This is a genomic window from Paenibacillus sp. NPDC093718, assembly GCF_050279985.1.
In the GTDB taxonomy this organism is placed as follows: domain Bacteria; phylum Bacillota; class Bacilli; order Paenibacillales; family Paenibacillaceae; genus Paenibacillus_AQ.
On record NZ_JBNNUS010000002.1, the window covers coordinates 461,373 to 519,043 of the forward strand.

General features: G+C 47.7%; 57 protein-coding genes, 1 pseudogene and 1 other annotated feature (2 of these 59 cut by a window edge). Of the genes and pseudogenes, 17 read left to right on the forward strand and 41 right to left on the reverse strand.

Going from position 1 to position 57,671, the window contains the following annotated elements:
- Positions 1-215, reverse strand: partial view of a sigma factor gene (locus tag ACQKPA_RS07810; RefSeq protein WP_427490999.1) — the 5' portion only. It extends 337 nt beyond the left edge of the window; only the first 215 of its 552 coding nucleotides appear in the window; its start codon is at positions 213-215; its stop codon lies off the left edge, out of view.
- A 158-nt stretch (positions 216-373) separates the two neighbouring features.
- On the reverse strand, positions 374-1,243 hold the full coding sequence (locus ACQKPA_RS07815) for a LysR family transcriptional regulator (RefSeq protein ID WP_427491001.1): 870 nt from the start codon (positions 1,241-1,243) through the stop codon (positions 374-376).
- A 126-nt stretch (positions 1,244-1,369) separates the two neighbouring features.
- Here ACQKPA_RS07815 and ACQKPA_RS07820 point away from each other — a divergent pair, with 126 nt between their 5' ends.
- Both ACQKPA_RS07820 and ACQKPA_RS07825 read left to right on the forward strand, forming a co-directional pair.
- Positions 1,370-2,284: a DMT family transporter gene (locus ACQKPA_RS07820; protein WP_427491002.1), complete on the forward strand. Its 915-nt coding sequence runs from the start codon at positions 1,370-1,372 to the stop codon at positions 2,282-2,284.
- A gap of 274 nt (positions 2,285-2,558) precedes the next feature.
- Entirely contained in the window at positions 2,559-3,389 is an 831-nt protein-coding gene (locus ACQKPA_RS07825; RefSeq protein WP_426202926.1) for a TerC family protein, read from the forward strand.
- Positions 3,390-3,510: 121 nt separating this feature from the next.
- On the opposite strand, the gene ACQKPA_RS07830 is transcribed toward ACQKPA_RS07825, so the two are convergent.
- The 3 genes from ACQKPA_RS07830 to ACQKPA_RS07840 all read right to left on the reverse strand — a co-directional run bounded on the left by ACQKPA_RS07830 (position 3,511) and on the right by ACQKPA_RS07840 (position 7,576).
- Positions 3,511-5,247, reverse strand: a complete 1,737-nt coding sequence (locus ACQKPA_RS07830) for an ABC transporter ATP-binding protein (protein WP_427491005.1) — start codon at positions 5,245-5,247, stop codon at positions 3,511-3,513.
- A 237-nt stretch (positions 5,248-5,484) separates the two neighbouring features.
- Positions 5,485-6,396 carry an NAD(P)/FAD-dependent oxidoreductase gene (locus tag ACQKPA_RS07835; RefSeq protein ID WP_427491007.1) on the reverse strand — a complete coding sequence of 304 codons (912 nt, stop codon included), beginning with the start codon at positions 6,394-6,396 and terminating at the stop codon, positions 5,485-5,487.
- Between the two features lie 196 nt (positions 6,397-6,592).
- Positions 6,593-7,576, reverse strand: a complete 984-nt coding sequence (locus ACQKPA_RS07840; protein WP_427491009.1) for a phosphotransferase family protein — start codon at positions 7,574-7,576, stop codon at positions 6,593-6,595.
- A gap of 123 nt (positions 7,577-7,699) precedes the next feature.
- Here ACQKPA_RS07840 and ACQKPA_RS07845 point away from each other — a divergent pair, with 123 nt between their 5' ends.
- The 4 genes from ACQKPA_RS07845 to ACQKPA_RS07860 all read left to right on the forward strand — a co-directional run bounded on the left by ACQKPA_RS07845 (position 7,700) and on the right by ACQKPA_RS07860 (position 11,977).
- Positions 7,700-8,440: a glycosyltransferase gene (locus ACQKPA_RS07845; protein WP_427491011.1), complete on the forward strand. Its 741-nt coding sequence runs from the start codon at positions 7,700-7,702 to the stop codon at positions 8,438-8,440.
- Entirely contained in the window at positions 8,437-9,156 is a 720-nt protein-coding gene (locus tag ACQKPA_RS07850; protein ID WP_427491013.1) for a glycosyltransferase, read from the forward strand. Before ACQKPA_RS07845 ends, ACQKPA_RS07850 begins: the two co-directional genes overlap by 4 nt.
- A gap of 405 nt (positions 9,157-9,561) precedes the next feature.
- Positions 9,562-10,821 carry a cytochrome P450 gene (locus ACQKPA_RS07855; RefSeq protein WP_427491015.1) on the forward strand — a complete coding sequence of 420 codons (1,260 nt, stop codon included), beginning with the start codon at positions 9,562-9,564 and terminating at the stop codon, positions 10,819-10,821.
- A 238-nt stretch (positions 10,822-11,059) separates the two neighbouring features.
- Entirely contained in the window at positions 11,060-11,977 is a 918-nt protein-coding gene (locus ACQKPA_RS07860) for an aldo/keto reductase (protein WP_427491017.1), read from the forward strand.
- Positions 11,978-12,026: 49 nt separating this feature from the next.
- Here ACQKPA_RS07860 and ACQKPA_RS07865 read toward each other — a convergent pair whose 3' ends face one another.
- The 6 genes from ACQKPA_RS07865 to nirB form a co-directional block, all read right to left on the reverse strand.
- Complete coding sequence (locus ACQKPA_RS07865; RefSeq protein WP_427491018.1) at positions 12,027-13,358, reverse strand: MFS transporter; 1,332 nt, start codon at positions 13,356-13,358, stop codon at positions 12,027-12,029.
- A gap of 144 nt (positions 13,359-13,502) precedes the next feature.
- Positions 13,503-15,152 (reverse strand): FAD-binding dehydrogenase, encoded by a 1,650-nt coding sequence (locus tag ACQKPA_RS07870; protein WP_427491020.1) that lies wholly within the window; start codon positions 15,150-15,152, stop codon positions 13,503-13,505.
- 260 nt (positions 15,153-15,412) lie between these two features.
- Positions 15,413-16,168 (reverse strand): uroporphyrinogen-III C-methyltransferase, encoded by a 756-nt coding sequence (gene cobA / locus ACQKPA_RS07875; protein ID WP_427491022.1) that lies wholly within the window; start codon positions 16,166-16,168, stop codon positions 15,413-15,415.
- An 8-nt stretch (positions 16,169-16,176) separates the two neighbouring features.
- Positions 16,177-17,052, reverse strand: coding sequence for a formate/nitrite transporter family protein (locus tag ACQKPA_RS07880; protein ID WP_427491024.1), 876 nt, complete (start codon positions 17,050-17,052; stop codon positions 16,177-16,179).
- An 81-nt stretch (positions 17,053-17,133) separates the two neighbouring features.
- Positions 17,134-17,454, reverse strand: coding sequence for a nitrite reductase small subunit NirD (gene nirD, locus ACQKPA_RS07885; protein WP_427491698.1), 321 nt, complete (start codon positions 17,452-17,454; stop codon positions 17,134-17,136).
- Positions 17,455-17,467: 13 nt separating this feature from the next.
- Positions 17,468-19,900: a nitrite reductase large subunit NirB gene (gene nirB, locus ACQKPA_RS07890; protein WP_427491026.1), complete on the reverse strand. Its 2,433-nt coding sequence runs from the start codon at positions 19,898-19,900 to the stop codon at positions 17,468-17,470.
- Between the two features lie 354 nt (positions 19,901-20,254).
- Here nirB and ACQKPA_RS07895 point away from each other — a divergent pair, with 354 nt between their 5' ends.
- Positions 20,255-20,878, forward strand: a complete 624-nt coding sequence (locus tag ACQKPA_RS07895; protein ID WP_113058084.1) for an ANTAR domain-containing response regulator — start codon at positions 20,255-20,257, stop codon at positions 20,876-20,878.
- Complete coding sequence (locus ACQKPA_RS07900; protein WP_427491027.1) at positions 20,875-21,912, forward strand: anthranilate phosphoribosyltransferase; 1,038 nt, start codon at positions 20,875-20,877, stop codon at positions 21,910-21,912. Before ACQKPA_RS07895 ends, ACQKPA_RS07900 begins: the two co-directional genes overlap by 4 nt.
- 82 nt (positions 21,913-21,994) lie before the next feature.
- On the opposite strand, the gene ACQKPA_RS07905 is transcribed toward ACQKPA_RS07900, so the two are convergent.
- Together ACQKPA_RS07905 and ACQKPA_RS07910 are read right to left on the reverse strand one after the other, a co-directional pair.
- Positions 21,995-22,108 carry a sporulation protein YjcZ gene (locus ACQKPA_RS07905; protein ID WP_194542276.1) on the reverse strand — a complete coding sequence of 38 codons (114 nt, stop codon included), beginning with the start codon at positions 22,106-22,108 and terminating at the stop codon, positions 21,995-21,997.
- Between the two features lie 134 nt (positions 22,109-22,242).
- The gene (locus tag ACQKPA_RS07910) at positions 22,243-22,548 is read right to left on the reverse strand and encodes a hypothetical protein (RefSeq protein WP_427491029.1); all 306 of its coding nucleotides are present in this window, start codon (positions 22,546-22,548) and stop codon (positions 22,243-22,245) included.
- Positions 22,549-22,830: 282 nt separating this feature from the next.
- On the opposite strand from ACQKPA_RS07910, the gene ACQKPA_RS07915 reads away from it, so the two are divergent.
- Complete coding sequence (locus tag ACQKPA_RS07915; RefSeq protein ID WP_427491031.1) at positions 22,831-23,268, forward strand: SgcJ/EcaC family oxidoreductase; 438 nt, start codon at positions 22,831-22,833, stop codon at positions 23,266-23,268.
- Positions 23,269-23,288: 20 nt separating this feature from the next.
- On the opposite strand, the gene ACQKPA_RS07920 is transcribed toward ACQKPA_RS07915, so the two are convergent.
- The 3 genes from ACQKPA_RS07920 to ACQKPA_RS07930 form a co-directional block, all read right to left on the reverse strand.
- Entirely contained in the window at positions 23,289-23,501 is a 213-nt protein-coding gene (locus ACQKPA_RS07920; protein ID WP_427491033.1) for a hypothetical protein, read from the reverse strand.
- Between the two features lie 88 nt (positions 23,502-23,589).
- Positions 23,590-24,183 carry a DJ-1/PfpI family protein gene (locus ACQKPA_RS07925; protein ID WP_427491035.1) on the reverse strand — a complete coding sequence of 198 codons (594 nt, stop codon included), beginning with the start codon at positions 24,181-24,183 and terminating at the stop codon, positions 23,590-23,592.
- Between the two features lie 184 nt (positions 24,184-24,367).
- Positions 24,368-25,222, reverse strand: a complete 855-nt coding sequence (locus ACQKPA_RS07930; protein ID WP_260067581.1) for a manganese catalase family protein — start codon at positions 25,220-25,222, stop codon at positions 24,368-24,370.
- A 187-nt stretch (positions 25,223-25,409) separates the two neighbouring features.
- On the opposite strand from ACQKPA_RS07930, the gene ACQKPA_RS07935 reads away from it, so the two are divergent.
- On the forward strand, positions 25,410-25,922 hold the full coding sequence (locus ACQKPA_RS07935) for a DUF3231 family protein (RefSeq protein WP_427491037.1): 513 nt from the start codon (positions 25,410-25,412) through the stop codon (positions 25,920-25,922).
- An 87-nt stretch (positions 25,923-26,009) separates the two neighbouring features.
- Here ACQKPA_RS07935 and ACQKPA_RS07940 read toward each other — a convergent pair whose 3' ends face one another.
- Positions 26,010-26,360, reverse strand: coding sequence for a DUF2512 family protein (locus ACQKPA_RS07940; RefSeq protein ID WP_427491039.1), 351 nt, complete (start codon positions 26,358-26,360; stop codon positions 26,010-26,012).
- A gap of 63 nt (positions 26,361-26,423) precedes the next feature.
- On the reverse strand, positions 26,424-27,428 hold the full coding sequence (locus tag ACQKPA_RS07945; RefSeq protein WP_427491041.1) for a DMT family transporter: 1,005 nt from the start codon (positions 27,426-27,428) through the stop codon (positions 26,424-26,426).
- 132 nt (positions 27,429-27,560) lie between these two features.
- Here ACQKPA_RS07945 and ACQKPA_RS07950 point away from each other — a divergent pair, with 132 nt between their 5' ends.
- Positions 27,561-28,958 carry a PLP-dependent aminotransferase family protein gene (locus tag ACQKPA_RS07950; protein WP_427491043.1) on the forward strand — a complete coding sequence of 466 codons (1,398 nt, stop codon included), beginning with the start codon at positions 27,561-27,563 and terminating at the stop codon, positions 28,956-28,958.
- A gap of 67 nt (positions 28,959-29,025) precedes the next feature.
- Here ACQKPA_RS07950 and ACQKPA_RS07955 read toward each other — a convergent pair whose 3' ends face one another.
- Positions 29,026-29,685 carry an FMN-dependent NADH-azoreductase gene (locus tag ACQKPA_RS07955; protein WP_427491045.1) on the reverse strand — a complete coding sequence of 220 codons (660 nt, stop codon included), beginning with the start codon at positions 29,683-29,685 and terminating at the stop codon, positions 29,026-29,028.
- A gap of 151 nt (positions 29,686-29,836) precedes the next feature.
- On the opposite strand from ACQKPA_RS07955, the gene ACQKPA_RS07960 reads away from it, so the two are divergent.
- Genes ACQKPA_RS07960 through ACQKPA_RS07970 form a run of 3 tightly spaced genes read left to right on the forward strand, consistent with a single transcriptional unit; the run spans position 29,837 to position 33,343 of the window.
- A complete protein-coding gene (locus tag ACQKPA_RS07960) occupies positions 29,837-31,174 on the forward strand; it encodes a spore germination protein (RefSeq protein ID WP_427491047.1) in 1,338 nt (445 codons plus the stop codon).
- Positions 31,167-32,264, forward strand: a complete 1,098-nt coding sequence (locus ACQKPA_RS07965) for a GerAB/ArcD/ProY family transporter (RefSeq protein ID WP_427491049.1) — start codon at positions 31,167-31,169, stop codon at positions 32,262-32,264. The genes ACQKPA_RS07960 and ACQKPA_RS07965 overlap by 8 nt, the downstream gene beginning before the upstream one ends.
- Positions 32,261-33,343, forward strand: coding sequence for a Ger(x)C family spore germination protein (locus ACQKPA_RS07970; RefSeq protein WP_427491051.1), 1,083 nt, complete (start codon positions 32,261-32,263; stop codon positions 33,341-33,343). Before ACQKPA_RS07965 ends, ACQKPA_RS07970 begins: the two co-directional genes overlap by 4 nt.
- Positions 33,344-33,356: 13 nt before the next feature.
- Here the strand turns inward: ACQKPA_RS07970 and ACQKPA_RS07975 are convergent, their stop codons facing one another.
- The 15 genes from ACQKPA_RS07975 to ACQKPA_RS08045 form a co-directional block, all read right to left on the reverse strand.
- On the reverse strand, positions 33,357-33,629 hold the full coding sequence (locus ACQKPA_RS07975) for a hypothetical protein (protein ID WP_427491053.1): 273 nt from the start codon (positions 33,627-33,629) through the stop codon (positions 33,357-33,359).
- Between the two features lie 14 nt (positions 33,630-33,643).
- Entirely contained in the window at positions 33,644-33,949 is a 306-nt protein-coding gene (locus ACQKPA_RS07980) for a Dabb family protein (protein ID WP_427491055.1), read from the reverse strand.
- Positions 33,950-34,167: 218 nt separating this feature from the next.
- A complete protein-coding gene (locus ACQKPA_RS07985) occupies positions 34,168-35,772 on the reverse strand; it encodes an alkaline phosphatase family protein (protein WP_427491057.1) in 1,605 nt (534 codons plus the stop codon).
- Between the two features lie 127 nt (positions 35,773-35,899).
- Positions 35,900-37,111, reverse strand: coding sequence for a Bcr/CflA family efflux MFS transporter (locus tag ACQKPA_RS07990; protein WP_427491059.1), 1,212 nt, complete (start codon positions 37,109-37,111; stop codon positions 35,900-35,902).
- A 135-nt stretch (positions 37,112-37,246) separates the two neighbouring features.
- Positions 37,247-38,464 (reverse strand): MFS transporter, encoded by a 1,218-nt coding sequence (locus ACQKPA_RS07995; RefSeq protein ID WP_427491061.1) that lies wholly within the window; start codon positions 38,462-38,464, stop codon positions 37,247-37,249.
- A 25-nt stretch (positions 38,465-38,489) separates the two neighbouring features.
- A complete protein-coding gene (locus tag ACQKPA_RS08000; RefSeq protein ID WP_427491063.1) occupies positions 38,490-38,900 on the reverse strand; it encodes a hypothetical protein in 411 nt (136 codons plus the stop codon).
- Between the two features lie 110 nt (positions 38,901-39,010).
- Positions 39,011-41,518, reverse strand: a complete 2,508-nt coding sequence (locus ACQKPA_RS08005) for a WG repeat-containing protein (protein WP_427491065.1) — start codon at positions 41,516-41,518, stop codon at positions 39,011-39,013.
- Between the two features lie 173 nt (positions 41,519-41,691).
- Positions 41,692-42,153: a DUF2269 family protein gene (locus tag ACQKPA_RS08010; protein ID WP_427491067.1), complete on the reverse strand. Its 462-nt coding sequence runs from the start codon at positions 42,151-42,153 to the stop codon at positions 41,692-41,694.
- Complete coding sequence (locus ACQKPA_RS08015) at positions 42,150-42,776, reverse strand: TetR/AcrR family transcriptional regulator (protein ID WP_427491069.1); 627 nt, start codon at positions 42,774-42,776, stop codon at positions 42,150-42,152. Before ACQKPA_RS08015 ends, ACQKPA_RS08010 begins: the two co-directional genes overlap by 4 nt.
- A gap of 29 nt (positions 42,777-42,805) precedes the next feature.
- Positions 42,806-43,255, reverse strand: coding sequence for a DoxX family protein (locus tag ACQKPA_RS08020; protein WP_427491700.1), 450 nt, complete (start codon positions 43,253-43,255; stop codon positions 42,806-42,808).
- 189 nt (positions 43,256-43,444) lie between these two features.
- Positions 43,445-44,692, reverse strand: a complete 1,248-nt coding sequence (locus tag ACQKPA_RS08025) for an MDR family MFS transporter (protein WP_427491071.1) — start codon at positions 44,690-44,692, stop codon at positions 43,445-43,447.
- A gap of 337 nt (positions 44,693-45,029) precedes the next feature.
- Entirely contained in the window at positions 45,030-45,434 is a 405-nt protein-coding gene (locus ACQKPA_RS08030; RefSeq protein ID WP_427491073.1) for an NUDIX hydrolase, read from the reverse strand.
- Positions 45,435-45,467: 33 nt separating this feature from the next.
- Positions 45,468-45,926, reverse strand: a complete 459-nt coding sequence (locus tag ACQKPA_RS08035) for a DMT family transporter (protein WP_427491075.1) — start codon at positions 45,924-45,926, stop codon at positions 45,468-45,470.
- Between the two features lie 39 nt (positions 45,927-45,965).
- Positions 45,966-46,667 (reverse strand): Crp/Fnr family transcriptional regulator, encoded by a 702-nt coding sequence (locus ACQKPA_RS08040; RefSeq protein WP_427491077.1) that lies wholly within the window; start codon positions 46,665-46,667, stop codon positions 45,966-45,968.
- A 52-nt stretch (positions 46,668-46,719) separates the two neighbouring features.
- Positions 46,720-47,145 (reverse strand): DMT family transporter, encoded by a 426-nt coding sequence (locus ACQKPA_RS08045; protein WP_427491079.1) that lies wholly within the window; start codon positions 47,143-47,145, stop codon positions 46,720-46,722.
- Positions 47,146-47,560: 415 nt separating this feature from the next.
- Here ACQKPA_RS08045 and ACQKPA_RS08050 point away from each other — a divergent pair, with 415 nt between their 5' ends.
- Entirely contained in the window at positions 47,561-48,424 is an 864-nt protein-coding gene (locus tag ACQKPA_RS08050; RefSeq protein WP_427491081.1) for a pentapeptide repeat-containing protein, read from the forward strand.
- A gap of 147 nt (positions 48,425-48,571) precedes the next feature.
- Here the strand turns inward: ACQKPA_RS08050 and ACQKPA_RS08055 are convergent.
- The 4 genes and pseudogenes from ACQKPA_RS08055 to ACQKPA_RS08070 form a co-directional block, all read right to left on the reverse strand.
- Positions 48,572-50,259: pseudogene (locus ACQKPA_RS08055) on the reverse strand (glutamine--tRNA ligase/YqeY domain fusion protein).
- A 78-nt stretch (positions 50,260-50,337) separates the two neighbouring features.
- Positions 50,338-50,596: a binding site (T-box leader), on the reverse strand.
- Positions 50,597-50,678: 82 nt separating this feature from the next.
- Complete coding sequence (gene infC, locus ACQKPA_RS08060; RefSeq protein WP_427491083.1) at positions 50,679-51,167, reverse strand: translation initiation factor IF-3; 489 nt, start codon at positions 51,165-51,167, stop codon at positions 50,679-50,681.
- A 43-nt stretch (positions 51,168-51,210) separates the two neighbouring features.
- Positions 51,211-51,903 (reverse strand): metallophosphoesterase family protein, encoded by a 693-nt coding sequence (locus ACQKPA_RS08065; protein ID WP_427491085.1) that lies wholly within the window; start codon positions 51,901-51,903, stop codon positions 51,211-51,213.
- Between the two features lie 44 nt (positions 51,904-51,947).
- Positions 51,948-52,370, reverse strand: a complete 423-nt coding sequence (locus ACQKPA_RS08070) for an Lrp/AsnC family transcriptional regulator (RefSeq protein WP_427491087.1) — start codon at positions 52,368-52,370, stop codon at positions 51,948-51,950.
- 118 nt (positions 52,371-52,488) lie between these two features.
- Between ACQKPA_RS08070 and ACQKPA_RS08075 the strand changes: the two genes are divergently transcribed.
- Positions 52,489-52,944 carry a VOC family protein gene (locus tag ACQKPA_RS08075; protein WP_427491089.1) on the forward strand — a complete coding sequence of 152 codons (456 nt, stop codon included), beginning with the start codon at positions 52,489-52,491 and terminating at the stop codon, positions 52,942-52,944.
- A gap of 67 nt (positions 52,945-53,011) precedes the next feature.
- Here ACQKPA_RS08075 and ACQKPA_RS08080 read toward each other — a convergent pair whose 3' ends face one another.
- From ACQKPA_RS08080 to ACQKPA_RS08090, 3 genes are all read right to left on the reverse strand, one after another.
- Positions 53,012-55,033, reverse strand: coding sequence for a M56 family metallopeptidase (locus ACQKPA_RS08080; protein WP_427491091.1), 2,022 nt, complete (start codon positions 55,031-55,033; stop codon positions 53,012-53,014).
- On the reverse strand, positions 55,030-55,413 hold the full coding sequence (locus ACQKPA_RS08085) for a BlaI/MecI/CopY family transcriptional regulator (RefSeq protein ID WP_427491093.1): 384 nt from the start codon (positions 55,411-55,413) through the stop codon (positions 55,030-55,032). The genes ACQKPA_RS08080 and ACQKPA_RS08085 overlap by 4 nt, the downstream gene beginning before the upstream one ends.
- 172 nt (positions 55,414-55,585) lie before the next feature.
- Positions 55,586-56,026: a GNAT family N-acetyltransferase gene (locus ACQKPA_RS08090; RefSeq protein WP_427491095.1), complete on the reverse strand. Its 441-nt coding sequence runs from the start codon at positions 56,024-56,026 to the stop codon at positions 55,586-55,588.
- A 282-nt stretch (positions 56,027-56,308) separates the two neighbouring features.
- Here ACQKPA_RS08090 and ACQKPA_RS08095 point away from each other — a divergent pair, with 282 nt between their 5' ends.
- Positions 56,309-57,671: the 5' portion of a GTP-binding protein gene (locus ACQKPA_RS08095; protein WP_427491097.1), read on the forward strand. 584 nt of this gene lie beyond the right edge of the window; the window shows 1,363 of its 1,947 coding nt (coding positions 1-1,363); the start codon lies at positions 56,309-56,311; its stop codon lies beyond the right edge, outside the window.

The window sequence follows — 57,671 nt, forward strand, 5'->3', positions numbered from 1 at the left end:
TGAATATGTTCATAGGCACGAATAAAAATTTCTTGTACCGCATCTTCAGTCTCCGCATGATTTTTCAGAATATAGTAGCAGTACGTGTACATCTGCCGCTCAAACTGGAGAATGATCGCTCGGTATGCGTGTTTATCTCCTGATTTACCTTGTTCTACAACCGCTTCAATGGCTTCTCTTTTTCCTTCCGCTTCCCCGGGGATGGTTGGCTGCAAGCGAGCTCACCTCCTTCTTTGTTTACCTATAGAACAATCCCAACAAGCGATTTTGTGACACCCATTATTTTATGTAGTGAATGATCATGAACGAAACTCCTGCCGTGTGATAGAGTCTGGATGCCGGGTATAAGCCTCATTTAGCGTCCTTATCGCAGCTACAGCTTGGGATAACTCTTAACATAATTCAAGAATCGCTTCGTAGCCGGAGATATCTCCCGCATGGAGTTTACGGCAATGCCGAGCGATCTGAAGCTCTTCTCCTTCAATTCGATCAGCCGTATATTCCGCTGCTGCCCTCGCAGCACAAGTTCAGGAAGAATGCTGATGCCGAGGCCCTTCTCCACCATGGCCATAATGGCATAATCATCACCAAGTGTATATTTGATATCCGGCTTGATCCGGGCCTTCTCCAGCATCCGGTTCACATCATAATCGGAACCTTGGCTGGGCATAATAAACGGTTCATTCTCAATCTGGGTCAATGTAATAGATTCCTCAGAACTAAGCGGATGTTCCATTGGCAGCAATACAAGCATCGGGTCTTGATGCAGGGGAATCGCATCGAATGTATCCGACGTTGGAAGTGACAGGAACCCGCAATCAATCTTGCCCTCCGCGATCCAATCCTCGATTTCCCTGTAATCTCCTTCGACCAAACGAATCTCGATATGGGGATAATCCCGCTGGAAATCCTGAATAATTCCCGGCAGCCAGTGAACACCGACACTGGTGAAGGTACCGATGTGAATGGTTCCCAGCTCGATTCCATGAATGGAAGCCACCTGTTGTTCCAAATGTTCGTTCCATTTCAATATTTCCCGTATCGTCTTCAGAATCTCTTCGCCATTGGTTGTCAGCTTCGCTCCTGAACGGTTCCGGATCAGCAACGAGAAACCAAACTCATCTTCCAGGCTGCTGATCATATGGCTGACACCGGACTGCGTAAATCCCATCACTTCGGCGGCTTGGGTCAAGCTTCCGAGCTCGACGACCTTTAATAGAACTTTGAATTTATTAATACTCAAGGGAATTCCTCCTGATCATTTATACATGAATTTTACTCATATTTATCATTAGAAACATTCGTTTTACTTGTCTATTGTACGTGAGTATACTGATTCTGTTCAATCACTTGAAGGAGGAAATAGAACTTGAAACCGCTGAAGGCCGATCTTATGATTTTGTTCATTACCATTTGTTGGGGCTCGTCCTATCTTTTTATGAAAATGGGACTGGATTCGCTAGGAGAGTTTAATTTGATAGCCCTACGCTTTGGATTGGCCTTTATACTTGCAGGTGTTATCTTTTTCCCCCGCTTGCGCCAGGTTAACGTAAAGACGATTCGGTATGCCATGCTCCTTGGCTTTATATTATTTATCATGTTCACTGCACTTACCTTCGGTCTGAAGACCACGACAACATCCAATGCCGGATTTCTGGTCAGTCTAACGGTAGTGTTTGTCCCCTTATTACATACGTTTCTATTTAAGAAAAAAATAGAGAACAAAGTGGTTGTCAGTATTGTGCTAGCCTTAACCGGCATCGCGCTGTTAACCATCCAGCTTCCTTTCACATTTAAGATGGGTGATCTGTTCTGCATAGCTGCGGCATTATGTTATGCGCTTCATATCAATTTGGTAAGCACTGCCGCGCAGAAGGTCGATACGCTAAGCCTTGGCATCCTGCAGCTTGGATTCACCGGATTGTATGCGTTCATCTCGTCTCTGCTCTTTGAAGCTCCAGTATGGCCAAGCACGACCAACTCGTGGATTGCCGTCCTTGTTCTTAGCGTTGTATGCACCGCGGTCGGGTTCATCTTTCAGACGATTGCCCAAAAATATACGACGGCTGCCCGGACGGGACTTGTATTTTCCCTGGAGCCTGTATTCGCGGCGCTGGTCGGATTCTGGTTTGCTCACGAGATCCTGAATTCCAATCAATATTTGGGTGCTGCTCTAGTGTTTCTTAGCGTTGTTATATCGAGCGTTAATGTAAACGTGAGGAGACGCTCTACCATCAAGAATAGCCCCGTTCCAATGGAGTCGTATTCTGCTGAATTCAAGTAAAAAAAGCTTGACTAATCCCCAAAAAATATATATCTTTATATCACGGCTTAACTGATAACGAAATCAGTTATGCAGGAACGTGATTAAAGGGGAGTAGCTGACACAACAAAGTCGTCATTCCGGGAAATTTCCCCGGCTTTGTTGGCAACGATACGTTGTTTGCGAGACCTTTACCACACACTCTGTGGTGAAGGTCTCTTTTTGATTATGAGGGGCCTTCACCTGCCGGTGGAGGTCCTTTTCTTTTGTACCTTCAATTAAACAACTGGGAGGAATGGGTATGGAGCTTTTATTGGAGTATGGGTGGGTACTGTTGGTGCTCATCGCACTGGAAGGGTTGCTCGCAGCAGATAATGCGCTGGTCCTTGCCATTATGGTAAAGCATTTACCTGAGGAGCAGCGTAAAAAGGCTTTATTTTACGGATTGCTCGGAGCGTTTGTATTCCGCATCGGATCGCTGTTCTTAATCTCGTTCTTGGTTGACGTATGGCAGGTGCAAGCCATTGGCGCACTCTATCTTCTCTACATTTCGATCAATCACACATTGAAACACGTGATCAAAGGCAAGAAACCGACGGAAGACGCCAAGCCTCTACCAGACAAACCCAAGAAGCAATCCGGCTTCTGGATGACCGTCTTCAAAGTCGAAGTTGCAGACATCGCGTTTGCGGTAGACTCGATACTTGCAGCCGTAGCACTGGCTGTAGCACTGCCTCCAAGCGGTCTGGCGAACATCGGCGGCCTGGACGGAGGTCAATTCATCGTCATCTTCCTGGGAGGATTCATCGGTCTGATCATCATGCGGTTTGCGGCATCCTACTTCGTGAAGCTGCTGCAGCAGCGCCCCGGACTTGAAGTGGCGGCATTCCTCATTGTCGGTTGGGTAGGGGTCAAACTTGCAGTCATCACCCTTGCGCATCCCGATGTTGCCCTTATCGACCATCACTTCCCTGAGAGCTCGATCTGGAAGGCATCCTTCTATATTGTTCTCGTGCTGATTGCCGTTATCGGATGGTTTAGTTCTTCGAAGGAGAAAGTACAAGACGAGGACAACGCAATCAAGGAAGTGGAAGACCAGCAGCCTGGAAAAACGCTTCAAGGTTAAATTCCGTTTTTCGATTGGAATAGGACAACGTAACAAACGCAATCAATAAATCGATCCAACAATAGGAAAAGGCGATTTGCTGACGGTGCATAAACCGTTCACAAATCGCCTTTCTTCCTGCTTATATGGTTAATTGCATATTGTATAAATTCGCATACGCGCCTTGACGGGCAATTAATTCATCATGCGTGCCCTGTTCCTCAATTCCGTCCTCGGATAACACGACGATTCGCTGCGCATTCCGTACCGTTGTCAGGCGATGCGCGATGACAAGCGTTGTGCGATTATTGCTCAACCGTTCCAGCGAATCCTGGACGGCTCTCTCGCTTTCATTATCCAGGGAGCTGGTCGCTTCATCAAATATAAGGATCGGCGGATTCTTCAGGAACACACGTGCAATGCTGAGCCGCTGCTTCTGTCCTCCGGACAACTTGACGCCGCGCTGCCCGATATCCGTATCATAACCTTCCGGCAGTCCCATGATGAAATCATGGGCATTTGCTCTTTTCGCAGCTTCGATGATTTCTTCCTCGCTGGCCTCCATTTTGCCATACCGGATGTTATCGAAGACGGTTCCTGCAAACAAATATACATCTTGCTGAACAATCCCAATATGCCTTCTTAACGAGTGCTGGGTGATATCCCTGATATCGCGTCCATCCAGCATAATGCGTCCTTCACTTACTTCATAGAAACGTGGAATCAACGAACACAAAGTCGTCTTGCCTACGCCGGAGGGACCTACCAATGCCACATACTCGCCTGGCTTGATATCCAGCGATACCTGTTTCAGCACGTATCCGTAGTTATCTTTATATCTGAAGCTGACGTTCTGAAATGTGATATTCCCCTGAACCTGCGTGATCACCGCAGCATTAACGGAATCCTCGATATCCGGCTCTACCTCCAGAATCTCCATGAACCGGTCGAATCCCGTAATGCCCTCCTGATACAGCCTGGCGAAATTAACCAGTCTCTGGATCGGTTCGATCAGAATGCCGATGCACAAGAAAAAGGTCAACAAATCCGCCAGTTCCAGCGAGGCATCCACGATTGCCGCTCCGCCAAACACAATGACCGCTATGGTAATGAGTTGGGTAAACCCGACCAACCCTTCGTGAAAGTAGGTTTCATTCTTATACCCTTCCCTTCTGCTGTCAACGAACCGCCCATTAGCATAAGCGAACTTTTTCCTCTCCACATATTCATTCGTAAACGACTTCACCACGCGGATACCCGATAGAGAGTCCTCCACCTGGGCGTTGATATCCCCGATCCGATCCTTGCTAACCCGCAGCGCCACATTCATCTTCTTATTAAAATAAAAAGCAAACACGGCCATGACCGGCAGAAAGAGAAACACGATCAAGGTAAGCTTCACGTCAATGTACATTAAGATGATGAATGCCCCCAGGAACTTCAGAACGGAAATGACGATATCTTCGGGTCCATGGTGATACAATTCGGTTAGCGACAGAATGTCATTGGTGGTGCGGGTCATGAGCTGCCCTGTCTTGTTCTCATCATAGAAACCAAAAGACAGCTTCTGAAAATGGTCAAACAGCTCCCGTCTCATGTCACTCTCCATATAAGCTCCCATCATATGCCCTTTATAGGAGATGAACATATCGCAGAAAGTATGAATGAGGACCATGGCCAGCATGACAGCACCCACTGCATAGATTTGATTCAGCGGATTCGGGGAATTCCCTTCCAACACATTGATGGTGATATACCTTATACACAGCGGAAGCATCAGTGTAATTGCCGAAACAACAAAAGCACATGCCAAGTCTGCAAATAATAACCCCAGATACGGTTTATAATAGGACAAAAATTTCTTGGTTCGTGAATTCAAATATATCTCCTCCATAATGTCGGAGGGTTACATGTTCATATCCCTCCAAACTTGATTCATGATGTAATCCATCGTTTTTCTCATCCCAAACACCCTTCCTTTTACTTGATGATTCCATCATACCCAAAAACGGTACCACCCCGGAGTGTAACAATCATTTATAATCAAAAAATCCCCGAAGGGCATAAAAAAAGCAAGCATGGATCATAACCAAGCTTGCCTTTCGCATATTCATGTTTAACGATTCCAGCGTTCGTTAAGCAGCTCACCATTGATGGCCGCCGCTGCCATTGCTCCCATCGAAGCGGCGGCAATGGCCTGATACATTTCCGTGGCTGCATCACCGGCACTATAGACGCCTGACACACTCGTTTTACCGAAGGCATCAATGACCACGCTTCCGGCTTCATTGATTTGACAGCCGATCGCGGCCGGCAATTCTGAGCCGGAGACCAGCTTCGGCGCGAAGAAGATGCCCGTGCAAGGAATGACCTCTCCATCCTCCAGCACGACTTGCTGTACCATCCCTTCGTTCGACTCAATGCGATGAATCGGGGAGCTGAATACGGGGATGTTACGCTCCTCCAATTCTTGGCGCTGTTCATCCGTCAGTTCATCCGGTCCATGGGTACAGATCGTATAATGATCAGTCCATCCTGCAATGACTTTGGCAAAGTGCGCTGCACCCGCACCCTTGGCAATCACGACAAGCGGCTGATCCCGCAGTTCCCATCCATCGCAATATGGGCAGACAAAGGCACTTTTTCCATATACGTCTGCCAATCCGTTAATATCCAATGGGCTATCTTTCTTCCCGACGGCAAAGAGGAGCTTTTTACCGCGATATACCGTCCCTTGTCCTGTTGTAATTTGAAAATCACCATCAACACCTGAGACCGAAGCGGCAGTATCCTCTACGAAACGGACAGAAGGATACGCGCTAATCTGCTCCCTTGCGATGCGGCGAAATTCCGATGGGCTGACACCGTCTCGGGTAAGAAAACCATGAGTCTCGCGGGTAACTCTATTACGCGGCTTCCCTTCATCGATCAACACCACATCTTTTCTCGCTCTCCCCAATACCAACGCAGCATTCAAGCCTGCCGGCCCCCCGCCAATAATAAGGACATCATGCATTTGTTCACTCATTTATACCAACACCTTTCCGGATCTTTAATATCCATAATAAGAACACAAGAAGACATGACTTCTTGTTTATTTCTCCATGCCCAAGGAAGATTGCCATGGACAAATATTATTATAGATTTATGATATCCATTATAGACAAGTAATATCTATAATGCAATCCAATTTCTTTATTTTGATTTATGCATGGAAAAAAAAATCAGCCATTCGTAACCTGTACGGTTTCCGCAATTAAACGCTGTAAATCATGCATTCGATTGGGCGTGGCCAAGCTGGAATGGGTTGACATATCGCACAAGGCAACGAGATCCTCAAGCTTGGATAGGATTTTCCAGTGATCATGCAGAACCGATCCTTCCTCACGATATGCATGAATAAAGTTCTTTTCAAATACAGATCCATTGCGTTCGTATCGAAGCATATTGGCTATATCTACGTATCGGTTCCATGAAAAAGCGTCCTCCCAGTCAAGCACTGCCGAAACCGCACATCCACCAGCATCATTCCGCATTAATATATTTAAGCCGTTATAGTCCGAGTGAACAAGCACGGGCGTATCTTCTAGCTCCGAAAATAAATGACTGCACGTTCGACTGAAGGACCATACCGATTGAGCCAGCTCTTCCCCGAGCCATTGGCCGCATGGATCCTGAAAGAGGCTTTGTTCAATAAATGCGAGAAACCGTTCCCCGTCCATCCTCATCGGATCCTGGACTTTCATGTCCCCATTGAAGAATCCGGAATCCGTAAATGTGTGCTTGTGTATGTTGGCGAGAATGCGTCCAGCGGAGGCTGCAGCGGCAATGAGATCCTGCTCGCTTCCGTTGCGCATCACATCACGAAGAAGATCGCCTTCCTTCCACTCCATTACCGCCCATGGCTTATCAAATACGCTGCAGCTCATATCGGCATAGATATAATCAGCAACAGGAACGGTTTGGTTTACCTTTCGAATGATTGCCAGTTCTTTGTCGGCAACTTCCCGACCCTTCCTGAATAAGCGCAGCACGTAAGGCTCTGTACTGTCTTCCAGACGAATTTTGTAGTTGGTATTGCTAAGTCCGGTACCAATCCGTTCAGCGGCTGTTACTTTTTTACCGGGGAATACGGGCGCTATCATATCATGAATTTGTGTGATGTCTAATTGCATCGGGGGAACTGAGCGTTCCCATCCCTCTTTCATCTTGAAGCCCTCCTATAATGAAAAATTTAAAGTGATTGAGTAGTAATGCCGTTACCTCTATTTATAGTTTACATATTCTAATGTGATATATGAATCATCTTTACAGAAAAGGAGAGTGATGTAATGGCAGCTAGCTTTAACAACAGTTCAAAACCGCAAGGCGTATCCGTTATTACCTGTACCAATCGCCCCAATTATATTAAAAACTTGTTTCATAATTTCACTAGACAATCCCACCCCAAAAAAGAGCTCATTATCGTTATCAACGATAGTTCAATCGCCCTCTCTCCTTACCAACAAATGGCCAAAAAGCATCGAAACATACAAATTTACCGCATGCCAGAACATGTCACTCTCGGCGCGTGTCTAAATTACGCCGTAAGCAAAACGAAATACGGCATCATTGCCAAATTCGATGACGACGACTATTACGCCCCCCATTATTTGTCGGACAGCCTGAAGTCATTAAGAAGATCGAACGCCGATATTATAGGGAAACGCGCACATTATATGTATTTACAAGGCTCCAAAACTCTTATTCTACGTTTTCCTAACGATGAAAACCGCCCCGTAACCAGATTGCCTGGTGCTACGATCATGTTTAAAAAGAACCTCCATAACAAAGTGCGATTTCCAAATCAAAACGTCGGTGAGGACGATCTTTTTTGCATGAGAAGCAAGAGTAAGGGCTACAGGATCTATTCCGGTGATAAGTATAATTTTGCAGCAATACGAAGGAAAAATTCATCAAGCCATACGTGGGTGATCAGCGATAAAGAACTTACCGACAAGCACCCTAAAGTTCCGAATGTAAAAGACTACAAAACATTCGTTCAGAGGAAATTCGGAGGCGATCGAACTTGACGAGAACGTCATTATCTCCCTCACAGCCTGCCGTTTCGATCATCACCTGTACCAAAAGACCGGAATGCCTGCACAATCTGTTAGAAAATTACGCCAGACAGCATTACAGGCTCAAAGAGTTAATCATCATATTAAATCATGACAGCCTGGGACTATCGGAAGTTCAACTGGCAGCCAAGCTATATCGTAACGTGAGAATATATAAGAAGCCTACTGAACTATCACTCGGCAGCTGCCTCAATTTTGGTGTAAAGGTCGCTAGGCACAGCATCATTGCTAAATTTGATGACGATGATTATTACGCTCCCGATTATCTGAAGGATAGCGTCCGCCTCATGATCAAGACTCGTGCTGATATTGTAGGAAAAAGAGCACATTTCATGCAGCTTGCCGGTCAAAAGGATCTTCTGTACCGTTACCCCAACATGGCCAATCGATGGGTTCCCCTTGTTCAGGGGGCGACCCTTCTGGTTAAACGGCACGTATTCAATCAGGTAGCATTTCCGAACCAAAATCGCAGCGAATGCGTCAAATTTTGTGCTGATTGTATAACTCGTAACTTTAGAATATACTCTGGTAGTCCCTACCATTTCATAGCGAACCGAAGACGGAACTCCAAGAATCACACCTGGATCATAAGTGACAAGGACCTATTAACTCGACACGTCAAAAAGCTGAAAGTAGACAACGCTAAGAAATTCGTGAGCAGAGGCTAAGCGCAGCATCCATATTTAACATACGAGCTGAAGAATGGTGACTCGAGCCTTCCCAAAGAAACGGAGAGCTCGAGTCATTCATATAAACCGAGAGCCATCTCGGAAATAAGCAGCACGCTCCCCGGCGGTACATATCAAATATTAGGAATCACCGCTGCACCTGCTTGGTCATCCCCGATCACAAAATCGTTGCTGTTCGGATGTATAACCAGGCGGAGCCTAACCCGCCGGGCTATGACTATCTGGAGGATATCCGGTCGTTTGGCGATCAGGTTCTGGCGTGTAGTCTTTTGACATAATGGTTAAACTTGGTTTGTTCAAATCGGATGAGAACGGGTATTTAAGATGTATTGTGTTGGACGCACGTTTTCATTTCTAATCATGAATAACCAGGAGGCAATCACTATGGAAAATATTAAACCGATGCCCAAGGAAGAGGGGCTGGATCACAGCTTGAATGTGCTGCGCGAAGGTTATTTGTTCATTACCAACAGAACCATCGGCTTTCAATCTGATCTGTTCGAGACGCGTCTATTGGGGGAACGTGCCATCTGCATGCGTGGAGAAGAAGCGGCCAGACTATTTTATGATCAGGAGAAGTTTGTTCGTAGCGGTGCAGCGCCGAAACGCGTGCTGAAAACCCTGTTTGGTGAAGACGGAGTCCAGACGCTGGATGGCGAAGAGCATCATCATCGCAAAGCGATGTTTATGTCGATGATGTCCAGGGAAGCTCTTGGCAGCATGAGAGAAATCACCCGTAAACATTGGGAACTGGCTGTAAATCGATGGGAATCCGGGGATAAAGTCGAGATCTATAAAGAAGCTCAGGAAATTCTGTGCCGAGTGGCCTGTGAATGGGCGGCTGTGCCGCTTCCCGAAGCGAAAGTGAAAGAGAAAACGGGCTGGCTTGCTGACATGATTGAGGCTACGGCAGCCTTTGGAATCAAGCACAGGAAAGGAAAAAATGCCCGGGCTAAAGCGGAAAAATGGATACAAGAGCTCGTAGTTGACGTGCGCAGTGGAGTATTCGACCCCAAGCAGGGCAGCGCCCTGCATACAATATCCTGGCACCGCAATCTTAGGGGCGAGCTCCTGGATAAGAAAACCGCAGCGGTAGAGATCCTGAACATTCTCCGCCCCATCGTAGCGGTTGCCATTTACGTGTGCTTTACTGCTTTAGCTGTCATTCAGCAGCCCGAAGAGCGTGAAAAATTGATGATGTCCGACGAGAAGCAGCTCAAGAATTTTGTCCAGGAAGTCCGGCGGTTCTACCCCTTCTTCCCCTTTGCGCCTGCGCGTGCACGGAAGGATTTCACCTGGAACGGATATGCATTTGATAAAGGCGTGCTCACGATCCTCGACTTATACGGAACGAATCATCATCCCCGTCTGTGGGATCAGCCGGCGCTGTTCAAGCCGGATCGTTTCGACGATTGGAACGGGAGCCCCTTTAGCTTCATCCCTCAAGGAGGCGGAGATCATCATACGGGACATCGCTGTGCCGGGGAGTGGATTACGCTCGAGATCATGAAGGTGAGTCTGGATTTTCTCGCGAACAAGATGAGTTATGAAGTGCCTGTACAGGACGTAAGCTTCAGCTTTCACGATATGCCGTCCCTTCCTCACAGTCGTATCATTATCCGGAAAGTCAAAGCGCTGTATTAAAACAGCAAGGTTATGCGGTAGTCAGGCGGCAAGTGATTCACCACGCCTGACCCGGCTGCCGCAGCTTTTATAACGCAGTGGTATATATCCTCTCTATCAAATTTTCACAAACCTCTTCCCTCGCTCAATGATTCCCAAGCTCTCTTGTCAAATTTAAGCTTGTACACCTTGCCCCCTGCATGTCACAATAAACTAGAGACTGTCAGCATGACGTATTTTGAATGGGAGGACCGCAATCATGAAAACGATGAAACTAGGAAGCAGTTCACTGGAAGTACCTGTTGTAGCCGTTGGTTGCATGCGCATAAATTCGCTGGAAAAAGCGGAAGCCGAGCGTTTCGTGCAATCCGCACTGGAGGAAGGAGCCAACTTCTTCGATCATGCCGACATATATGGCGGCGGAGCTTGCGAGGAGATTTTTGCAGATGCGATACATATGAATGCAGAAGTCCGCGAGAAGATCATTCTTCAATCCAAATGCGGTATCCGTCAGGGCATGTTCGATTTTTCCAAAGAGCATATCTTGAATTCCGTTGATGGCATCCTAAAAAGACTCAAAACCGAGTATCTCGATGTACTCCTTCTGCACCGTCCGGATGCGTTAGTTGAGCCTGAAGAGGTGGCTGAAGCATTCGATAAACTCGAAAGCTCCGGTAAAGTGCGTCATTTCGGCGTATCCAACCAGAATCCGATGCAGATCCAGCTGCTGAAAAAAGCAGTGAAGCAGCCGCTCGTGGCCAATCAGCTGCAGCTCAGCATTACAAACACCACCATGATACAAAGCGGGATCAACGTCAATATGGAGAATGACGCCGCAGTTAACCGCGATGGCAGCGTACTCGATTTCTGCCGACTTCACGACATTACGATTCAGCCTTGGTCTCCTTTCCAATACGGGTTCTTTGAAGGCGTATTCCTTGGGAGCGACAAGTTCCCTGAGCTTAATCAGAAGATCGATGAAATTGCGGAAAAATACAACGTAACCAATACTACGATTGCCATCGCATGGCTTCTTCGTCACCCTGCACATATGCAGCCGATCATCGGGACGATGAATATCAGTCGTTTGCAGGACTGTATTAAAGCCGGCGAAGTAACGCTCACCCGCGAAGAATGGTATGCCATTTACCGTGCGGCAGGCAACATCCTGCCTTAAAGGCCATTACAAAACAGCCTCCTGTCGACTACGACAGGAGGCTGTTTCATTATAATGCCGCGTTGTTTGAGGATGAAGCAGGTTTGCGCTTGTTCACCACGCTTAGACAAACGGGGATCATCACCAGTGACAGTAAACCTCCTGCGATGGAAAGCGTACCGTAACTGGTATTGGCAACCACCATACCGGATAAAGCGCCGCCCGATGCTCCCGCCAAAGCAATCAAGACATCCACTGTTCCCTGCGTTCTGGCGCGGGCGGATGGATGGGTTGCATCGATGATGAGGGCCGTTCCACTGATAAACCCAAGGTTCCAACCCAGCCCCAGCAGAGCCAGCGCCGTTATGATCAGCGGCATGGATTCGGCGGGAGCTACAGCGGCAAGAATCCCGGAGCTCAAGAGCACGACGCCCGAAGCGATTGACATGCTGATGCGGCCGATTCTATCCACGAGAAAACCTGTGATTAACGAAGGCAGGTACATCGCTCCGATATGAATGCCAATCACCAAACCTACCGCTCCTAGATCATGTCCGTGATGTTTCATATGGACAGGCGTCATGGTCATGATTGAGACCATGACCACCTGAGTCAATATCATCACGCAGGCTCCAACCATAACCCCCCGTTTGTTTCGTTTTGATCCGTTCACCGTGCCGGCAGAAGAATCACCGGAAATTTTCATTTTTGCTTCCTCAATGGCTTGGGCTATCGCATAAGGATCCGGACGCAGGAATAATAGCAGGATCAGGCCTGCAAGAATAAAAGCCACGGCCGCCAAAATAAACGGTCCGGCCAATGCAGGAATCCCGAAGGATTCGGCAACGTTCCCCATAACCCCCACCAGATTCGGGCCCGCAACGGCACCGAAGGTGGTAGAAACCATCGCCATGCTGACCGCTCCTGCACGCTGTGAAGGTTTAGCCAAATCCGTACCTGCATAACGAGCTTGCATATTCGTAGCGGTACCTGCACCGTAAATCAACAACGAAGCGAACAACAGATAAATATTGTGATAAACGGCAGCCAATATGACTCCGATCGCGGCAATTCCACCCGCCAGGAATCCGGCAGCCAAACCCGGCCCTCTTCCATAGCGCTGGGTAAGCCGGCCAATATACCAGGCACCCAGTGCGGAACCGACCGTGATAAGAGCAACAGGGATTCCTGCATAGCTGTCCGTTTTGAGCATATCCTGTGCCAGTAGCGCACCGACCGTCAATCCTGCGGCCAGACCAGCCCCACCGAATATTTGCGAGAGGATCACAACGATGAGGGTCTTCTTATACAGCTGGTTCTGCAAATCGGGCGAATCGATGTAAGATTGAATATGGGATTGCCGCTTCGTGTTGGTTTCAGCAATATCCTGATCATGGGACATGGACATTCTCCTTTCATGTGCTACTAAACAGAATACCATAAACCTTCCTACGGTAAGAGGAAAATTTCATTTGTCTGGCCATATAGAATCTGCCAACCAACTTGCAATCTGCCGTGCGTTAACCGAAACATGAACGTCTCATCCTCAGAACTTCGCAATACTCTGGCCCGTCTTTCTCCCCGTGAACAGGCAGCCTCCCAGAAACGTTCCCTCCAATGCGCGGTATCCGTGAACGCCTCCCCCTCCGAATCCCGCGGCTTCTCCAACCGCGTAGAGTCCGGGAACCGGCTCGCCGTTTGCATTCAGTACCCGCCCTGATAGATCCGTCTGCAATCCGCCCAGCGTTTTCCGGCTAAGAATATGTAAGCGTACCGCGATCAACGGACCCTGGGCCGGATCAAGAAATTTATGCGGTTTGGCTACGCGTACCAGACGATCGCCGATGTAATTCCTAGCACCCCGAAGCGCCGTAATCTGCAGATCCTTGGTGAATGCATGGTCCATCTCGCGGTCTCTCGCGGCCAGCTGACGCTCCATGTCCTCCCGCTTGATCAGATCGCTGCCTGTCAGTTTATTCATGCCGTCCACTAGCTCAGACAGTGAATCGGCAACTACAAAATCCTCCCCATGATCCAGGAATGCCTGCACCGGCCCCGGGATGCCCGATCCTGCTCTACCCAACACTTTGCGGATGCTCTTTCCGGTCAAATCCGGGTTTTGCTCTGATCCGGACAAAGCGAATTCCTTCTCTATCACTTTTCTGGTGAGAATGAACCAGGAATAATCAAAGCCTGTATCCTGAATGACTTTCAAGGTTCCCAGCGTATCGAAGCCCGGAAAATTCGGGGCAGAGAGCCTTTGCCCCTTGGCATCAAGCCAAACAGAAGAAGGACCCGGCAGTATCCGGATTCCGTGCTTTGACCAGACCGGACTCCAATTCTTAATCCCTTCCGTGTAGTGCCACATCCGATCCCTGTTGACGACTCGCCCGCCTGCTTGCTCCGTAATTGCCAGCATCCGCCCATCCACATGCTCGGGAACGCCAGAGAGCATCGCTTGTGGAGGCTTACCGAGACGAGATGGCCAATGCTGCCGGATCAGCTCGTGGTTGGCGCCGATGCCTCCGCTGGAGATAACAACGGCCTCTGCCATAAATTCATAGTCGCCAACCACCTCTCGGGAGCTTGCTTCACCGCGACAAGCCAAACTCGGAACAAGGACTGAACCCCTTACGCCTGTCACGGCACCATCCCGTGTGATAAGTTCATCCACTTGGTGACGAGGGCGATAATCAACCATGCCTGAACGTATGGCGTCTCTGACCCTGGACTCGAATGGTTGTACGACTGCAGGTCCTGTACCCCACACAATATGAAAGCGCGGCACGGAATTGCCATGCCCCTCCGCGAGATATCCGCAGCGTTCCGCCCAGCCTACAATGGGGAAGAAACGAACCCCTAACGAATGAAGCCATGCCCGCTTCTCGCCAGCCGCAAAGTCAACGTAAGCCTCAGCCCATAGTCGTCCCCATCGATCCTCGTCAGCTTCCCGATCGAAACCAGCGGCTCCAAGCCAGTCCTGCCACGCCAATTCACGGGAATCCTTGATGCCCAGTCTTCGCTGCTCCGGCGAATCAACAAGGAATAACCCGCCAAAAGACCACCATGCCTGCCCGCCCAGCGAGCTTTCCGGTTCTTGATCAAGCAGCAGCACTCGCTTGCCAGCCTCGGCCATTTCTGCGGTTGCCACTAGACCGGATAACCCTGCTCCCACCACGATTACGTCATATTTCATACATGCCACCCCCGCGCAGATATATAAACAAGCAGAACCTGCAACACGCTGGTAATATCACGTCTGATTGTTTAAACATGATTCTCCAAAATGAAAGCGTTTCCCACCTTCTGCAAATTGGAATCGTGTAAAACACATGCCGCTTTCATATAGTGTATGCCTTCCCTGTGCTGCAAACCTGTTTCACACCAAAAAAAAGTGAACCCCACGTGAATAAGGGTTCACTCCTATTGTCAGCGTATATATACGTTTCGTTCCTTTTATCCTGTCCGTTCCTCCGCCTCCGCAGCCAGTTTCAGGAGCTGATCCCTCACTCGCACAACTTCACCGATGATCAGAAGCGCCGGATTCTTCACATTCATAAGAAGAGCAATCTTGTGGATGGTTCCGAGCGTTCCCGTTATGGTTCGCTCCTCTGCCCGAGTCCCTTGTTCAACGATAGCTACGGGAGTCGACGACGGCTTGCCATGAGCGAGCATCTCCTTGCAGATATCGTTCATTCTGCTAACGCCCATGTATACCACAAGCGTATCCACACTGTGAGTCAGCAAGTCCCACCTGACGCCCCGCTCATTTCCATGGCAGCTCGTTCCGCTGACAAAAGCTACCGAAGTACTGGCTCCACGGTGGGTCAGAGGTATCCTTGTGGAGGAGGCTGCGCCCAAAGCCGAGGTAATGCCGGGCACGATCTCGAAGGGAATGCCTCGTGCAGCCAATTCGCATGCCTCTTCGCCGCCTCGTCCGAAGATCAGCGGATCACCTCCCTTGAGCCGGACGACATCATGACCTGCAAGGGCAAAGTCTATCATGTTCTCGTTAATCCTCTCCTGCGGAACGGAATGGCTGCCGGGTGCCTTACCGCAGTATACGAGCAAAGCATCCTTCTTCGCGTAACTCAACAGCTCATCGTTCACCAGTCGATCATACATAATGACGTCCGCTTCCTGAATACGCCGGAGGGCTTTCAGTGTGATCAGCTCCGGATCTCCCGGACCTGCGCCAACAATATACACCATGCCCGCCCTCATCGTCTTTTATCGACCGGAACCGCTGTCGCCTCCATAACTCTGAGTCCATGATGGACCTTCCCAATCGGTTTAACCTCGCTGCGCTTTCCGAACCCGAAATGGGATAAGTACAACATCGCCCCGGTAAATACCGCTCCGCCAATAAAATTACCTATTAATACGGGGATTTGGTTCCAGAGCCACCAATCGGCCATGCTGACATCCGCCCCGAGCATCATGCCCGCCGGTATCACAAACATATTTACCACGGCATGCTCGAAGCCTTGACCGAAAAAGACCAGGATGGGCAGCCACATCGCAACGATTTTCCCTATCGTTGAGCTTGACGTAAACGCCATGACAACGCCTAGCGTCACCATCCAGTTGCAGAGCATAGCCTTGATCACAGCGAGCAGCATGCCGCTCACGCCCAGGGCCTTATAGCCGAGTGTCTTTGTTTCACTGGTGTCGATGATCATCTGAACAAGCGGATGACTCATATCCGTCCCCATCCTGGTCGCGGTAAGTGTATAGAGCCCCCCATAAATTAGACAGCCTATCACATGCCCGAGAATTACCCATCCGTAATTCGCAAGCATAGAGGCACCTGAAGCCTTTTTTTGCAGGACGGCTAATGGCAAGAGTGCGAAGCTTCCAGTTACCAGCTCTAAGCCCAGCAGTACAATCATCACAAAGCCAACCGGAAACAGGAGCGCGCCTACCATCGGGATATTCGTTTGGTCCGAAGCGGTAAAAGCTAGCGTGGTGGCGCACGCCAGGATGGCGCCCGATAACATGCCGCGGATGAGCATCTGCGAAGTCTTCAGCCGGGCTTTCGCGGCTCCGGCCTCGATCATGTCATCCATTACCTGATTCGGTTTCACATAATCCATATCGTGCACCCCCTCTAATGAATCAATCACTCACCTTTTGAAATGCCTCTGAAATTACAGCAATACGGTAACTGGTTCGCGTCAAGCCGTACGATCCTGCAGGTAAATCGCGCCGCTTACCGGATCAACTTCAACCTGGTAGGTGTTAACATTACCCGTATCCGGCTCTTGAACCTGCCCGCTGCATAGATCGATCTTCCAATCATGCAGAGGACAGTGCACCTGCTTCCCGCACACCATTCCCTCCGAAAGCTTTCCTCCTTTATGCGGGCACTTGTTCTCCACAGCCAGAATATCCCCATCCGATAAACGGAACAGCGCGATTTCCGTTCCGCCGACTTCAATGGTCCTTGAGCCCTTATGATCAATTTCGTTTACATATCCTACATGCAGTTTCGTCATCATTGGATTCCCCCTATTTCGTCACTGGTTCAGCATCAGGCAAAGGCACGAAGTTTTTACGAAGCCCGCTGTCCGACGTAATTTCCTTCCACGGATCCTTCTGCTTGCTTAAAGCCAGCTTTATTCTCGAGAAGAGCGCGACGCGGTCCTCCTTCTTCTCTAATGCTTTTTTCACATGGTTCAAGCCGACTCGCTCGATCCAAACCGATGTTCGCTCATTCCACTGCGCGTTTTCCCGATAGTATTGGATAAATGCCCCGGCCCATTCGAGCACCTCATCTTCCGTCTTCACGATGCACAATAACTCCGTAGCCCGAACATGAACGCCTCCATTGCCGCCGACGTGCAGTTCCCATCCGCCATCAATCGCTACGACTCCAAAATCCTTGATGGTCGCTTCCGCGCAATTTCTTGGACATCCGGAAACCGCAAGTTTCACTTTGGCTGGGGTGCTCAGCCGCTCAAACTCTTTTTCCAAGCGTACACCCATGCCTATGGAATCCTGGGTGCCGAATCGGCAAAACGTGGACCCCACGCAAGTTTTAACCGTACGGAGAGCTTTACCGTAAGCATACCCGGAAGGCATATCGAGCTCCTCCCACATCTTCGGCAGATCCTCCTTCTTGACGCCAAGCAGGTCGATCCGCTGTCCGCCTGTAATCTTAACCATCGGCACATCGAATTTTTCCGCAATCTCTGCGATTTTCTTTAGCTCCGACGGCGACGTCACCCCGCCATATATTCTGGGAACGACGGAATACGTGCCATCCTTCTGAATGTTGGCATGATATCGCTCGTTCGTGAAGCGGGATTCCTTCTCATCCACGTAGGATTCCGGAAACAGCATACCCAGATAGTAGTTCAACGATGGCCGGCATTTAGAACATCCCTCCGGATTGTCCCATCCCAGCACATTCATCACTTCTTTGACGGTTCCAAGTCCAAGACGGGTAATTTCTGCGATAATTTCATCCCGTCCTAGCGAAGTACACCCGCATATCCCTTCTTTTACAGGTTCCCCTGCTGCATCTCCGGCGTATAACTGAACCAGTCCCTCAACAAGAGGTTTGCAGCCGCCGCAGGATCCCGATGCTTTTGTACAAGCTTTAACGGAAGCAACGGTGTTGCAATTTTTCGTGAGAATGGCATCTTTTATCGTTTCTTTCGACACACCGTTACAACCGCAAATGATCTCATCATCCGCTAGCTGAGCCAGCCGCTGTTCCGCCGATACTGCACCGGCGTTGCCCGTGAAGCCCAACAAAAGCTCCTTCTCCCGGCCCTTGATGGATTCGCCGCTTTTCATGAGCGAGAACAGCTTTGGCCCATCTCCCGTATCGCCGAACATAACAGCTCCGATGAGCTGGTCATCGCGGATGACAAGTTTTTTATATACACCTTCAACTTCGTCCTGGTACCGCATCGACCGGGATCCTTCCGGGTCTGCAAAATGACCTGCCGAGAATACGTCTACACCGGAGATCTTCAATTTGGTAGATAGTACGGACCCGCCATAACCACTTGTCTCCACACCTGCCAGATGCTTGGCGAGCACGGCTCCCTGCTCGTAGAGCGGAGCGACAAGCCCATACGCGATCCCACGATGCTCGGCGCATTCACCGACCGCGTAGATCCCAGGAATGCTCGTCTCCATATAGTCGTTTACGATAATTCCCCGGTTGACTTCAATTCCTGCGGATTGTGCCAGCATGACGTTGGGCTTGATCCCGACAGCCATGACGACCAGATCTGTTTCAACACGCGTCCCATCCGTGAAGCGGAGCTCCTTGACCCGCTTTCGGCCCACAATGGCCTCTGAATTTTTACTAAGCAGGAACTTCATGCCTTGGGCTTCCAATTCCAGCTGCAGCATTTTCGCTGCGGTCTCATCTAATTGCCGTTCCATGATAAAGGGACTAAGATGAACCACCGAAACATCCATCCCGAGATGGAGCAGCCCTCTTGCTGCTTCAAGACCAAGCAATCCGCCGCCGATGACAACGGCTTTCTTATATTTTTTGGAAGTCTCCACCATAATCTCGCAATCCTTAATATCCCGAAAGGCGATAACTCCCTCCTTGTCTGCGCCAGGCAGAGGAAGCATAAACGGATTCGAACCGGTTGCGATAATCAATGAATCATACTCGGCCGCAGCTCCCTGATCGGAGTACACTTTACGGTTCTTGGTATCGATCCGGGTTACGGTGTGGCCGGTATATAGATGGATGTTATTCTCCTTGTACCAATCCCAATCGTTGATTATAATTTCCTGCATGTCGGCTCCGCCTGCAAGAACGGAAGACAGCATAATCCGGTTGTAATTCGGATACGGCTCAGATCCGAATATCGTGATTTCATAAGCCTCCGGGGTAAGCTTAATCAAATGCTCGATTGCCCGTACCCCTGCCATACCATTCCCGATCATTACTAACTTCTTTTTTGTCATGGTTTGCGCTCCCCTCCGTCTAACACCTTAGAATATACTTGTTGATTCATCAGAAGCCTTACAGAAACCAAAATAGCCTGCATTCGCTCCAGTAGAGTAGGCACACTCTTACCGGGAACGAAAGCAGGCTTCTTTGCCGCTAATGGGATACACCTTTGTATCCGGGAAATTTAAAGTTCTTGAGGGAAATATACAATACCCCGTGCTAACTGTCAACATATTTGACATGAAATGAAGAAAATTAATTAAATATCGACATCTACCTGTGATATATGTTATATAATTTAACATAATATCTGTTTTTACTAACAGCTTATAACTGACGGATATCATTTATGAAAGGAGCGTCAATCCATGCGTTCATTGCTGGTTATCCACCATCCGGTCCCTGCTTCAGAGCGAAGTGACACAGATGCCAGGGCGCTTCTTCCGGAGTTTATCCTTCGTTCTTATGGATACAAGGTCCTCCTTGCCCGAAGTGAGAAGCAAGCGCTGGCTGGAATCATGGAAGCAGACGGAACGGTTCTCCACCTACCGGTTGCCGCAATCAAATCGTGGTCCAGCACCCTTGAACAACAAAAGCGAGTTCCGGTTCTGTGGTGGTGCAGTGATCATGCCGCTTCGCAATCTCTCGAAGCATGTGAGGATGATGTTATCATTGATGGACTTTTATTTCCCGCCATGAAGGAGCATGAGCTGCATTGGACGCTGCATTTTAGCTCCAAGCATTTTTACGAACGAGAGCAGTGGCATAATGAAAGAACGCAGCTCCTTGCTCGCATTGAAGAGCGTAAATGGATTGATATGGCCAAAGGCATTCTATGCAAGATGAAAAATATTTCGGAATCCGAAGCGTACGATGTCCTGCGCAAACAGGCGATGAATGAAAGAAAAAGAATGGTGGATGTCGCAACCTCGATCGTCAAGTTGTATCAATTGCTGCAGGAGACCGGTTCAGGAGGTGCAAAAAAATCATGATCCACTTATTAAAAGAAGTCGGTCGCGGCAAGCGGGGCACACGTGACTTAACTTACGAAGAAGCGCTGCAGGCTGCAGAATCGATTCTCGGATTGCAGGCAACCCCTGCTCAGATCGGTGCCTTTTTCATTGCGGAACGCATCAAAATGGAAAGCGTGGAAGAATTGGAGGCATTCGTGCAGGTTTGCCGTGAATATGCGGACCGTTCGTTTGTACATGAGGGCGTAGACTGCGCAGGACCTTATGATGGCAGGAAGTCCTCCTTTTTCTCTACGTTAGCCACCGCGTTTGTGCTGGCTGCTGCTGATCTGCCTGTCACTCTGCATGGAACCGCATCACTGCCCCCGAAGTGGGGGATCACATTATCGGATATACTTGCAGCGAAGGGGATATCCGGATCGTTACTGTCAAAAGAATCATGCATCCGCGCAGCCCATCAATCTGGCGTATTATATGTACATGCTGAGGAATGGTGTCCCCCGCTTAAGAATCTTCGCCCGATCCGCGAGGAGCTCGGTATGCGGACCGTGCTCAACACGGCCGAAAAGTTTGTGGATTACTCCCATTCTCCTTTCCTAACTTTCGGCGTATACCATAACACGGTCTTTGACCGTTTAAGCCGACTGATCCTAAAACTCGGCTATCGGAAAGCGATCATCATTCAGGGAAGTGAAGGCTCCGATGAACTGTTCATTCACCGGCCCACGCGGACTTACCGGATTGAGAACGGTGAAGCCAGCCTCCATATCATTGATCCGGAAGCGTACGGACTCGATACGCCCGTTCCGGACATAAGCTGGACCCCGTCCGAACAAGCTAACGTTACCGCAGAGGTTCTGCAGGGTAAGGGGGATATCGCTTTTATGTACCAGATTCTGCTGAATGGAGCTGTTCGTTTACAATTGGCGGACAGGGTAAAGTCCATCGAAGAAGGAATTTATACATGTAAAGCATTGCTGGAGTCGGGTAAACCGGAGGCGTTATATGGCGAGTGGCTGTCCATGCTTCGTAATCCATCACAAATGATGGCCTGATCTCACCATTCGTTCGTCATGTTTCAGTAAGAACAGAAGAAACCCGCACCGGGCAAGCGGTGCGGGTTTCTTTTAATACCTATTAAACTCCAAATCCAAATCCGAATGCAGAAACGATGATGACCAAGAGAATGAAGAGAACCAGTACTGCTCCAACGGAACCATATCCTCCGCCGTATCCACCAACTTCACCCATTGTTCTAACCTCCTTTACTTTTCCGAACACAACATCCTATGCTCGATAATTCAAAGAGCTTAGACTATAGAGAAATAAAATAATACCAGACTGGTGTTGAGTCAATATGAATTCGGATTCTTAAGGGCAATATCTTATTTCGCAATCATTTTCTTGGCATAGTTTAGCACATCCGATTTGGCACTCTCCGCCCAAATGCTGTACCGGATCTGCTGCTCCTCATCCACCCAATCCAGGTGATCCCTTCCCTTGGAGTCGGTTGTGTAGATGCATTCCACTCCGTTAATGACGATCGTTTCCTTCTTCTCGTTCGGTTTCTTCTGCCGCACAGGCGTTCCGCCCATTGGCTGTTCAGGAACAATATAACTCGCAACGACTTGAAGTTTTACTTTTCCTTTATTAAAATTCAGAATCGCCGCGGACGCTTCATTCGACTTCATGATGTCGGAGTATACGAATTTCTCGCCGTTTGCTGCCTTCGCTTTTAATTCCTGCTCAATTTCTTTTGATGTAATGTCGATCTATTCTTTTATCGTTAACGAGATCTTCGAGCATCTTGATTATCCCACAACTCGCTTATATACCTGAAGGCATATACTCCTGCCATGAAATATATTTTTAATTATATATCTTATCATCTAAGATGAAATCACAGAAATCAATTATATGGATGAAGAGGTATCGACCCATAGTGCAGTACAAATAAAAGGAGGTTATTCGCAATGTCCAACATCCAGGAAAATCACAAGGTATTTGAGGAGCAGGAAGATCGCTTCATCAGACAAACGATTGCCGATATGGAATCGGCATTTAATCAACATGATGCCGATGCCTTGGATCGTCACTTTACCCAAGACTCTACTTGGGTCAATGTTATAGGGGAGATGCTCTCAGGCTGGGAGCAAATAAATAACGCACATAAAGTTGTTTTAAAAGGAACGCTTCTTCATTCATACGCAAAGTATTTCGTTGAGAAACTTGTATTCTTACGCCAGGATGTGGCCATCGCGCATATACGACAGTATCCGGCTACATCGAAGGGGGAACTCATCGAGGACGGACAAGGAAGCCTGGCAATCTATGTGATGGTCAAGAACCAAGACACTTGGCAACTTGCTGCAGGTCAGAATACTTTAATTCAGTCGCACCGTAAAGGATAACCACAATAAGAGTGAGTCTATCATCCATGCAGCTTCTCATTGTCATCCCTCGTGGCAACAAATTCCTGCACGCATGAGTCCGAAACATAATTGTTCATCGTCTTTCTCCAGAATGCCTGCGCCCGCTTATTGCGATCCGTAGCATTCGTCTGGACTTCCCAGCTGCCGGGATGCTTGTCGAACACTTGTGATGCAGCATTCTCCGCAACATGTCTGCCTCGGAAGGGTTTCATAACCGCGGTACGTCGTAATCACAAAAAAAAGCAATAAGCTCTGTCTTCTTCCGACAGGCTTACTGCTTAAAATCCATTTAGTCTCTAATCATGATTTCCTTGTAAATCCCATAAGCTCTTTCACATGCAGGGTATTTTCCAAGGATGTCAGCTTTTCCAGTAAAGTGAATGCCACATCAAAAGCCGTTGCCGGGTTACATGAAGTGATCAGGTTTCCATCCACAACGATCTGCTCATCCACGACATGGGCACCGAATTCCCGCAGCTGCGATTTTCTGATGCTGGTCGGGTGATCATACGTCGTGGCTTTTCGTCCCTCCAGCACGCCGGCTTTGCCAAGCGTAAGAGCTGCAACGCAGATCGTGGCAATCCACTTGCCCTGCTCATGAAATTCCCGAATGATCTTGGAGAACCTGGGGTCATATCCATCGTTATAAAACCCCGCTTCCTCGAACCCGCCAGGAATCGCCAGGGCATCGTAATCCTCCACCTTCACCGAGTCCAGCGTGACCTCGGGAATGACGGTAAAATTCCACGTGCATTTCAATCTGTCATGCAGTCCCGCGGTCACTACCTGGGTTGTCCCGTCTCCCTCCAGGTTGTTCCACCCCAGTACATCCGTAAATACACTCGCTTCCACAGCTTCAAATCCATCCGCCAACAACAAAAGCACTTTCTTCAAAAGCCATCCTCCCCCGTCCTTGTCTCTCTATATGATCTTAAAGATATCCCGATCTTTCGGATTGTGTTCTATCATAACTATACTTATCTCTAACTTCAACAGATAAACAAATAAAAACAACCAAAAAAAGCAGTCCGATGACTGCCTATCTTGGTTCAATAGCCTGCATATCCAAACAGATGAATTACTGATTTAAATCGTATAACCCAGGTGCATGCTCGTTGGCCAGCTCAGGCATCACAGGCAACGGGAACCCCTCCGGAGGTTGAACCACTTGCAGCTCTCCGCCATTTCTGCTTGGAGTTTGACCGCTAAAGATTTCGCCGATTCGCGTATCATCCAGCCTGAAGTTGAATTGTGCGTTATGGAAGCCCATATCTACGTATTTTTGACACTCCGGATATTTATGGATGTCATAATTCGGAACAGGGAATATTTTACCCCATTCAACGCCCAGCGTCTCCAGCGCTTTGGCAAATGCATTTTGATGCGCATTATCCCGTACAATCAGGAAAGCCAACGTCTCACGGAAGGTTTTGTTTGTGCTCATCTCATAGATCCGCGTTTTTTGAAGTACTCCCGTGGATTCGAGCACGACATTATCGAGTAAATTACTAACCAAATTTCCGTGATCGTACACGTAATTTCCCTGCCATGGGTTTCCTGCGGCATCAACTGGCAATGAACTTTGCGCTCCCATGATAAAATGATGCGGATTCGCATGCTTAATCGCTTCATTCAGCGGCGCGCCGTCCGTTCCGGAATTACCTGCTCCTTCTGCACCCGCGCCGGTCAGCAGCTGGTTGATTGTATGTTGAACCAACTCGACATGGCTTATCTCCTCCAAAAAAACGCCACGGATCAAGTCGCGGTATTGAGTTGCGTTCCCTCTGAAATTGTTGCTTTGGAAAAAGAACTGCATCAACGTCCGCATTTCGCCGAATCGGCCGCCTAATGTTTCCTGCAACACTTTTGCAGCTGCCGGATCGGGTTTATCCGGAACGATCAGATTGATCAGATCCTCTTTGTAAAAATACATGTAATTTCCTCCCGTCTCCTCAATATTGTCACGAATCCAGTTTGTGTTTATGACGGATTTTCCATGCATCCGTAGCTTCAGACAATGATTTCCTGCAATTTCCTGTTGCCCTACCTCGAAAGAATTAAAAGGTACTCTCCTGCGCATAATGACTCTGTTTGTATTAAACAAAAAAGGAGAGAACAACTTGGGAATTCTAAGCGGTAATCCAAAGGATGAACCTATGCATTATGGAGAGATCTTCAGTGTATGGGAAACGTCCATGATGGCAAAAGGCATGGTTTCATGCTACGAGGCTTATATGAATCACGCAGGCGATAAAGATCTAAAAAAAATGCTAAAAGATCTGTTGGATCAAGCAAAACTGGAGATTAAGGAATGTGATGAACTGCTTACAGATAACGGAATTGCCCCTGCACCGGGACTTCCGGAAAGACCCCCGGCCAAACTTGAGGATATTCCAGTAGGCGCAAGATTCACGGATCCTGAAATTGCTGCCAAAATCGCTGCAGATACATCACTCGGACTTGTATCATGCAGTAAAACCATGGGGATGTCCATACGGGAGGATATTGGAGCTTTATTCGCTAAATATCATCTCACCAAGACGGCACTGGGTGTGCGGATCCTTCAGATGAACAAGGAAAAAGGCTGGCTTATTCCTCCTCCTCTTCAAATCAAGAGACCTGAGGAAAAATAGCTAAAGCAAAAAACACTCTGATCTTCGATGAGATCAGAGTGTTTTTTCTAAAAGAAATTTGATAATCACAAATTGACCTTGCCCTAATTAAGCCCGTTGTTTTTGAACAGGCTCATGGTCCCGAAGAAGCCACATGTGGTAGAAATATTCAAAGATACCGGCTAACACCGTAATCAGCAGGATCCCCGGTAAGCTCAACGTCCAGTTCGCCGATTCGCTGATAATCCACAGCATGACGAATACCAGTCCCGCATCTCCAATGGTAGCCATCATGTTATTCGTCCTCGGCAAAATCAAAAGATCACCCACCAGATAAGCAACAATGCCGATACCCAAAGCAGCAATAACCGCTGATGCAAACGTAGCATTCGATAGACCGACTAGGATTGCCGTTATCATGACGCCATGCACCAGAAGCTTAACTAGTAATTTCTCCATCCGGATCACTCTCCTTATCCTTAATGTTATCCCGCTTATCATTTATTACCCAATTTTATCCGTTCAACATTTCCCACTGTCTATATCCATTCGTTCATTCCGAACTCCAGAAATCATTCCATGGTCAGAGACAGGCTGCATGGACAATTTACCGGTTTGCACTTGATTTCTCCCAATCAGAATCATACCTATAATGACCAGGAGTCCCCCGCACCACTGCTCCCAGCCGGCCGATTCCTTTAATAGGATGACCGAGAGCATTAAAGCGGTAAACGGCATCATCCCCGAAAAAGCTGCGGCCGTTGATGCTTGGCACCGCTTGATGCCGGCATACCAACAAATAAAAGCCAGCGCCGTTACAATAGGTCCATACCAAACCAGAGCCAGCCACTCTTTTAGTCCGATCGCTGATAGTGAAGCTGCGGGGTTCTCAAACCATGCAGGAACCATGCAGAGCAAGAGGGCCAGTGCAGAGACCAATGTCGTTTGGACTATAGGATGAATAGTCTGATGGTATGTCGTGTTTTGCTTGACTGAACTGATCCGTGACAGGATGTTAAAGTAAGATTCACTCGCTGCTGCGCAGAGGACTAGCGCGTTACCCCATACATGATGAATGGAAAATGAAAGATCCGATGAAAATAACCCCTGGATAACGATAACTCCTCCCACCGTGCTTAGAACACCCACTAGCTTGGTGCGGTCCATCGATTCTTTCAGCAGCAAGCCGGCCAGAATTACGGTAAAGGCAGGCGTGGCACCCGTTAATATTCCAGCTTCAGCAGAACTTGTATGTAGTAGGCCGTATAGTAAAAACATCCGAAACAGAAACATTCCAAATAACGCCTGGAAGAATAGAATCCTCCACTCTCTTTTCGATAAACGACGGACCGTCTTCATTAGATTCCTCAGACACAGAGGCAGCAAACACAGAAGCGCAAAGAACAAGCTGACTGCAGTAATGGTGAAAACCCCTAATCTTTCGTTCAAAAACCAACCGGTAATAACCGAGGTGCCCGCAAGTGAAAATGCACCCAACAGATACAACATCCCTTTCCAACGCTCCAAACGATCACATCCCCCAAATCATCTTAGGATTAATAGACATTGATATATGCTACAATCATAGAGTGTGAACTGGTATGGATAAAGAGCCAGTAAAACTAGAATTTATACAGACCAGTTGGAGGTCATGCCCTAATGTGGGGAATTGAACTGCAGCGGAGCAGCGAAATTCCGCTAAAACGCCAGATTTATCTTGCCGTCCGGGACCAGATTATTAACGGGAAACTCAAGGCAGGTGAAGCACTGCCATCTACTCGTGTTTTGGCAAATGTGCTGCATGTATCACGAAACACCGTAAATGAAGCTATTGAGATGCTGCTCGTCGAAGGCTTTGTCGTGAGCCGCCAGGGAGCCCCGACCCGGATTGCCGAAGGTTTGTCTCTGGATGACCCTCCAGTCGAAGAACCGCCAAAGCGCGTAGAGACACCCCTTTCTTTTTTAGTTGATTTCCGGACGGGCCAGCCCGAATTAAGGCAATTTCCACGGTATCTGTGGCAGCAGATCTCGCAGAAAACATTAAGCGAAATGCCTCCTGAGCTGCTAGGTTATACTGGTCCCCAAGGATTGCCGCGACTGCGCATGGAAATCGTTTCATGGCTTTACAGGAGCAAAGGGCTCTCCGTAGATCCTCAGGACGTCTTTATAACGGCAGGAGCTACCCATGCACTGCACGTCATTGCTGACTTGTTGCATGAGGATGGAATGGAAATTATGGTTGAAGACCCCTGCAACATCGAGATGCTGCAGACATTTATTAATAAAGGCTACATCGTCCAGCCTATTTCAGTGGATGAACATGGAATACAGCCAGACAAGCTGAAAGGAAAACCATCTTCACCCGTCTATATCACGCCTTCACATCAATTTCCTCTAGGCGGAATCCTGCCCGCTGACCGACGTGCCGCGTTAATCCGTTTCGCAAGGGAGAACCAAAGCTATATTATCGAGGATGATTATGACAGCGAATTCCGGTATTATGGCGATCCGGTATCGCCGTTATATGCCATGGATTCGGAGCGGGTAATCTACATCGGTACATTTAGTAAAGTACTCTTTCCTGCTCTTCGAATTGGTTATGCGATACTTCCACCTAAGCTTCAGCAGCGCTGGCGTTTTCTCCGCACTTATACGGATGTTCAGAATCCGCCGTTTGAGCAAGCAGCACTGGCTGAGTTTTTACATACTCGAAAATTTGATAGACATATTAGGAAAATGCGGAGATTATATGGTGAGCGTAGAGAGGTGCTTCTATCATCACTCGAAGAGTGTTTCGGGGAGGCCTGGCACCCCTGGGGAGATGCGGCAGGACTGCATCTTGCCGTTGAGTTTCCCGGAATTCATTTTGATGAGTCATTCAGAGAAAAGAGCCGGTTAAACAGAATACGCATTATGCCTGTGGAGTATCACAGTATTCAGAAGGGCATGCATGTAAACAAGCTGCTTTTGGGTTACGGTCATCTGAATCCTGATGAGATCCGCGAAAACATGGCGTTACTGCTCATCTATTTGAAGGAGCAGGGCCACTTTGAATGAACGAAGGAAAGGCTGCCATGTTGGCAGCCTTGTTTAATTGATATACAGAGCAGGACACTATCTACCCTTACTTACTTGATGTCTCAACCTTCTTACCTGCAAGACGTTTCGCAGCTTCTTCGGCTTCCTGAAATGCCTGTCCCAGAACTTGATCCCTATCGAAAAATGCATTTCCTTGTGCCCGGATGATCTGATAATCCTTTACCCCCATAAAGTTAAACATGGATTTAAGGTATTTATGCGAATATTCCACCTCGGTATACCAATCGTTATTTGTATAAATAGCGTCGCTTGCCTGTATGACCAGCAGACTGCGGGCATCGGTTAGCAAACCTTCCGAACCCTTCTCCGTATATTGGAATGTCTCTCGTGCAATGAGGATGTTATCGATATAATCTTTAAGCTTGGAAGGAACGTTGAAATTGTGCATCGGCATTACGATAACATATTTCCGGGCCGCCTTAAATTGCTCTAGAATGGCGGACATGCGGTCCGTTAGCTGTTGCTCCTCTTCGTTAAGACTCTCTCCACTCGCTTGCTTCCTCCGTGCCTCCAGAACCGTTTGGTCGATTGCAGGTACAGGGTCACGGTACAAATCGATCTGTCCCACAATTCCGGAAGGGTTTAGTCTTGTATACTCCCCTAGAAAATGATGTAAAACCTGCAAGCTGACAGAAGTTACTCCATCTACCATAGGGTGGGCATTAATAATGAGTATTTTCTCCATATTTTCTCTCTCCTTATTTTCTTTTTCATGAACTAAGACAAATAAGGAACATCATTTGTGACATCGCTCCATATCCCTAAACTTCTTGATGCATAAACCAACGAATGAAATGGAAATGATAACTAAATCAAGTATTGCGGGGAGTGATTGTATGAATCTCAAACAAAGTCTGGCTTCGGTTTTCAAAGAAAACTCCGATTTTTTTAATGTTGAAATTGAAATACTGCAATATCATGTGCAAATGATCGGCTTGGGTTCCTTAATTGATCTGCCCCAAACCATCGCTTTGCTTCATACCCAAACCGTCAATATGATGGATTCCTCCCAGGCTCCGGCTTCGATGCTGAAGACACTCGGAGAACTGGTTGAAGCCAAACTGGAGTCCATCGTTCCTGACATCCTGAAAGGAAACCTGATCATTTTCGAACCCTTATCGGGAACTTGCTGTATCGTTCTTCCCGTCTCCAAGAACATTATTCGTTCAGTCGGTGCACCGGAAACCGAGACTACATTGTTTGGCTCTGGCATCTCTTTCATCGAGGATATTAATACCAATATCGGCATCCTTCGTAAACACTGTAATGGACCCGGCTTAAAAGTACAATCCTATACCGTTGGAACGAGCCAGCCTAATATGTTATTGTTGATCTATTTGGATAAATGGGTTAATCCTTCTCTGTTACAAAAGCTTCAAAAAAAGATCGAAGCTGGTTTACACAATGACGTTCACAATCTACAGCAAATGGAAAGTCTTCTTATGGGTTCAAATCGTTGGACATTTATAGCGAAATTCAATGTGACCGAACTTCCTCAAAACGCGTTGCTTGCCTTAAATCAAGGCAAGGTGGTTCTGATGCTCGACCGATTACCCTTTGCCATCATTCTCCCAAGCCTTATCTTCGATATGTTTTGCATGAAGGACGACCACAATTACCCGTTTCCCTTTATGGTGCTTATCCGGTTGCTGCGTATCCTGGCCGTATTAATCGCAACCATTATTCCCGGACTCTACGTCGCTCTCGTATCCATAAATCCGGAAGTTTTACGGCTCGAACTTGCATTATCCATTGCAAAAAGCCGGCAGGATGTCCCCTATCCTGCCATTATCGAAACCTTGCTTCTTCTCATTGTCCTGGAGCTCATACTTGAAGCCAGCGTACGCCTTCCTAAAAGCGTCGGACCAACCATTACGATGGTAGGCGGGATCATTCTTGGTCAAGCTGCGGTATCCGCCAAGTTAGTTAGTAATTTGCTCATTATTGTTCTGGCCGGGACAACGATTGCTTCCTCCGCCGTGGTCGGATTTCAGAATTCTGTAGCCATTCGAGTATTCAAGTATTTACTAATCGTCTTATCCGCTATATATGGCTTATTGGGTTTACTTTCAGGCATCGTCATTATGTGCGCCTATCTGGCGCATCAAAGCAGCATGGGGATTCCTTATCTGTCATGGCCCAATTTGAACCCAAAGGATGAACGTAATGGATAAAAGCGGCCTTCAAGCTACAATGATATATCTTGTCAGTCATATGGGGCTTATCTTTTTTCTTTATCCCTCAGACCTGTTTGGAGGTATGGAAACAGGACATTGGATCGGAATCCTGTTGAGTTATGTGCTGCATATGATTGCAATCTTCCTGTATTTAAAAGGCTTGCAAATGGCATCCCACCAAAATGTAATGGATATCTTTCGGAGCGCCGGCAAGGTGATAGCTTGGACCCTGCTTCTACCTGCGTTTGTTTACATGATTATTGCTTTTACAATAACCATTCGCGCCTATTCCGAAATGATCACACTGGTTTTCTTGTCCACTACACCCGTGTGGGCCATCATGCTGTTATTCATCTTGATTGCATTTCTGATGGCTTGGCAAGGAATCGCCAGCATCGCTAGAACCTCCGTCCTGCTGGTTATCCTGTTCACCTTACCCATTCTATTCGTACTTTGTCTATCTTTTCAAAATGTAGACTGGTACTATCTGTTGCCTTTGATTGAGCACAATCAATCTTTTGGGTTTATAACGAACGTGAACTTTCAGGTGAGTTTGTTTGTCTATGCTGGCGGGTTCTTTTTTTTAGGATTATTACCGTCCGCGGTTCATATTAGCATAAAAAAAATGATGCTTGGCGGTTTGCTGCTGCTCCCGATGTTTCTAGTCGCTGCGTATCTTCCATTGCTGACTTTCGGTCATGCCACCGCCAAGCTTTATGAATTCCCGGTACTTATGACGATTGATACCGTAAGGGTCACTTGGTTGATGTTTGATCGGATCACGATTCTTTTCTTTTTAAGTCTAATGTCCTTTGCTTTACTTTACCTTGGACTTACTTTGTGGGGCCTTGTTACGCTTTCAAAGCGGGCCGTTCCCTACATTCGCGATCCTTACTTATTAATAGGGCTGACTATCGGCTTGTATACCATTTCCATCGCCATACCAAACTGGGACTCTCTGGAACATGTGCAGATCTGGATTATACCTATTAGACTTTACAACTTCCTTGCCATCCCTCTACTCACGTTTATTTTCGGATGGCGGCTCAAACGCAAATCAAACCGTAAAGCGGAGGTGACAGAATGAAAAGTCGGTCCACCGTTCGATTCTCCCCCAAGCTTCTAAACGCTTTGATCATCCTGGTTACCCTACTCAATGGATGTTGGGACAACAAAGATATCAATCACCGCTCTCTCCCTGTCATTATGGGAATATCATTAACGGAGCAGAACCAATACAAGATTTTTCTCGATATCCCGGCGACCAGTGATTCAGACACGGTCACGATTGTTTCGGAAACAGGGGATACCATTAACCAAATTATCGATCATATTAGTATGGATATCGAATCTCAGGTGGATCTTCTTCATTTGAAAGTCGTCATTGTGGATACAAAAATTGCACAAACTGGCATGGAGGATATCATATCCGCCTTTAATCGATCAAGAGATATCTCCGCAAAAACCTTAATTGCCATTTGTGATCAGGAAATGGAGCAATTCTTTGCGGAATTGAAAACCAAGTCAGAGTTGAGCGGTAGCATATTATATGCCTTTTTCGAAAAGAATTCCGGTTGGAATCCTCAGCTGGCGGATAGCCGAATTTGGCAGATGTTCAGAAGCATTCATTCCTATACACATGATGTGATTGTGCCCATAATTCGAGCCGGAAAAACAACGCATATTGAATCTCAAGGTTCTGCTATTATAAGAGAAGGAAAGATGACAGGACGAATTAGTCCCGATGAAACCCTGGTTGTTAACACCTTTCGCGGACGAAGCGCTAATGGAAAGATCGAAGTTATGGACGGCGCCACCGTTCAGATAATCAGTAACAAACTCTCACATAAAAGCTGGGTACGAAATAACAGAGCTTATCTAAGGAGTCATCTCAGGCTGAAGGTCACCATCCTGGATTCCAAAGGGCATCCGACGGAACAGGAAATCAACGAGAAATTAGAGGAGTTGCTCGCCGATCGACTGGATAAGATGTTTAAAAAAACGCAATCCGATCAAGCCGATATATTGGCTTTGGGTCAATATTTCAGAAATCTTCTGACCCGTGAACAATTGGAAGATTGGCGTTCAGAATATTATCCTTATCTGGATTTCAAACTAAGTGTAACCACTTCAATTGAGAACCGGGGTAATCTCAAAAACTTGTAGATCAGGTATCTGTTCAGACCGTTAATTGGGATTGGCAATTATTTCCCCTAATGACTCGAGCAGTACTTGATTTTCTTCCGCTGTACCGACTGAAAAATACGGATATGGTGCGGGAGCCCCAACCTGTAGCATTTCGCACAATAATCCCGCTCTCAAGCAGCTGTTGATAGATCTGTCCGGCTTGTTCTCCAAACTCTGCGCCAGACCCAAAAGAGCGTTCGTCGGGATAACGGTGCACCCCTCTGTTTGATTCAATATGTTGTCCCTCCATTACCGTGGTATTCATGTGGATTGATCCTTCTACACTTCGCTGTAATCGATCTCCAAAAATTGTTCGACTTCCTTCTTCCAGCGTTTCTCGACGAAGTCAACATGCTGCGGGTGCTCATTATAGGCTTCATAATCGGCTTCGTTCTCAAACACCATCGAGAAGCCGAAATCATATGTATTTTTAGGACTGATTTGCTTGAATATCTTAAAGTCTTGAACCGTTGGAATCGTGCTGAGGGCAGATCGTCCATCCTCCAGGAAGCGCTGCTCCTCCGCTGAGCCTTTCTCATGTTTAAGCGAAAAAATAACGGAATGAATGATTCGATTGGTCGTCATATTAAATACAGCTCCTTTATAGATTCATATAGGGTGGATCATCTTGTACAGCTAGAAGTGCTGTGGCTAGGGTTACATCATATTATAACGGCAAAAGTCAAATAAATCGCTATGAAAAAGGCACCCTTTTCCATAAGAATCGGAAAAAAGCGCCTAAAATCCAGCAAACCACACTACACTGGCAAAGTCATAGAACATGACGGTATAGCCTCTGCAAATTATTTTGTTTTCTGAACGTGATTTGTCAGCAGATCGAGTAAATAGCCTTTTAGATCAACCATTCGTAGATGCTCAGGCTTTTCGTTAGTTCCAACAATGATTAGCGGGACAAGGGACTCGGTTCGTCGGAGCGAGCCATGGCCCCCGCCCCCCTCATGTGTTGGTGAACTTCGGTCTGCCAATTCGTATCCCGGTTTAGCCGTCACGACCAAAAATTTTCCTTTATGAGAATTCAGCGAACCGGACAACCTCTCCAGCACATCGGGATACTGTCCGTAATTCAAGGTTCGATGATCGGCATTTAATGTAAGGTCCAGCACCTCGGGATCCTGCTTCACGGTCCACGTTTGTTTATAGCGATCGATCAGGTTCCCTTTCGCCTTATATCGGAGTTCTTTCAAAGTGGAGCCCTGAAGGACATGAATCCATTCGTTTTCTTTCCAAGCAACAAAATCGATGCGGTCATCCTTGCTCAGAATTTCCGCCAAACTTCGCAGGGAACGACTGGGTTTGAAATTATATACATAAGCCATCGTTTCATTGACTGCAAGGGCGACCTCGGTTTCAGCTTTCACCTCTTCGCCCGGCTTTAGAACGGAGATGCCTCTCAGCATAGCTGGCATATCAATCACTGAACGCTGATTCGCTGGAAGAAGCTGTGTCATTCCGCTGTCCCCGGCAATGACGAAAATAGCTTCATTTAACGCTTTTTCCCGCGAACCGAAAGAATTCAATACGGATTGGAGCTGCTGATCCAGCTTTTTGACTCCTTCAAGCGAAGACGGACCCTTCTTATGAAGCTCCTGGTCCATATCCGGTAAATAAACATACATAAAATCCGGCAGCTTGTTCGCTTGAACCAAATAGTTCAAAGCTTCTATTGCATACTTATTGTTTAGCCCCATCCGGTCGGTGAGATTATCAGGCAAATTCTCCGTACCTTCTAAGGGATTAGACAAGGCTCCCAAAGTTAGAAAATCCGGTCCCTTAACTTTTATTGTTTTCTGCAATGATGTCGGACCTTGAATCCAATCCGGTATCGTCAGCGTATGCTCGGTCGCTCCCCTATATATCAAGCCGTTAATCGATCCTGATTTCAAGCCAACACGGGCTAAATCTTCATAGAGCGTTCGTGAATTCGAGTTTAAATGTTTCCCGTTCAAATGGATTAATGCATCGGTCAGGACCGGATTGATGCCTTGTCTGAGGATTTCCATCGGTCCAGTACCGTAGTTGATCATTTTTTTATCGTCAGACGAGTACCATAGGAGACCCGGTATACCATGGTCATTCGGATTTTTCCCGGTTAACATCGTGCTGTCAATCGTAACGGACATCGTAGGAAATGAGCTGACCAGATCCTTATGGTATTGTCCCTGTTCAATCAAATACTGAATGGTGGACAGCTGCTTTTGTGAAATGCCCTTATCGATCGCCTGTGCCATGAGTGAGTCGACCATCAAGAATATGACTTTCTTACGTGTGGCCCCTTGTTCGGATTTAACCCGCAGCAAATCCTGTTCGGCAGGTTTTTGATGCTGGCAGCCCATAATTGTGATCAATACAAGCGACAGCATTACGATTATAATTCTCTTTATCTGCATTCCCATTCACCACCTTATTACATTTTGTCACGGAGATGGGAATGTCATTCGAGGGATATTTTGCATATTTCCTCATGCATGCATGTCAACAAAGAGAGGGGCTGACGCCCTCTCACCAATCACATTATCAGCTTTCCACTGGACTCCCCTGTGGTTTCGTCAATTTGAAGAACGATGCCGCTCCCAGCACGGAAGTGAAGAACAATATGGCTCCCATCGGCACGGCTGTGGATTCGTCAATACCGACCAGCGGTGACACAATCGAACCAAGCATCAAGGGCAGCAAACCAATGACAGCACTTGCGCTTCCTGCTCGATGACCTTGCTTCTCCATGGCCAGCGTAAATGTGCTGGTAGCTACCATGCCGATTGTAACCATATACATAAAGATCAAGATGACAATGATCGCGAGAGGCCCTTTGAGCATCGTCATGATCAGGAGCAGGCAGGTTGCACTTACGGAGACGATGACCCCGATTCGAAGCAAATTCCGCTCATGGATGATGCCGCCAAAGCGGCCAATGATAAAGCTCCCCGAAATAATGGCGATTCCATTGATTCCGAACAGCACGCTAAATACCTGCGGCGACACACCGTAAATTCCTTGGTATACAAACGGCGTCCCCGAAACGTAAGCAAAGCTTCCTCCGTGAATAAAGCCTACTGTCAACGCATATCCGATAAAGGATCGATCTTTGAACAGGCTTCCCATCGTACGTACGGAATGGGTAAGGGAGCTTGGCGTTCTTCTCTCCCGCGGCAAGGTTTCCTTCAACCGAATAGCGACGATCAATACGATGACGGCACCGAACAAGCTTAAAAAATAAAAGATCGAATACCAGCTTGCACCTGGCAAAAGCAAAATGGCTCCACCGGACATCGGTGCAACCATGGGGGCAACCGCATTAATGACGGACAATAAGGCAAAAAACTTCGTGAGCTCGCGACCGCTGAACACATCCCTTACTACGGCGCGCGAGATGACAAGGCCGGCAGCTGCCGTAAATCCCTGCAAGAATCTGGCGATGATAAGGGTCGTAATATCGGGTGCCAATGCACAGAATAAGGAAGAAAGGGCAAACAAGGCAAGCGATATGAGCAGCGGTTTTCTTCTTCCTTGCGCATCGCTGATCGGTCCGACAATGATTTGGCCAGCCGCAAGGCCGATCAGACAGGATGTCAAGCTAAGCTGTACGAGCGATGCCCGCGCGCTTAAATCATCGGCAATGTCGGGAAAGCTCGGCAAATACATGTCGATATTGAACGGTCCTAATATGCCAAGCAAGCTGAGAAGCAAGGCTAATCCGAGGCGTTCTTTTCCTGTCGGGTTATGAAGCATATGTGTCAAACACCTCTACTTTACTATTTTTTTGTATTCATATAATGTATCAGGTTTGTCCAAAATAGAATAGTGCGCCCGCAAGTTTTATACGGTATACGTGTAATTCCGGACAAAAGAAGAGCCCGGTTCTAATCAAACCGCGCTCTTCCCGTTTTGATAAAGGATACGGTTAACTTTCTCGGAGCTCAGCAGCATCATCACGGCAAACAATAGAATGAAGACAGGGAACAAACCTATCGATATTTGGGCCGCAACGATGCCAAACAGCGGAGGCAGTATCGTGGTACCCGTATAGGCTACAGCCATCTGATAGCCCATGATTCTGGATGAGTGGGCTCTGCCGAAGCGGGCCGGCGTTTCATGCAGCAAACAAGGAAATATAGGCGCAAGCCCGAGTCCGATGACAACCAACCCGATTAGGGACAAATAGGGATGCAGCGGCAGCAATAACAGGATGGCCCCTGCAATGGCCGTCATCTGCCCGGCCCGGATAAGCGTGAGGTTGTTGAACTTCAGCGTTACGAATCCGGTAATGAATCGGCCGATCGTGATGCCTCCATAATACATGGAAACCCACACTGCTGCTGTTTCTAACGGCAAATCTCTGGTCCCGACCAGAAAGCTCGCTCCCCATAAACCGACGGTCATTTCCGCTCCGCAGTAGAACAAGAAGGCCATCAAAGTAAACTTAACCCCTTTAATTTGAAGCGGGTTTCCTTGTTTGCGTGCGGCAGCTTCATCACCGTTCGTTAATTCGTTTCTCGTATGAAGTTCCTCCATGCCTTGGGGCTGGTGTTTGCCCGCCACGATCCTCCAGAGAGGAAGCGTGAGCAGGAGGATGAAAACCAGCACGAATTGCAGCATCGATACGGTATAATATCCGTCTCTCCATGCATCGTTGGTCCCCATGGAATAGGACATGATGACGGGTCCTAACGTTGCGCCTACGCCCCAGAAGCAGTGCAGCCAGCTCATATGATGGGCCTTATAATGGTTCGCCACGTAATTGTTCAAGCCCGAATCGACTGCCCCTGCGCCTAATCCAAGCGGAATCGCCAGCAAAATCAGCCAGAACAGCGATGGCGCAAACGAAAAGCCGAGGAGCGCACTCGCCGTCAACAAACAGCTGACTAACGTAACGATACCTGTCCCGAAGCGTTCAATCAAACTTCCGCTGACCAGGCTGGATACAATCGTGCCTCCGGTTACGACCATGGATAGCAGCCCTGCGGATTCGAAGGCAGCGCCGATCTCCGGCTGCATGGCCGGCCAGGCGACCCCAAGCAAGGAGTCTGGAAGCCCTAAACTAATAAAGGCCAAATAAATAATAAGAAGAAAAAAAGTTACCACCTAAAGTGTCCTTTCTTTGCTGTGATCATTCAGGCAATGGGATTGTATAGGAAGTGATCTCCTTAATTTTGGCAGCTTTACCGCTGCTGAACCGATACACGTTACAAAATGCCAGGCGCTTCCGGTCATCGAATACAAGGATTCCTTCCGCTGCGCCGGTGCTGCCATGTGTTATCAGATGATGAATATGCAGTTCGGATGTCTTGCCATACTTCACCTGACATAACGATTCAATCACTTGATCCTTCCCTTGAACGATTCGTTCCCCAACGTAATTCAGCTGAATCCCATCCGTGAAATTCTCATTCATAAATTGTCCATCCATGCCAGCCAAAGCGATGTGGAGTTTCTTCAGCAGCTCCTTCTTCGGTGCGTTCCCGCAATCCTCAGCGCATGTTATAACGAAATCTTGTTTGCCTGTAACACCATCTGCCATAACCAAACCTCCTAGCTCAGCTGCGTATGTATGGGGAGTTTTTATCTATTCTAATACTTGTTCCGCCATATGAAAAGATTCGGCACGGCTTCAATCTAAAAGATAGAAGGTTAGGAATGAAACGCCTTCCAGAACTCCCCTTCGGTATGGATCATGTCCTTGATCTGTGCAAAAGGAATCGTGAACGTCGGAAAACCTGCTGCGTAAGGGGCGATCTCATACGGTGCAAACACCAGATGTAACGCGTCCTCGGTTACATAGAAGGGCTGGTTTGCTGCAATTCCCTTATAGCTATCCGGGAATACGTACGAATACTGCGGATCCTCTTGAATCTGCTTGCCAACGATAAGGCTGAGCTCCTTCACATAAGCGCTGCCTGGCTTAAACAAGTCCTTCAATTCATACATCCTGCCGTTGTCCAGGTTGATCACGGCGTAAACTTTGGTTGGCATGCCATGTGCGGCACCGAAGGGATAGTTATACCCGTTCAACTCTAGTTCGAGGAGCTTCTGCTTGTAGAAAATGACCTCAAAATCGCCTGTATACGTGTAATCAAGCTGTTGATTCTCAGGAATGAATTTCACCTGTGACATTTCTTTAAGTTTCGTATTCAGCGTTTGCTGAGCCGCCTGGTCCCTCATACCTTCGATCTGTGGATAGTAGACCAAGTAATCCGGATTGGGTTTGTACTTTTCTTCCATTATCTTATAAGGTGGCTGCAGCGGAATCACCGTGTTCTGCTTCCAGATGACGTGACCCGACCGGTCTAGGTAAGACAGCCTCTGATCGACCAAAGCCTTAATTATTCCGCCTGGTTCCAGTGTGAGCGAACCGCTGCCGTTCAATCGGGGATATCCCGGAGCAGGTTTGCCTGTTCGATCAATAAAATACGTCTGTTTTGCATCGTAAACGGAGGCCAATCCGCGCTTGTATTCCGATACTTCACGGTATACAAAATCAGATAACCTCTTACCATCCCAATCTGCAATGGCATAGATCGAGCCGATATACGGCTGCGTAGGATGTATCGCACGTCCAAGCGCAAACCGGTCTTCATTCAAATCCCGAATATCGTTATATTCCGGCTGGATTACCCACTCGCCCTGCCTATTTATGACGCCATACTTCGACTTGTAATCTTCAGCTGTGTTGACGATGGCTCTGTCATGATGAAAAGGAAATGCCGAAGTATAGGTCGGCGGAATGACGATGTTCCCCTGCTCGTCGATATAGCCGTATTTGCCAGTGCTATCCTTCTGAAAAGCAAGCAAGCCATCGCCGGGCGGTCCGACGTAGGCGAATGGATAATTCGCTAATCGGCGGCCATGGAGATCAATGAGCGCGTAATGACGATCTTGTATTTTCACAACGGCTTTGCCATCGACAAAATCATTCGCTTCCTCATATTGCGCCGGGATTACCTCTTGGCCTGCGGAATCTAAATAGCCGTATCTGCTGTTCGCGCCATCGCCACTGCCATTATCGGTTACATAATAAACCGCCCTTCCTTCTTTAAGCTCTGCCATATACGGATATCCTTGTCGTGTCAGAACTACTCCTTGTTCGTTAATCATCTTAAAACCTTGTTCATCGATCACGGTCGCTCGATGCTCCGAGAACGGGCTGATGGACTGATATATAGGCTTCACTACAAAACGGTCAGACCTGTCGACGAGGCCATACTTACCGTTCACGCCTACCATCGCGAGACCATTGTCCTGAAAATCCTGTGCATCATCATACTTCGGCCTAATGACCATACTTCCGCTGCGATCAATGTATCCCCACTTCGTTCCGTCGGTTGTCTTCACGGATGCCGGAAATAACCCGACATGCTGCTGAGACTGCCCTCTGCTTGCCAGTATCTCCTTGATCCGTTTCTCAAGTTCAAGCAGCGTTTCACGCGCCGGGTAGGGTTCTGCGAACGTAAGCGCTTTGCGGACCGATACAAGGGCCGCTTCCAGCATTCCGGCCCGATATTGTGCATCCGCGAGGTAATACCAATAATAAGAATAATCCGGATGTTCTTGCGTCAGTCTCTCGTAGTACCTTACAACGACAGGGAAATAATAGGGATATGCATCCGGTGCAGTGACTAAGGCCCCCTGGCTCCACCTAACGACCTCGACTCGATAAGCTTCGCCTGTATCGTGAATCCAAAGCGCGATTTCAGCCTGACCATCCGGACCCGAAGCACCCGGCATATCCGCGATATCGATATAACTGTAATATATATCAGCAGGCGCGATATCTTGAAGGCCCTCTGGCGTCCAGGCGTATATCGACAATTTTGACCAGATGGAGCCGAGCTGCCAACCTACGATTAATTGGTTCCTACCTGGGTGCAACACAGGGGCCGCCGTCAATAAAGTAACCCCATATCCCTGCCCCAAAACGTTGGCAACGACCTCATATCCGCCATTGCGGTACTGCAGCACAAATAAATAAAGTGCTTCATTGAACCGGGACACACCGGCAATCTCTGGCATGTGATCTCCCGTGACGTCAGCTGCGATAACTGCGGGATGTTCGACAAGCTTATCGATTCTTACAAGTTCAGCACCTTGTGGCAGATAGGTCATAGCTATTTGTGCCAGCTCCTGATCATTAACGGACATTTGGACATCCTCCCTTGTTCAGAGCTTTCTCGCCTAATCGTATGCAGACGATGGTCAAATATGCACCTGAAGGCGGGGAGGACGGCACTTCTTAAGCCCTATATTTCCATTGTCGGATGACCGTAAATCAAAAACGACCTGATCACGTTAGGCAATCAGATCGTTCTCTTCGTTTAAAATGGCTTACTGACCATGAAATACAAAATAACGACCGGCAGCAGCGTGGCTATCGTCCCGCCTACCGCCCAATACGCCGATGCTCTTTTATAATCGGCTGAAATGACCCCATCCCTCATGGATTGTTTACTATGCCGAATCATCCCTTTTTGCAGCGGAATTAAAAAACCAGCCCACAGGATTCCCGTAACGCCAAACAGAATTAATGAGGCCATCAGCCAGTTCATTTCGCCCATTGCATATCCGGCTTGAACAGCCATCACCCCCCCTGAAATGATGATCATCAGCAAACCCGGCAGGGTAAATACCAGATCAGCTAACATGACATTTTTAACCGTATTATAGACTTCGGTCGGATCCCCTTTCAGGTCCGCTCTTACTTTCCAGAATGCCGCCGTAATGATATTGCCGAGGAATAACACACATCCGGCGATGTGCAGAAACAACCACAGCGTCATACGCCATCCTTCCCCTCTTTCCGGTGACCGGGCCGGAGAATATCGATGATGAAATCCGCATAATCCTTCGTGCTGAATACATGACTGTTTACACCGATAAGCCCCCGCATCCGCAGTCCGAACGACAACAGCTCGAACAACTCGGCGGTCCGTTCTGCATCAATGGATTCCGGTATAACCCCTGCTTCCTGGCCTGTAACAATCCATTGCTTCGACGTTGCTGTCGCTTCCCTATAGAAGCCAGCCACAATGTCGGCGATTTCGGGCTGATCGCTTTTGCCAATCAGGTACATGAAGATCAGGTTGCTGACATCATCACGACTTTCCAGTCTCGACATGCTGTTGGTAATGGTATTCATCGGTCCGTCAAACTGTTTGAAGTCCCCTTGCTTGTTCACTTCGCTCATGAACTGTTCGTTCTGCTCGGCAAGTTTCGCTCGTAATACGTGCACAAACAACTCATCCTTGCTTGAAACATAATGAAATATGGCGCCTTTAGATAAACCGGAACGCTTCATGATGTCATTAAGAGTGGTTTGGCTGCAGCCTTGCTCCCTAATCAAGTCTTCCGTGGCTTCAAGCAGAATTCGCTTGGTTTGCTCTCGCCTTTCTTCCTGCTTCATCAATGAACTCCTCCTTAATGATAAATGGATTACCCATGTGGTAACCATCCCGCCATGAGAACCGCTGCCAGGAACACGATTTGGAGAAACGTTCTCGGCACGATTGGAGTGACCGGCTTTCCGCCGAGTGACAAATGGTGATTCGCTGCGTATACATTGGCAGGAAACATGGCTATCAGCATTAGGGCCAGACCTGCAGATGCCAAGGCTGTGGTAGCCGGAATAAGGATTAGAATAGCGCCCGCAATCTCCAGCAGCCCGGTGACGGTAACCATGAACGGGGCATTCGGTACTCCCGGCGGGATCATGGCGATCAGATCGGCTCTTCGTTTTCCCCAGTGGGCTGAAGCTGTTACCAGAAACAGAACGGCAACCGAAAACCTGAGCGAAATGACCCAGTCATTCACATACTCCCAGCCTGCGAAGCCCAGCGTCCGAAACAAAAGAAACGAAACCAACATGGCGACAAAGGGTATCATCAACCTCACCAACCTTCCGATATTCGTAACTCCATTATATATACCGACCATCGGTTTGTAAATATGAAATCCAAATTTATTCCTTGAAAGGCTTCAGGCTCGTTCAGTATCTCATTAAAAAAGAGAGCAAGCGTGCGGCTGCGTTACAACCGGGCTTGCCCTATTTTGTGCTCTCATATCATAGGCCTGCTATGCTGCGTCTTTTTCTTCTACATACATTCGAAATAGCAGGATATACAGCACCACACTGATGAATGCCGATAGTAAGATAATGCTGAATATACCCATAGGCGGCAGCCAAGTGGACAGAAAGACCGTCACCGGTGCCAGAAATCTTCCGATCGTAAACTGTAGGCTGTCAGCTCCCATATACTGTCCTCTTGCATGCTCCGGAGCATAGCGGCTGATAAAGCTCTGCGTCACCGGTGAACGAATCATTTCTCCGAAAGTGAAAATAATGGTTACGAAGAATAGGAACCAGATGTTCGTGTTCAGCCCGAGTGCAAAAGTGCCTACTCCGGATAACAGGGAAGACAGTACGAATACGTCACGCTCCTTCCAATTCCGAAACCACTTGGTGACAGGGAGAATAAAGAGAACGAACAAAAGACCGTTGAGCCCCAGCACCCACCCTAATATCTCCGTGCTCGAAAGCATAAGCGAATGTCCGTTCCATGAGAACAGCGCCTGGGATGGTACATAATCGATCACATATACAGCCAAATACAGATCCAGCTGCATGATGGCTACAAGGGCAAAAACCCCCGCCAATATGTACACCAAAAACACCTTATCTCGAAAAATGACGCCATATCCCTTCCACTGTTCCTTGAATACCTGAAGTATCGAACCTGTCGGCTTCGTGCGTTTTGCAGGGGCCGGCAGGGTTTCCTGAACGATGAAGTAAATCGCGATAAAATAGATCAGTAAGACGAAGGAACAAGACCACAGAAGCTCTTGCCGATACTGAAAAAAGAAAATGGCCCCAAGCGCCGGACCAAGCACGGCTCCCAAGTTGTTCGCCGTCATAAACGTTGCAAATACCTGCCGTCGTTCTTCCACCGGAACCAGATCGGCTACCATCGCTGAGCTGGCAGGCCTATAGATGGCGCCCCCGAATCCGATGCCGATAAAAGCGGCATAATCGATCCAGTGCGAAGGCGACAGCGCGAACAGCGCAAACATGACCGTCTGCAGCGAGGCGCCAAGCAGCATGATGGGGCGGCGTCCTAGCCGATCGGCTAAAGCGCCGCCGAGCAAGCTGCCGATGATGCTGAATATCGGCGGAACCGTCATGAGGATTCCCGCGATATGGTTGCCTAAAGCCGCTCCGAAATAAACCGTTATGAAGGGAAAGTACATCCAAAACAGCATATTAAACAGCGCTTCACCCAATAATCGAACCTTTAAGTTATTATTCCATAATCGAATTTGCACAAGACTCCCTCTCTCTATGTCGCAACAGCACAAAATAACTTACGTTATACCACGTCTCCCGGCCGGGTATTACAAACTATAAAACATTTCCCTGGCAAAATATAGACTTATATTAAGCGCTGAGCTATACTAATAATATGAAAGCTGAATATCGTCCGATTCAATTTAGATGACCCATAAAACGAACATTTGTTCCATATATGAAAAGACGCTCCCGTGGGAGCGTCTTTTTTCGGTTCATGGAAGTATTGAATTATCCTTCCGTTGAACCAGTATGGAAATAGAATATACTCATCAGGTTCCGCACCCTGGATGCAGACTGCTTCTCCAACGGGACTTAATCAGCCAGCTTCTTCAATTCATGCAGATGATCGAAGATCATCTGGCAGACCTCAGAGACACGTTCCCGATCCTTATACGTTAGCCAAGCCAACTCTTCAATTTCCGAAGCCGGGCTTAGCTCTCCTTCATACTCCGCCGTGTAACAGGACATCGTTACTCGAACCCCCTCCGATTTGCCGTGAGCGCCAGCACGGAAGCTGCCAGCATGCGCCGCGGTCTCCGGTTTGATACGAACGGACAGCTCCTCCTTGATTTCCCGCAACAGCGTATCGATATCGGATTCCCCGGGTTCTCGCTTTCCTCCCGGCAAGTAGTACGTATCCTTTCCTTTGGAACGAGCGCCCAATATGCGTCCTTCCGCGATGTGGATCCAGGCGATTTTGTCAATCTCGGTTATCATATGGATTCCTCCCCTCATCAGATAAGCTTAACGCTAAGCCGTTTCTTGTTGTTCCCGTTTCCCGCCTAATTTAAATACCAGAATCCCCCCGACAATCACAAGAACACCGATCAGCTGATTCATGGTAAACGGAACCTTCTCTAACCCTAACCATCCCAAGGAGTCCCACAACAACGCAAAACCGAGCTGCGAGGTCATGACAATCGAAATGGCGAAGGTGGCACCCAGCAGCCTTGTCGCCTGCACCAGGCAAATCACCACGCCGACCCCAATCAACCCGCTAATCCAGTACCAAGGCTCCATGTTATGAAGGGAGAACGTCCCTTTGCCTTCTACAACAAGACTCATGGCAAACGAAGCGACGAAGCCCATGCCTAACACCAACGTCGTTGTAGACCAGGAGCCTGTTTTCTCATTCACTCTATTATTGAATATGTTCTGCAAACTAACCAATGATCCCGCGATTAGTGCCAATACCAATCCTGCTAACATGTTCCATCTCCTTACTTCATGTTTCATCCTCACCAAGCGTCATTCTTCGTAGATGTTGCCTCCCGCTACACTCGTCAACGCTTCCCGATCTTTAATCAGAATGAACCCCTTGCGGCGCTCGATCAGCCCTTCTTGACTGAATTTCAGAATCACCCGGTTTAAATGCCGGTAGCTGGTGCCGAGCAGATTCGCGATATCCGTCAGATTGTATGCGGCCGGGTCGTTGGCAGCGAACGTGCCTGACTCTTCATCAGATACGGATAATAGATAGCTGGCCAGTCGCACCTCAACCGGATGCAGCAAATTAAAACTCAAGAAATTGGATTTAATATAAAACTTCCGCGTAATGATCCGCAGCAAAAATTGAAGCAGCGGCGGATGCTCCTGTCCGTATTTGCGAAGCCAGCGATAATGCACGCCGATCATATAAACAGATGATATGGCCTGTACCGTATTGATCAACGGTTTGCCCTGAATGTACTCGATATCTCCGATCACCTCAAGCGGTGTTTTGAAAGATAGAACAAGCGCTTTGCCTTCCGCGGAGGTCGTGAAGATTTTAATCTTCCCTTGAACCAGGACATACAGCATTTCAGCCGGCTCGCCTTGCGTGCAGACGATGTCGCCCTGATCGAAGTGATATAACACCAGATAAGGCATTAAATCATCGTGAAATACGGACTTGATTTTGTTACTCAGCAACAAATGCTGCAGGAGCTCCACATTATGAATTTCCTTCACGTCCCTCTCTCCTTTCCCGGACACTCCATCTAATGAACCGCTCGCTTCCATATCATAATTTGATAATCACGACACCGGCAATCATCATCCCAATCCCGATGAATTGAGGCAAGCTCATTCTCTTCTTCACCACGCCGAACCATCCGTTGCTGTCAATCAGGAACGTTAAGAATAACTGGGCGATCAATAACACGGATATCGTTAATGTAACACCGATGTTCTGAATCGCTGTCACCTCACTGAATATAATGGGTGCCCCCAAGGCTCCTCCGACTAGATAGAGCGGCTTCACTTGTCCAAATCCTTGTCTGCTTCCGTCGCGGACGAACAGAAGAATAATGAAGGCCATAATAAATCCGGTCAACTGCGTAACTGTTGCAGCTTGCCAGGTGCCCATATCCTGGCTAATCCGGGCATTGGCCACCCCTTGCAGCGTAATGCAGGCACCGCCAATGAATGCAAATAAGATTCCTCTCACGATACATACTCCTTCTTCTATAGGTCTGTATACTATTAAAAGTGAACTCCCCAAACTCAGGAAAGGACATATGTCCTGAAATGAAGGAAATTCCAAATAAAGCGATAACCAAAGACACGAATTTCATTATATACTATCGGTTGGCTTGGCATGTAACATACAAAAAAAAGCTGCCGGAATTTCCTTGGCAGCTTAAGAGATTGTCACGATGCCGTGACTTATACGTATTCAGGATGCCCATGTCGCTTACAGCCGAACCAGTAACATGCGGTTAGCGTGGAGGGCCGATGATCCATGGTATAAAACAGTTTAAACCAAGATTGCATCTATGACTCTATGATCATTTTGTTTTAAAATATAACTAGATGTCACTTTATTGACGTAACACCGACTTGGAAGGAGCTCCTCTAACGTTATGCTAGACAAACAAGAACAAGTCCCCGATGAACAGGGCGGATTAGAATTACAAGCGGATTGCGAACGCTGCTTTGGATTATGCTGCGTTGCCTTACCCTTCGCCGCTTCAACGGATTTTGCCATGGACAAAGACGGCGGAACCCCTTGTAACCACCTACAAACCGACTTCCGCTGCGGCGTGCACAGCAGCTTGAGACAGCGAGGTATGAGAGGCTGCACCGTATACGACTGCTTCGGAGCAGGCCAAATGGTTTCACAGGGTACTTATAACGGTCGCGACTGGCGGCAGGCTCCTGAGACGGCAAAAGAAATGTTTGACGTATTCCCAATCATGCGACAGCTTCACGAGCTGTTATGGTATCTGAACGAAGCCCTGGCTTTGCAACCGGCTCAAGACATTCATACTGATCTGAGATTATCGCTGGAAGAGACGCGGCGGCTGACTCAGCTCTCTCCCGAATCCCTGTTGCGCCTGGATGTGGCAGCTCATCGTGCAGAAGTGAATCAACTGCTCCTTCGAACCAGTGAGCTAGTGCGGGATGATGCCCGTAAGAAGCATAAAGGACCGCCCGTGCGTCAAAAGATCGGGGGGCGCGGTGCTGACCTGATGGGAGCAAAACTTAAAGGAGCAGACCTAAGATACGCCAATCTGAGAGGAGCTTATCTCATTGCCGCGGACCTCAGAGGAGCCGATCTGCGGGCTGCCGATCTGATCGGTGCCGATTTCAGGGACGCAGACCTCAGGGGAGCCAATCTGGCGACCAGCCTCTTCCTTACTCAATTCCAGGTTAACGCGGCGAAAGGTGACGCCAGCACCAAACTGCCTCCATCCTTATCTCGACCGGAACATTGGACGCGTTAACGCTCAATGAATAGATATAATACCTAATAATTGACCAAGACCGCCACAAAGGAGTAGCCGGTAGCTCGCTCGCTACCGGCTACTTGATGTTGGTCGACCCTCTATACTCAACGACTTTATGCGCTTCAGTTGCAAGGATCGATTGCTTTAGTTCTTAGTAGCCTTCTTCCATGAATCCTTCAGCGAAACGATGCGGTTAAATACCAGCTTGTGCTCAGTTGTATACTTGGAATCCACGCAGAAATAGCCGTGCCTGATGAATTGGTATGTTCGGTTCATCGCCGCCTCCTGCATGGAAGGCTCCAATATGGCGTTTTCGACCCGAATCAATGAATCAGGATTAATGAGCTCCTCCCAGATATTATCCGATTCCGATAACTCAGCAGAATCCTTCAACAATTTATCGTACAAGTGAATTTCCGCCGGGATCCCGTGCTTCGCAGACACCCAATGCAGCGTTGCTTTCACCTTCCGCTCATGAAATCCGCTCCCGCTCTTCGTTAATGGATCATACGTGCAGTGGATCTCCATGATGTCTCCCGTGGCTGGATCTTTCACGACATGTTCGCATTTGATGAAGTAGGCTCCTTTCAAACGCACTTCCTTGCCAGGAGATAACCGGTGAAATCCAGGAACGGGCTCCTCCATAAAGTCCTCTCGCTCGATGTACAGCTCCCGTGAAAAAGCAACCTCCCGCTCACCCAACGTATCATCATTTTCATGATTCGGTATGGCGAGCATCTCGGTGCAATCTTCTGAAAGATTCGTGATGATCACCTTCAGCGGCTTCATGACAGCCATTGCGTTATAACGCCGTTCCTTCAAGTCTTGACGGATATAATGATCGAGCATGCCCGAGTCCACCAGGCTGTTGCCGCGAAACACCCCGAGTTCGCCCAGAAAACGCCGAATGCCCTCAGGTGTCACGCCTCGCCGCCGTAATCCTTTCAACGTCGGCAGTCTGGGGTCATCCCATCCGTCGACAAAGCCACCCTCCACCAATTCCCTCAGGTATCGCTTGCTCGTTACGTATCCCGAGATATTCAATCTTCCGAATTCCCGCTGCTTCGGAGGCTCCGTCACTTCCAGCTCCGTAAGCACCCACTCGTATAACGGTCGATGATCTTTGAATTCGGCTGAGCATAGCGAATGAGTAATTCCTTCGATCCAATCCTGGATCGGATGGGCGAAATCGTACATCGGATATACACACCACGTTCTTCCCGTACGGTAATGCTCCGCATGAATGATACGATACAGGACGGGATCTCTCAGGTTCATGTTGGGGGAAGACATATCGATTTTGGCTCGGAGTACTTTTTCCGACGTTTGGAATGCTCCTGCGATCATTTGCTCAAATAACGCCATATTCTCCTCAATGCTGCGCTCCCGAAACGGGCTGTTGATGCCGGCTTCGGTCAGCGTTCCGCGGTATTCCGTCATTTGTTCGGGTGTGAGATCGCAGACATAAGCCTTCCCTTTGGCAATGAGTTTCTTGGCCGCTTTAGCGATTTGATCCGCATAATCCGACCCAAAATAAACGTTTGGCTTAAGTCCAAGCCACTCGATATCCTCCTGAATCGCATGCACATATTTGATATCTTCCTTCAGTGGATTCGTATCGTCGAACCGAAGATTGAATGTTCCATGAAACCGGCTGGCGATGGAATGATTGATGTAAATCGCAAAGCGCTGCCGATGTGCAGATAGCCGTTAGGCTCCGGCGGAAATCGCGTAGCCACCGGCCTGTTATATACGCTGTTCTCTACATCCTCATAGATCATATTGGTCAAGAAATCCACCGTTTCTTCTCCTTTGTTCTTGTCGTCACTCATACCTAACTCCTCCCTTACGTTGTTTGATCTGTCTTATTTCCGTCAAAAACAAAAAAATCCCGTCTCCAAGACATAAGTCTTGGGGACGAGATTACGTTTCGCGGTGCCACCCCTATTTGCCGATATCTCGCGATACCGCCTCATCAGGTACGGCCATCACGCGATCGCTTATACCCTAGCTCTATAACAGGAGCTCCTGTCGCACCATCCCTTATCCATAAGTTCCGATGCGCCGCTCGGAGGCTTGTTTCAATGAATGGCTTCCAACTCCTTTTCAGCTTACCGGAGCTCTCTGTAGGGATTCCTGTTCATCTACTCTTCTCTTCATGGCGTTTACAATTTGATCCATGGTATCATCTAAATATAAAAAAGTAAACCATGGAACTTTGCTAAAATGAAAGAACATGCGTTCCGTCAGCTTAGTTCGGCAGCAGCTTCACCGTAGCCTGCTTGCCGCTGACCTGAATGCCCGTCTCCTTCTTGCCAACCTCAGCCAGATCTTGAACGAGTCGCTCCAGCAGCATGCGGGCGGCTTCGCCCTCCTTGCCTTGAATGCGAATAACGGGCTGGATGGCTTTGCCCGCTGCCAGCAGCTTGTGCATTTGCGACAGCTTGGTGTCATAATCATGCTCTTCAATATGTACGGATAAACGGAATTCCTTTACTTTCATCGGACCAGATGGAGCTTGTTGGCCCTTCTTCTCTTTTACGGCCTCCTGCTTCGCCTGACCCCGGCTTACGAGCTTGCATGGCGGGGGACTGCTGAATAACGAGGTACACACCAAATCGGCTTTGTGACTTTTGGCCAGCGCAAGCGCCTCATCCCTGGAGACGACTCCCAGATCCTCGCCGTTTAGGCCGGTCAGCTCTACTTCGCGCGCTTTTATCTTTTCATTCATAATTAACATGGATAGATCCTCCTATCAAAAGTCATGTAGATATTCGTTCATTTCATTTCTCTTCCTCTACGTTCACATCATTGCGCGTGGACCGAACAGAATGCGTTCGGTATTCCTGCTCTTCCGTGATTTCCAGACAGTTAAGCTGTTTACCGTACACGCACGCTCCATCAATACCGATTTTGTCCCCTTCTCCACAGAACCAAATCTGCTCCGAGTCATGTAGGTTGACCGCTGGCGTATGCCCGAACACCACAGTTTTGTTGATGCCTGTAGGATAATTGAAGAACTGTTCCCGTATCCAGATGAAATCATGCTGAGGCTGCAACTTCCAGTCATCAACACCCGGATTAATCCCTGCATGCACGAAGATGTGTGTGTCTGTTTCATAGAAGAGAGCCAGCGTATCAAGAAAGGATAGATGATGCTCAAACTCCTTCTTAATATAGGCTTTGCCTTCGTTATATCTGGCACGATCCATTTCACCCTCAAAAAAATCGGCGCCGCAGTAGCTTTCTATTGTATGTCGAGCTCCATTGCGAATCCAGCGCGAGTTCATTTCATCCGTATCTAGCAAAATGGCATCCAGCATCATCTGGTCATGATTTCCGCGAAGTGTGATGGCACCTTCATCCCGCAGTTTCATCACTTGCTCAATGACTTCCCTGCTTTTGAATCCGCGATCCACATAATCCCCAAGCAAGATCAGCTGGTCCTTAGCGGGATTGTACTGCACGTCAGACAATAACTGATTGAATTCATCGTAGCAGCCATGAATGTCGCTAATCGCTAATATTCGAATCGTAGTCCCCTCCCCACCCTAATCCATAATACCACTCTGTTCTCCAGCAGGTTCTTCAGGCTGATTAACGATTTTAATGGACCCATGCCTGCAATCGAATCCTGAAAATCAGCAAGCTCTTCAACCGATGCGGTCTTTACTTTAATCAAATAATTAAATTCTCCACTGATTCGGTGCAAGTCCGTCACCTCCGGTGCCTGTTCACAAAATTCAACCAACGCTTGGCACTGCTCTGTCTTAATCAGAATGAATGAGGTTGTTCCCCGTTCCATGCGCTGTAAATTAAATTCCGTTCGATAGCCGGAAATATAGTCCTTCTCCTCCAGCTTCATGATTCTCTCCTTCACTGCAGGCTGGGACATGGCAACCATTTTGCTTATCTGCGAGATCGGCATTTTATTTAAGGACATCGGATCCGAACAACTTTGCTATTTAGGTATAGTAGCACATTCTCCTTCATTATCGTATATATCAAAATACACTGATTTCATATAATATAGCTATTCGAAGATGTGAGGAGCCGTTATTATGCAAATCAAGGGTTTGGCGCATATCGCCATTCAAGCGACAGATTATCAAGGAACCCTCGACTTTTACACTCGAGTTTTCGGTTTCCGCTTAGGGCATCATTGGAGTTTGCCTCGCTACCGGATCCAAGATGCCTCCATGCTGGTATCTCCGGATGGGAGAACCTGCTTGGAGATCTTTGATAACGATGCCGTTATCGCCGCGCAAGGACGAAAGGCTAAAACAGCAGATGAAATCGCACATGGAGCATTGCTGCATCTCGCGTTCTATGTTCAGAACGTGGAGGACATATATCAACATGCACTTGAATACGGGGCAACGCCTTGTGAGGAACCGAGCACCCTTACACTGGGCGAACCTCCGCTTTTGGTGAAGAATGCACTCGTATACAGTCCAAACGGTGAAGTGATTGAATTGATGGAAGAGGTTCGATTCCCCGGCATCCCAAAAGATTGAACTAAAAAAAGCCATGCGTTCTGCCATAGAGGAAATGGTTGAACGCACGGCTTTTCTATCTTATAGCCTATTTTGAGTATTCCACATGGTTACGATCGATGAAGTAAATCTCCCCATATTTATTATACGAGACATGGATATTGAGCTGACCCGCTTTACTGAAAGTCGCTGTTCCAGGCGCTTTTTTATGCATCGTTAAAGTATACTCGCCTAAATCGGCTTGAAACAATTCGGAAGCAATAGGGGCGGCCGTCTTGGTTAATTGTTGTGGCGTCATGTTAATGACCTTTTGCTTCTTCTTTCCAGCAGCCGTCTCCGAAACCGCAATTTGGCTAATTTCATACGTTTCAGGATGGTAATTCACGTGACTGCCATCCTTATACTGCAGATTGATGTATCCCTCTTTACCCGCGATCAGGCGATGAGCAGCCGTTAATTGGTCTCCAGCATATTCCCGAAGGGTAGACAGGGCTGCTTGTCCTCTCCTATTCTGTTCTTCCGTCACATGGGCAGGATTCATCTCAAAGGATACCTGGCTAATCTTATCATTCGAAAATAATACTTCTGCAGGGCCGTCAACGAATCTGGTTTGAACCTCGTAGGAATAACCTAGTTCCGGATCAAATTCAATCACGCGATGAGCCTTAAAGTCGGTTGGCCCTTCATATCCTCCATCCTTCAATGCCTGTTTGGCTTGATCTATCATACCTGATTCAACGCTGGACGGCTGCAAATCGATACCGAGTTTAACTCTTTCCAACGTGCCTGTCTTATCGTTCACCCAAATATAGGTGTGTCCGGTACCATCACCGATGAAATCAAGGAACCATTGATGATTCTCAGGAACAGCCCTTATATTCTTGAGCGGCAGCGGTTTTCCTAGATCACGCATTACTTCGTAGATCGTTTGCTCCACCTTAGCACGAATGGTAGTGTCGAGCTCGGCAAGCACAGGGGCATTCCTTTTTTCCATAACCGTTAGTTCTTGGGCCAACGCTGGATTCAAGTGATCTGCTTTCGCATTAGTCAGTGATACACTAGTCAGCAATATCATGGTTAACAATCCGACAACGGACCATTTATAAGAATTTTTCTTAAACATCGTTATCATTCTAATTCTCCTTTTAATCTGTGTTGAATCCATCGAAAAGTTAGCGGTTGCCAGCAATCGTTGTGATCTTGTTGACTTTTTTTCCAGCATCTTAACGATGGTATATCCGTACTCTCTTATTTCATCAGAGCAGATATAAGAGATGGTAATGGCATCACAGGATATCTCTTGATCCTCCCGCATTTTACGATAGGCAAACCATAGAATCGGATTAAACCAGTGAAGGATCAGTTGAACAGTCATGATCCAATTGACAAGTATGTCTTTCCGCTTGTAATGCACCAGCTCATGAAGGAATATGTAACTCAGTTCCTTATCGCTGAATTCCTCCATTCCGGCAGCTGGAAGCAGTACTTTGGGACGAAAGAATCCATACAGCGTGGGCCCTTTAACAGCATTAGTGACCTGTAACGGCAAGCTACGTTTCATACCGATCTTCACGCTGCAATCCTCGATCAAGTGAATCCACTGAGAATTAGGAACTAGATCTGTAGAGCTGTTCACGATACTTCGGTTAAACATACGGTTAACTTTGATCATGTAGATGGCAAATGTGATTACCCCTATCAACCAGATACCGAATATCAGCAAGTATTTCCATGGTATTGGGGGGCTTTCATCACTTGTCACATTGGATGGAGCAGCTGCTTCCGGCTCCAGGCTTCCAGGCACTAACATCTCTCCCTCGGGTATCACAGGCCTAGTATTTTCAAGAACATCAGCTGTAATCATGATCCTTGTAGCCTGATGGTCTGTAAATGGGAACACATTATACAGACTGAAAGGACTCTCCGGTGCCCACGGCAACAGTAGTCTTATAATCAAAACCATCCACATTAGGTATTGCCACCGGATGGGAACACGGTCCTTCAGAGTAAATCGTAACGCGAAGAGGATGACAGCCATAACTGATGCCATATATGAAGTTAAGATTAACCAGCCGATGAAGGAAGATACAAATTCGAGAACCAAATTCATGACTTTCCTTTTCGCTCATCCAGCATTTTTTTCAGTTCCTCAATCTCATCCTCAGTTAACTTCTCTTCCTTGAGGAAATTAACAAACATCGGTTTTAGCGCCCCGCCGTACAGCCTCCGCAAGAATGAACTGCTTTCTGCTTTAATACACTCCTCTTCACTAACTAAGGGGAAATACGAATAGGTCTTCCCTTCTTGGTGAAATCCAATCGCTTCCTTCTTAAGCAGCCTGCTTATCAAAGATTTGATTGTTGTTGGCTTCCAATCCGAATTACGGCTTAATACAGCAATGACATCATTCGCTGTTGTCGGTGATTGGTTCCAGATCACCTTCATCACTTCCCATTCAGCTTCAGAAATCCGCGGAATATCCTTCATCATTCATATCCTCCCACTTCTAATTACACATGTAATCAATTCATGATTATTAGATTACATATGTAATTGTTATTTGTCAAATCATTTTCGTCACTACCGTCAGATCCATTTTCCTTCTACGCAAAAAACCCGCACGACATGCGGGTTTCAAGATGCATTAAAAGGAAAGCTCATTTTATATAAAACGATATTTAGCCATCACGTCTCCCCAAGGGGCAATCCCGGCCTCTTTAAACCCGATTTGGGAATATAGCCTTTTTGCATGCTCATTCTCGGATTTATAGCAGAGCATAACATCGTCTGTTGTATCCGGCGAGTTCCTAATCTCCTCGAGAACCAAACGAATCGCGGGTTTGGCATAATGCAGTCCCTGAAACTTGCCGTCGATCATAAACCGGTAGATCCAGTAGTTATCATCGTGCGGGTGCAGACCATACATCACAAATCCGATCATCTCTTCATCATGGTAGATCGCGCGCGTTTCGAAGCCCTCCATGAACTGAGCTTCCGCTATCGAGTATAGATTGGGGGCAATCCACTTCTCCTGTTCAGGTCTCGGTTTAAGACGGATGCAATCCTCCCAATTGTCCTTATCTATGGCATGAAGTGTTATCAAATGCAAGACTCCTTCATATATGGTGTATGCCTTTATCCTAATCCAATGCCGACTGTTTTTCACGGTATTAAATATGTAAATTCAAATAAGACGCTGCATGTTACCAGATTTAGAGCAAGATAATGAACAATTATAAGTATTTATTACATATTCCGATCAGCTCTCAATGGATAAACTAGAAGTAACTTTTATTTTACACGGAGGCGATATACATGCGGCAATTGAACCATAACTTCCAACGGAAAGGACAACTAACTATGAAACGAATGAGGGTTATCATATATGAAGAACATATTGAATATTGGAGTTTTGGCCCATGTTGATGCCGGTAAAACCACACTAACGGAGCAAATCCTGTTCAGATCCGGCATTATTAATCAAGCGGGCTCCGTTGACCTAGGCAATACCATCACGGATTCGCTGGAGATTGAGCGGAGACGGGGCATCACGATAAAATCCGCTGCAGTATCCTTCATGCTGGGCGATCTAAAAATCAATCTGATCGATACGCCGGGACATGCCGATTTCATCTCGGAGGTCGAGCATTCACTAAGTGTGCTGGATGGCGTCATTCTGGTGATTTCCGCGGTTGAGGGCGTACAGGCCCAGACGCGGGTGCTCATGCAAACACTGAAGGAACAAGGGATTCCCACCCTTCTATTCATGAATAAGATCGATCGCATGGGCGCGAATTACCACAATGTCTTTACCATGATACGGAATCTGCTGGATGAACATATTTGCGAGATGAGCTCTGTAACTCATGAAGGCAGCGCAAGCGTTCGGGTAGACGTGGCCGATCCCCATAACTCCGGGTGGGTCGAACTGTTGGCTCTGTCCAATGACGATCTGCTGAACGACTATGCCCAGGATATTCCCATATCACGTGAGCGGCTGCTGGAAGAATTACGCAGGCAAACCCAGCAAGGTAAAGCTTACCCTCTATTTGCAGGATCAGCAGCCAAAGGGATCGGCATCGAGCCGCTGCTTGATGCGCTTGGGGAGTTGTTCCCCGTTAATGACGCCTCGGAGCTTCAGCATGAATCGTTATCCGGCCTGGTCTTCAAAGTAATCAAATTTCCGAACGGAGAACGGAACGTATACCTCCGGCTGTTCGCCGGCAGTATCCAGGCGCGAGACGAGATTACGGTGATAACGCAGAATGGCAACACCACCATGTTCAAGGTAAAACACCTGCATGCTCTGCACCATGGCAAATCCATGCCAGTGAATCAGATCGATGCCGGAGACATTGCGATTCTCATGACCGATGAACTCAAGGTGGGCGACGTCATCGGTGCTGTTTCCGACAGGATGAAGAGGGTCCACTTTCAGAAGCCGCCGATTCAAGTCCAGGTTTCGGCCAAGAATCCCGCGGAGGAGCATCAACTTCACACGGCCTTAAGCCATCTCACCGAAGAGGATCCATTCCTGCAATATATCCAGGATATGAAAACCAAAGAAAACATCATTCACGTATTCGGTAAAGTCCAGCAGGAAATTCTGCTGGAAACGATCCAGCAGCAATACGGCATTGAAGCTGTATTTTCTGCTCCGCGGGTCATTTGTATCGAGAAGCCTGTTGCTACCGGAGAGGCTGTTGAATTTATTGGCGAGTGTCCTTTTTATGCAACGGTTGGCTTAC

Excerpts from the sequence above, each read along its gene's own strand:
- ACQKPA_RS07930 (WP_260067581.1), bottom strand. The coding sequence starts at position 25,222 with ATGTATTTTTACAAAGAGGATCTGATCAATCTGATCGTTCCGGATAAA.
- ACQKPA_RS07955 (WP_427491045.1), bottom strand. The coding sequence starts at position 29,685 with ATGGAGAAAATACTCATTATTAATGCCCACCCTATGGTAGATGGAGTA.
- ACQKPA_RS08035 (WP_427491075.1), bottom strand. The coding sequence starts at position 45,926 with ATGTTAGCAGGATTGGTATTGGCACTAATCGCGGGATCATTGGTTAGT.
- ACQKPA_RS08010 (WP_427491067.1), bottom strand. The coding sequence starts at position 42,153 with ATGACGCTGTGGTTGTTTCTGCACATCGCCGGATGTGTGTTATTCCTC.
- ACQKPA_RS08075 (WP_427491089.1), top strand. The coding sequence starts at position 52,489 with ATGCAAATCAAGGGTTTGGCGCATATCGCCATTCAAGCGACAGATTAT.
- ACQKPA_RS08070 (WP_427491087.1), bottom strand. The coding sequence starts at position 52,370 with ATGTCCTTAAATAAAATGCCGATCTCGCAGATAAGCAAAATGGTTGCC.
- ACQKPA_RS07910 (WP_427491029.1), bottom strand. The coding sequence starts at position 22,548 with ATGAAGTCGAATGAAGCGTCCGCGGCGATTCTGAATTTTAATAAAGGA.
- nirD (WP_427491698.1), bottom strand. The coding sequence starts at position 17,454 with ATGACGAAACTGCATGTAGGATATGTAAACGAAATTGATCATAAGGGC.
- ACQKPA_RS07950 (WP_427491043.1), top strand. The coding sequence starts at position 27,561 with ATGTGGGGAATTGAACTGCAGCGGAGCAGCGAAATTCCGCTAAAACGC.
- ACQKPA_RS07900 (WP_427491027.1), top strand. The coding sequence starts at position 20,875 with ATGATCCACTTATTAAAAGAAGTCGGTCGCGGCAAGCGGGGCACACGT.
- ACQKPA_RS07970 (WP_427491051.1), top strand. The coding sequence starts at position 32,261 with ATGAAAAGTCGGTCCACCGTTCGATTCTCCCCCAAGCTTCTAAACGCT.
- ACQKPA_RS07940 (WP_427491039.1), bottom strand. The coding sequence starts at position 26,360 with ATGGAGAAATTACTAGTTAAGCTTCTGGTGCATGGCGTCATGATAACG.
- ACQKPA_RS07840 (WP_427491009.1), bottom strand. The coding sequence starts at position 7,576 with ATGAAAGAGGGATGGGAACGCTCAGTTCCCCCGATGCAATTAGACATC.
- nirB (WP_427491026.1), bottom strand. The coding sequence starts at position 19,900 with ATGACAAAAAAGAAGTTAGTAATGATCGGGAATGGTATGGCAGGGGTA.
- ACQKPA_RS07920 (WP_427491033.1), bottom strand. The coding sequence starts at position 23,501 with ATGAAACCCTTCCGAGGCAGACATGTTGCGGAGAATGCTGCATCACAA.
- ACQKPA_RS07825 (WP_426202926.1), top strand. The coding sequence starts at position 2,559 with ATGGGTATGGAGCTTTTATTGGAGTATGGGTGGGTACTGTTGGTGCTC.
- ACQKPA_RS07965 (WP_427491049.1), top strand. The coding sequence starts at position 31,167 with ATGGATAAAAGCGGCCTTCAAGCTACAATGATATATCTTGTCAGTCAT.
- ACQKPA_RS08015 (WP_427491069.1), bottom strand. The coding sequence starts at position 42,776 with ATGAAGCAGGAAGAAAGGCGAGAGCAAACCAAGCGAATTCTGCTTGAA.
- ACQKPA_RS07870 (WP_427491020.1), bottom strand. The coding sequence starts at position 15,152 with ATGAAATATGACGTAATCGTGGTGGGAGCAGGGTTATCCGGTCTAGTG.
- ACQKPA_RS07975 (WP_427491053.1), bottom strand. The coding sequence starts at position 33,629 with ATGAATACCACGGTAATGGAGGGACAACATATTGAATCAAACAGAGGG.
- ACQKPA_RS08000 (WP_427491063.1), bottom strand. The coding sequence starts at position 38,900 with ATGGCAGATGGTGTTACAGGCAAACAAGATTTCGTTATAACATGCGCT.
- ACQKPA_RS07835 (WP_427491007.1), bottom strand. The coding sequence starts at position 6,396 with ATGAGTGAACAAATGCATGATGTCCTTATTATTGGCGGGGGGCCGGCA.
- ACQKPA_RS08030 (WP_427491073.1), bottom strand. The coding sequence starts at position 45,434 with ATGATAACCGAGATTGACAAAATCGCCTGGATCCACATCGCGGAAGGA.
- ACQKPA_RS07985 (WP_427491057.1), bottom strand. The coding sequence starts at position 35,772 with ATGCAGATAAAGAGAATTATAATCGTAATGCTGTCGCTTGTATTGATC.
- ACQKPA_RS07895 (WP_113058084.1), top strand. The coding sequence starts at position 20,255 with ATGCGTTCATTGCTGGTTATCCACCATCCGGTCCCTGCTTCAGAGCGA.
- infC (WP_427491083.1), bottom strand. The coding sequence starts at position 51,167 with ATGTTAATTATGAATGAAAAGATAAAAGCGCGCGAAGTAGAGCTGACC.
- ACQKPA_RS07880 (WP_427491024.1), bottom strand. The coding sequence starts at position 17,052 with ATGGATTATGTGAAACCGAATCAGGTAATGGATGACATGATCGAGGCC.
- ACQKPA_RS07960 (WP_427491047.1), top strand. The coding sequence starts at position 29,837 with ATGAATCTCAAACAAAGTCTGGCTTCGGTTTTCAAAGAAAACTCCGAT.
- ACQKPA_RS07845 (WP_427491011.1), top strand. The coding sequence starts at position 7,700 with ATGGCAGCTAGCTTTAACAACAGTTCAAAACCGCAAGGCGTATCCGTT.
- ACQKPA_RS08080 (WP_427491091.1), bottom strand. The coding sequence starts at position 55,033 with ATGAATTTGGTTCTCGAATTTGTATCTTCCTTCATCGGCTGGTTAATC.
- cobA (WP_427491022.1), bottom strand. The coding sequence starts at position 16,168 with ATGGTGTATATTGTTGGCGCAGGTCCGGGAGATCCGGAGCTGATCACA.
- ACQKPA_RS07905 (WP_194542276.1), bottom strand. The coding sequence starts at position 22,108 with ATGGGTGAAGTTGGTGGATACGGCGGAGGATATGGTTCCGTTGGAGCA.
- ACQKPA_RS07915 (WP_427491031.1), top strand. The coding sequence starts at position 22,831 with ATGTCCAACATCCAGGAAAATCACAAGGTATTTGAGGAGCAGGAAGAT.
- ACQKPA_RS07980 (WP_427491055.1), bottom strand. The coding sequence starts at position 33,949 with ATGACGACCAATCGAATCATTCATTCCGTTATTTTTTCGCTTAAACAT.
- ACQKPA_RS07990 (WP_427491059.1), bottom strand. The coding sequence starts at position 37,111 with ATGCTTCATAACCCGACAGGAAAAGAACGCCTCGGATTAGCCTTGCTT.
- ACQKPA_RS08050 (WP_427491081.1), top strand. The coding sequence starts at position 47,561 with ATGCTAGACAAACAAGAACAAGTCCCCGATGAACAGGGCGGATTAGAA.
- ACQKPA_RS07860 (WP_427491017.1), top strand. The coding sequence starts at position 11,060 with ATGAAAACGATGAAACTAGGAAGCAGTTCACTGGAAGTACCTGTTGTA.
- ACQKPA_RS08085 (WP_427491093.1), bottom strand. The coding sequence starts at position 55,413 with ATGATGAAGGATATTCCGCGGATTTCTGAAGCTGAATGGGAAGTGATG.
- ACQKPA_RS08005 (WP_427491065.1), bottom strand. The coding sequence starts at position 41,518 with ATGTCCGTTAATGATCAGGAGCTGGCACAAATAGCTATGACCTATCTG.
- ACQKPA_RS08020 (WP_427491700.1), bottom strand. The coding sequence starts at position 43,255 with ATGATACCCTTTGTCGCCATGTTGGTTTCGTTTCTTTTGTTTCGGACG.
- ACQKPA_RS07855 (WP_427491015.1), top strand. The coding sequence starts at position 9,562 with ATGGAAAATATTAAACCGATGCCCAAGGAAGAGGGGCTGGATCACAGC.
- ACQKPA_RS07865 (WP_427491018.1), bottom strand. The coding sequence starts at position 13,358 with ATGTCCCATGATCAGGATATTGCTGAAACCAACACGAAGCGGCAATCC.